General features: G+C 38.1%; 44 protein-coding genes and 1 pseudogene. 12 read left to right on the top strand and 33 right to left on the bottom strand.

Annotated features, from left to right (window positions below; translation table 11 throughout):
- The 8 genes from BLR11_RS09835 to BLR11_RS09800 all read right to left on the bottom strand — a co-directional run.
- Nucleotides 1-196 (bottom strand): transposase (locus BLR11_RS09835; RefSeq protein WP_176762951.1); only part of this gene is annotated, 196 nt, incomplete at its 3' end.
- Nucleotides 197-607: 411 nt separating this feature from the next.
- Nucleotides 608-1,126, bottom strand: a complete 519-nt coding sequence (locus BLR11_RS09830) for a methylated-DNA--[protein]-cysteine S-methyltransferase (protein ID WP_091651384.1) — start codon at nucleotides 1,124-1,126, stop codon at nucleotides 608-610.
- A gap of 2 nt (nucleotides 1,127-1,128) precedes the next feature.
- Nucleotides 1,129-2,607 carry a DNA-3-methyladenine glycosylase 2 family protein gene (locus BLR11_RS09825; protein ID WP_091651382.1) on the bottom strand — a complete coding sequence of 493 codons (1,479 nt, stop codon included), beginning with the start codon at nucleotides 2,605-2,607 and terminating at the stop codon, nucleotides 1,129-1,131.
- A 144-nt stretch (nucleotides 2,608-2,751) separates the two neighbouring features.
- Entirely contained in the window at nucleotides 2,752-2,961 is a 210-nt protein-coding gene (locus tag BLR11_RS09820) for a YwbE family protein (protein WP_091651379.1), read from the bottom strand.
- Between the two features lie 157 nt (nucleotides 2,962-3,118).
- The gene (locus BLR11_RS09815; protein ID WP_091651376.1) at nucleotides 3,119-3,529 is read right to left on the bottom strand and encodes a PaaI family thioesterase; all 411 of its coding nucleotides are present in this window, start codon (nucleotides 3,527-3,529) and stop codon (nucleotides 3,119-3,121) included.
- Between the two features lie 93 nt (nucleotides 3,530-3,622).
- Nucleotides 3,623-6,301: a calcium-translocating P-type ATPase, PMCA-type gene (locus tag BLR11_RS09810; RefSeq protein WP_091651374.1), complete on the bottom strand. Its 2,679-nt coding sequence runs from the start codon at nucleotides 6,299-6,301 to the stop codon at nucleotides 3,623-3,625.
- 262 nt (nucleotides 6,302-6,563) lie between these two features.
- Complete coding sequence (locus tag BLR11_RS09805; protein WP_091651371.1) at nucleotides 6,564-8,567, bottom strand: oxidoreductase; 2,004 nt, start codon at nucleotides 8,565-8,567, stop codon at nucleotides 6,564-6,566.
- Between the two features lie 453 nt (nucleotides 8,568-9,020).
- Nucleotides 9,021-9,827 (bottom strand): TrmH family RNA methyltransferase, encoded by an 807-nt coding sequence (locus BLR11_RS09800; protein ID WP_091651369.1) that lies wholly within the window; start codon nucleotides 9,825-9,827, stop codon nucleotides 9,021-9,023.
- Between the two features lie 846 nt (nucleotides 9,828-10,673).
- Here BLR11_RS09800 and BLR11_RS09795 point away from each other — a divergent pair.
- Both BLR11_RS09795 and BLR11_RS09790 read left to right on the top strand, forming a co-directional pair.
- Nucleotides 10,674-11,300: a DUF47 domain-containing protein gene (locus BLR11_RS09795; protein WP_176762950.1), complete on the top strand. Its 627-nt coding sequence runs from the start codon at nucleotides 10,674-10,676 to the stop codon at nucleotides 11,298-11,300.
- On the top strand, nucleotides 11,293-12,321 hold the full coding sequence (locus BLR11_RS09790) for an inorganic phosphate transporter (RefSeq protein WP_091651363.1): 1,029 nt from the start codon (nucleotides 11,293-11,295) through the stop codon (nucleotides 12,319-12,321). The genes BLR11_RS09795 and BLR11_RS09790 overlap by 8 nt, the downstream gene beginning before the upstream one ends.
- Before the next feature lie 157 nt (nucleotides 12,322-12,478).
- Here BLR11_RS09790 and BLR11_RS09785 read toward each other — a convergent pair whose 3' ends face one another.
- Together BLR11_RS09785 and BLR11_RS09780 are read right to left on the bottom strand one after the other, a co-directional pair.
- The gene (locus BLR11_RS09785; RefSeq protein ID WP_091651360.1) at nucleotides 12,479-12,796 is read right to left on the bottom strand and encodes a branched-chain amino acid transporter permease; all 318 of its coding nucleotides are present in this window, start codon (nucleotides 12,794-12,796) and stop codon (nucleotides 12,479-12,481) included.
- Nucleotides 12,793-13,488 (bottom strand): AzlC family ABC transporter permease, encoded by a 696-nt coding sequence (locus tag BLR11_RS09780; protein WP_091651358.1) that lies wholly within the window; start codon nucleotides 13,486-13,488, stop codon nucleotides 12,793-12,795. The genes BLR11_RS09785 and BLR11_RS09780 overlap by 4 nt, the downstream gene beginning before the upstream one ends.
- A 140-nt stretch (nucleotides 13,489-13,628) precedes the next feature.
- Here BLR11_RS09780 and BLR11_RS09775 point away from each other — a divergent pair, with 140 nt between their 5' ends.
- Nucleotides 13,629-14,180 carry a helix-turn-helix domain-containing protein gene (locus tag BLR11_RS09775; protein WP_091651355.1) on the top strand — a complete coding sequence of 184 codons (552 nt, stop codon included), beginning with the start codon at nucleotides 13,629-13,631 and terminating at the stop codon, nucleotides 14,178-14,180.
- A 126-nt stretch (nucleotides 14,181-14,306) separates the two neighbouring features.
- Nucleotides 14,307-15,596 carry a phosphopyruvate hydratase gene (gene eno, locus BLR11_RS09770; protein WP_091651352.1) on the top strand — a complete coding sequence of 430 codons (1,290 nt, stop codon included), beginning with the start codon at nucleotides 14,307-14,309 and terminating at the stop codon, nucleotides 15,594-15,596.
- Nucleotides 15,597-15,694: 98 nt separating this feature from the next.
- Here eno and BLR11_RS09765 read toward each other — a convergent pair whose 3' ends face one another.
- From BLR11_RS09765 to BLR11_RS09740, 7 genes are all read right to left on the bottom strand, one after another.
- Nucleotides 15,695-16,414 (bottom strand): SAM-dependent methyltransferase, encoded by a 720-nt coding sequence (locus BLR11_RS09765; RefSeq protein ID WP_091651349.1) that lies wholly within the window; start codon nucleotides 16,412-16,414, stop codon nucleotides 15,695-15,697.
- 142 nt (nucleotides 16,415-16,556) lie between these two features.
- Nucleotides 16,557-16,832 carry a CD3324 family protein gene (locus BLR11_RS09760; RefSeq protein ID WP_091651346.1) on the bottom strand — a complete coding sequence of 92 codons (276 nt, stop codon included), beginning with the start codon at nucleotides 16,830-16,832 and terminating at the stop codon, nucleotides 16,557-16,559.
- Nucleotides 16,833-16,967: 135 nt separating this feature from the next.
- Nucleotides 16,968-18,044, bottom strand: coding sequence for a ribosome small subunit-dependent GTPase A (gene rsgA / locus BLR11_RS09755; RefSeq protein ID WP_091651344.1), 1,077 nt, complete (start codon nucleotides 18,042-18,044; stop codon nucleotides 16,968-16,970).
- A 24-nt stretch (nucleotides 18,045-18,068) separates the two neighbouring features.
- Entirely contained in the window at nucleotides 18,069-18,227 is a 159-nt protein-coding gene (locus tag BLR11_RS14145; protein ID WP_176762949.1) for a hypothetical protein, read from the bottom strand.
- A 150-nt stretch (nucleotides 18,228-18,377) separates the two neighbouring features.
- Nucleotides 18,378-19,037, bottom strand: a complete 660-nt coding sequence (locus BLR11_RS09750) for a CatA-like O-acetyltransferase (protein WP_091651341.1) — start codon at nucleotides 19,035-19,037, stop codon at nucleotides 18,378-18,380.
- A gap of 319 nt (nucleotides 19,038-19,356) precedes the next feature.
- Nucleotides 19,357-20,343 (bottom strand): potassium channel family protein, encoded by a 987-nt coding sequence (locus tag BLR11_RS09745; protein ID WP_091651339.1) that lies wholly within the window; start codon nucleotides 20,341-20,343, stop codon nucleotides 19,357-19,359.
- Between the two features lie 259 nt (nucleotides 20,344-20,602).
- A complete protein-coding gene (locus tag BLR11_RS09740; protein ID WP_091651336.1) occupies nucleotides 20,603-21,118 on the bottom strand; it encodes a GNAT family N-acetyltransferase in 516 nt (171 codons plus the stop codon).
- A 211-nt stretch (nucleotides 21,119-21,329) separates the two neighbouring features.
- Between BLR11_RS09740 and BLR11_RS09735 the strand changes: the two genes are divergently transcribed.
- From BLR11_RS09735 to BLR11_RS09725, 3 genes are read left to right on the top strand one after another with little or no spacing between them, the layout of a single operon-like run.
- Nucleotides 21,330-21,767, top strand: a complete 438-nt coding sequence (locus tag BLR11_RS09735; protein ID WP_091651333.1) for a MarR family winged helix-turn-helix transcriptional regulator — start codon at nucleotides 21,330-21,332, stop codon at nucleotides 21,765-21,767.
- Between the two features lie 17 nt (nucleotides 21,768-21,784).
- Nucleotides 21,785-22,441, top strand: a complete 657-nt coding sequence (locus BLR11_RS09730; protein ID WP_091651330.1) for an ABC transporter ATP-binding protein — start codon at nucleotides 21,785-21,787, stop codon at nucleotides 22,439-22,441.
- Nucleotides 22,438-23,208: an ABC transporter permease gene (locus tag BLR11_RS09725; RefSeq protein ID WP_091651328.1), complete on the top strand. Its 771-nt coding sequence runs from the start codon at nucleotides 22,438-22,440 to the stop codon at nucleotides 23,206-23,208. Before BLR11_RS09730 ends, BLR11_RS09725 begins: the two co-directional genes overlap by 4 nt.
- A 120-nt stretch (nucleotides 23,209-23,328) precedes the next feature.
- Here BLR11_RS09725 and BLR11_RS09720 read toward each other — a convergent pair whose 3' ends face one another.
- From BLR11_RS09720 to BLR11_RS14355, 6 genes and pseudogenes are all read right to left on the bottom strand, one after another.
- Nucleotides 23,329-23,979, bottom strand: coding sequence for a CatA-like O-acetyltransferase, family 3 (locus BLR11_RS09720; RefSeq protein WP_091651325.1), 651 nt, complete (start codon nucleotides 23,977-23,979; stop codon nucleotides 23,329-23,331).
- A 160-nt stretch (nucleotides 23,980-24,139) separates the two neighbouring features.
- The gene (locus tag BLR11_RS09715) at nucleotides 24,140-24,679 is read right to left on the bottom strand and encodes a GNAT family N-acetyltransferase (RefSeq protein WP_218118775.1); all 540 of its coding nucleotides are present in this window, start codon (nucleotides 24,677-24,679) and stop codon (nucleotides 24,140-24,142) included.
- The gene (locus tag BLR11_RS14365) at nucleotides 24,598-24,891 is read right to left on the bottom strand and encodes a hypothetical protein (RefSeq protein WP_218118774.1); all 294 of its coding nucleotides are present in this window, start codon (nucleotides 24,889-24,891) and stop codon (nucleotides 24,598-24,600) included. The genes BLR11_RS09715 and BLR11_RS14365 overlap by 82 nt, the downstream gene beginning before the upstream one ends.
- Before the next feature lie 15 nt (nucleotides 24,892-24,906).
- Nucleotides 24,907-25,548, bottom strand: a pseudogene (locus BLR11_RS09710) (CatB-related O-acetyltransferase).
- 99 nt (nucleotides 25,549-25,647) lie between these two features.
- Nucleotides 25,648-25,914, bottom strand: coding sequence for a hypothetical protein (locus tag BLR11_RS14360; protein WP_218118772.1), 267 nt, complete (start codon nucleotides 25,912-25,914; stop codon nucleotides 25,648-25,650).
- 63 nt (nucleotides 25,915-25,977) lie between these two features.
- Nucleotides 25,978-26,184 carry a flavodoxin domain-containing protein gene (locus BLR11_RS14355; RefSeq protein WP_218118771.1) on the bottom strand — a complete coding sequence of 69 codons (207 nt, stop codon included), beginning with the start codon at nucleotides 26,182-26,184 and terminating at the stop codon, nucleotides 25,978-25,980.
- Nucleotides 26,185-26,615: 431 nt separating this feature from the next.
- On the opposite strand from BLR11_RS14355, the gene BLR11_RS09700 reads away from it, so the two are divergent.
- Nucleotides 26,616-27,782, top strand: a complete 1,167-nt coding sequence (locus BLR11_RS09700; RefSeq protein WP_176762948.1) for an MFS transporter — start codon at nucleotides 26,616-26,618, stop codon at nucleotides 27,780-27,782.
- A 104-nt stretch (nucleotides 27,783-27,886) separates the two neighbouring features.
- On the opposite strand, the gene BLR11_RS09695 is transcribed toward BLR11_RS09700, so the two are convergent.
- Entirely contained in the window at nucleotides 27,887-28,459 is a 573-nt protein-coding gene (locus tag BLR11_RS09695; protein ID WP_091651320.1) for a DUF6933 domain-containing protein, read from the bottom strand.
- Between the two features lie 278 nt (nucleotides 28,460-28,737).
- Nucleotides 28,738-29,322, bottom strand: coding sequence for a TetR/AcrR family transcriptional regulator (locus tag BLR11_RS09690; RefSeq protein WP_091651317.1), 585 nt, complete (start codon nucleotides 29,320-29,322; stop codon nucleotides 28,738-28,740).
- A gap of 195 nt (nucleotides 29,323-29,517) precedes the next feature.
- Between BLR11_RS09690 and BLR11_RS09685 the strand changes: the two genes are divergently transcribed.
- Nucleotides 29,518-30,696, top strand: a complete 1,179-nt coding sequence (locus tag BLR11_RS09685) for an MFS transporter (protein WP_091651314.1) — start codon at nucleotides 29,518-29,520, stop codon at nucleotides 30,694-30,696.
- Here BLR11_RS09685 and BLR11_RS09680 read toward each other — a convergent pair.
- The 6 genes from BLR11_RS09680 to xerA all read right to left on the bottom strand — a co-directional run bounded on the left by BLR11_RS09680 (nucleotide 30,686) and on the right by xerA (nucleotide 38,013).
- A complete protein-coding gene (locus BLR11_RS09680) occupies nucleotides 30,686-31,045 on the bottom strand; it encodes a recombinase family protein (protein ID WP_091651312.1) in 360 nt (119 codons plus the stop codon). The two genes, BLR11_RS09685 and BLR11_RS09680, sit on opposite strands and share 11 nt — an antisense overlap.
- 143 nt (nucleotides 31,046-31,188) lie before the next feature.
- Nucleotides 31,189-31,527, bottom strand: coding sequence for a cupin domain-containing protein (locus BLR11_RS09675; protein ID WP_091651309.1), 339 nt, complete (start codon nucleotides 31,525-31,527; stop codon nucleotides 31,189-31,191).
- Between the two features lie 65 nt (nucleotides 31,528-31,592).
- Entirely contained in the window at nucleotides 31,593-32,141 is a 549-nt protein-coding gene (locus tag BLR11_RS09670) for a GrpB family protein (protein WP_218118770.1), read from the bottom strand.
- A 394-nt stretch (nucleotides 32,142-32,535) separates the two neighbouring features.
- Nucleotides 32,536-35,733, bottom strand: a complete 3,198-nt coding sequence (locus BLR11_RS09665; RefSeq protein ID WP_091651304.1) for a type I restriction endonuclease subunit R — start codon at nucleotides 35,731-35,733, stop codon at nucleotides 32,536-32,538.
- A gap of 94 nt (nucleotides 35,734-35,827) precedes the next feature.
- Entirely contained in the window at nucleotides 35,828-37,009 is a 1,182-nt protein-coding gene (locus BLR11_RS09660; protein WP_091651301.1) for a restriction endonuclease subunit S, read from the bottom strand.
- Between the two features lie 14 nt (nucleotides 37,010-37,023).
- Complete coding sequence (xerA, locus tag BLR11_RS09655) at nucleotides 37,024-38,013, bottom strand: site-specific tyrosine recombinase/integron integrase (RefSeq protein WP_091651298.1); 990 nt, start codon at nucleotides 38,011-38,013, stop codon at nucleotides 37,024-37,026.
- Nucleotides 38,014-38,102: 89 nt separating this feature from the next.
- Between xerA and BLR11_RS09650 the strand changes: the two genes are divergently transcribed.
- A complete protein-coding gene (locus BLR11_RS09650) occupies nucleotides 38,103-38,750 on the top strand; it encodes a restriction endonuclease subunit S (RefSeq protein ID WP_218118769.1) in 648 nt (215 codons plus the stop codon).
- On the opposite strand, the gene BLR11_RS09645 is transcribed toward BLR11_RS09650, so the two are convergent.
- Together BLR11_RS09645 and BLR11_RS09640 are read right to left on the bottom strand one after the other, a co-directional pair.
- The gene (locus BLR11_RS09645) at nucleotides 38,747-39,307 is read right to left on the bottom strand and encodes a restriction endonuclease subunit S (protein WP_091651293.1); all 561 of its coding nucleotides are present in this window, start codon (nucleotides 39,305-39,307) and stop codon (nucleotides 38,747-38,749) included. The two genes, BLR11_RS09650 and BLR11_RS09645, sit on opposite strands and share 4 nt — an antisense overlap.
- A gap of 206 nt (nucleotides 39,308-39,513) precedes the next feature.
- Entirely contained in the window at nucleotides 39,514-40,854 is a 1,341-nt protein-coding gene (locus BLR11_RS09640) for a type I restriction-modification system subunit M (protein WP_245675132.1), read from the bottom strand.
- A gap of 325 nt (nucleotides 40,855-41,179) precedes the next feature.
- Between BLR11_RS09640 and BLR11_RS09635 the strand changes: the two genes are divergently transcribed.
- Nucleotides 41,180-43,069 carry an ImmA/IrrE family metallo-endopeptidase gene (locus BLR11_RS09635; protein WP_218118768.1) on the top strand — a complete coding sequence of 630 codons (1,890 nt, stop codon included), beginning with the start codon at nucleotides 41,180-41,182 and terminating at the stop codon, nucleotides 43,067-43,069.
- 452 nt (nucleotides 43,070-43,521) lie between these two features.
- Nucleotides 43,522-43,661 (top strand): transposase (locus tag BLR11_RS09630; RefSeq protein WP_176762947.1); only part of this gene is annotated, 140 nt, incomplete at its 3' end.

Raw genomic sequence — 43,661 nt, 5'->3', positions numbered from 1 at the left:
GTTCGCGAGAATAAAAACCGTTGCGGCTATTACCAGAAGACCAGCCGTTGGAACTATGTTTCTCATATCCTAGAAAACTAGAAAGTTCAACCTTAAGCAACTGGTTGATGGCATCTTCAAGTTCTTGACGAAAGACATCTTCAACAGATTGTTTTTCTACTAGCGCTTGCATGAGTTTTGTGTTAAGATTTGACATTAGGGAACCTCATTTCTTTAGTGTCTTTGTTAGCACTTAACACTATACAGGAATGAGGTTCCTTTTCCTATGGGCCTCTTAGAGTTTACACATAAAATTTTATACTATCTTTTGAAAATATTTTTATTATAAATACCAGCAGGTATCTTTAAAATAAATACTATTTCGCCAATACCATATATGCAGTGATTTCCAGAAGTCCCAAACCAATCAACGCCCAAACTTTTATCTATTGGAACATTATGTGATGACTATTAATTTTTAACAGCAGTAGGATTGCTACTATCTGGAATTTTAGAAAACTTTCCACTTTTGTCCAAAAAATGTATATGTATCACATACAAACCAATTGTTAAAAGTTCCAAGGTAATTCAGCCATATCCAACAACTCCCATTTAAACCAAGTGCAACTTAAATAGATAATTTACTCATATCAACTCCTTCTGCTGCAAGTAATCGTTGTTTTTTTTCTATGCCGCCGGCATATCCGGTAAGACTTCCATTAGACCCGACCACTCTATGGCACGGAATAATAATAGAAATTGGATTATGCCCCACAGCCCCGCCGATCGCCTGTGCCGACATGGTTTTTATTCCATTATATACCGCCACTTCCGCAGCAATATCACCATAAGTACGAACGTGTCCATACGGAATATCACACAAAATTTTCCAGACGATTTGCCTAAATGTACTTCCCGCAGGAGCAAGAAGCAATTCATGTATTTTCGGATTCTCCCCCGAAAAATATCGCTGCAGCCAAGATACAGTTTGAGTAAATACAGGGATATGCTGATCATATATTATATCGTTATCCATACCAGCCCCGTAATATTTTTGCCCTGCAAACCATACACCGGTAAGATAACTTCCATCACTAGCCAGCAAGACTTCCCCCAAAGGTGTTTGCGCTTTTGCTGCATACTTCATAATCAATGCCCCTTTTCTGATAAAAAATCCCACAAATTCATCACAGCGTAACTTCGCCATGGCCGCCATTTTTCCGCTTGCTGCAGCATTTCTTTTGTGGTCATAGGTTCCATTGCCTTTTTTATTCCATAATCAGTCTCTAAAAAAATATCTGTACATCCCATTGCCCGCATCGCTATATATCCAGCCGTCCACACACCGATCCCGGGAATTGCCAGCAATTTTTTTATTTCTTTTTCTGGATCTGCATATACTTGACAGTAATTATCCTCCTGATAAAATAACTGCGCCAAGGCCTTAATTGTCCTTGCCCGTGTCGAAATAATTCCCAATGATGCTATTTTACTTTCCCCAGTTGTCCCAAGACCAACAATCTTTTCGGCAGTTGGAAACACATAGGATAATCCTTGTATCGTTGTTTCTATCGGTGTCCCAAAAGTTTCTGCAAATCTTCCTGCCAGTGTTTTTGCAGCCTTTATCGTAATTTGCTGCCCAAGTACGGCACGTACAGCCAGTTCAAACGAATTTATACAACCGGGTACACGTGTCCCTTTTACACATAATCCTGATTTTATCGTATTCATGGACAGCAATGCTGTATATATGATTTCAGGATCACAATATACATCAAATAAACACTTAATTCGACCCAAAATCTGTGGAATAACAGTAATCAAGTTATCACTTAGCATCACTAACAGCACACTTTTTACTGGATTATTTTTTACTTTTATCCATCCTGATCGATAAATTCCCTGCCTGTCAACCTGACTCATTGTACGCATGTAGCAGTCATTTTGTACAACTTCTACACCTGGTATGGCCCGCAAAGAAAGAAAGTCAAGCATTTTTTTCCATTCATAAGGGGGATGGTAGCCTATACCAACGGTAAGTACCTCATTTTTTTCCCTTTTCTTTTTTAATTCTTTGCGAAGAGCCGTTGGTGCCAAATGATACTGTTTTTTAAATAATTCATTAAAGCGTCTTAGGCTTCCAAATCCCGCCGCCATAGCCACTTCGAGCATAGATAAATCAGTATCTGTAAGCAGGCTTTTTGCCAAAAGAAGGCGACAGGTCTGCAAATACGCAACAGGAGTTACATGATACGCTGCCGCAAAGACACGCCTCAGGTGGCGATCTGTACATGCCAGCTGCTTAGCCAAGACCGTTATGCTGACACCACTTCCGCAATGTTCTTCTAATAATCTGGCAGTTTGAATTGCTATTTCTTCTCCTGTTTCTGTAAATGATTTTTCAGGTGCAAGCTCCGGCCGACACAACAGACACGGACGAAATCCGGCTTGTTCTGCTTCTGCCGCTGTCTTAAAATAACGACAGTTTTCTTCTTTCGGAAGTCTTGCTCTGCATATAGGACGACAGTAGATGCCAGTAGAAGAAATGCCAACAAAGAACTGTCCATCAAACCGTCTATCTTTAGATCTAAACGCCGCATAATATATTCTTCGTTTTTTTTCTTCCATAAGCAACTCCTCTCTTAATGGTATTATTATATCATGTCCTCCATAAAACACTGGCTGTTTTCGGACATATATACGACAAAAAAGGAAGCATCTATTAATTTACATGCTTCCAATTCTATCTTCAAAATTCAAAATGAAAAATTTTTATATTTTATCAGATATATCTAAAATCTCCTGCACTCTCCCAATAATACCCGTATCAAGGCGTACTTTTATACCTCTGTGGTGTACTGCACTATGAGTCAAGATATCCTTTACAATACCTTCTGTTAATTGTCCTGTTTTTTGATGTTGCTTTTGTACTATTTTTACACTAATGCCCGGCCTGATATTCTTTCGTTCTGTACCATTCATTTTTATGTCTCCCCACATATTCGTTATATACAACTACGTTAACTAACTTCAAGTAAATAGGTTCTTTTATGCAAAATGCCTGTTCTTCAATATAACCTTGTCTGGCACTCCCCAATGGCATCTCCTGTAAAAGATATAATGTCAGCTATGCTTATTTCTACGTTTCAAGCATCATACTCGCAGTTGCTTCGGCTGCTATAGTACCATCCTTTTTCCAAATTTTCCCTTCCATCGTCCGTAATCTGCCATGCTGGCTTACCGCTTTTCCTTCTGCTTTTATAGTTTCACCAATCAGCACAGGTTGTCGAAAGCGAATTTCTATTTTTGCAGTATATGCTTTACGATGTTCTACTTGATATACATAATTTCCCATAACTTCATCCAGCAATGTGCTGATAAGTCCACCATGCATATTTCCATCATAACTTTGATGTTCTTTTTGCGGTGTAAAATAAGCAGTACAGCATTCCCCCTGTATGCTCATTTTCAGCTTAAGGCCTATTGGATTTTCTTCGCCGCAAGCAAAACACCATGAATTATCGTTTTTCACCCGTTGATCCCGTTCCATTTCACACCGCCATCCTTTCCCATACTATGCTGTTAATTACCATATCATACATTAGCAAAAATCACAATGATACACCATTACAGGTAGTTTTAACTAATTCATTTGCACCTTATCAACTACCGCTAAGCGATATATCAGCTTTACCACTTCAGATAAGAAAATAACGCTGGCTGAAACCGCCATAATCTTCAGCCACATCATACCATCCAGGGGAACAGTACCAAAAAAAGCACCGGCAAACTGAATAATTAAAATCTGCAGCACAAACGTAAGAAAAACGACACCTAACATAAGTTTATTTTTAAGAAAATGTTTAAAAATACTTACAGCATGAAGTTCCCGGCAATTAAAAGCGTTAAACAGCTGAAATAACGTAAACATAGTAAAGAGGACCGTTATCATCTGTTCCTGTCCGGCATGTAAAAAATCAAACGCATATTGGCACAAAAATACAATGGAAATATATATGCCTGTTGAAACAATTCTCAATACCATTGGCATAGAAACAATGCTCTCGTTTCTCTTGGTCGGCGGATGTGCCATCAAATCACTATAAATCGGTTCCAATCCCAATGTCAATGCCGGGGGACCATCCATAATAAGATTGATCCATAATAGTTGAAGTGCCGTAAAAGGTGCTTTAAAACCAAGAATAATAGAAACCAGAACTACCGTAACAGAAGCAACATTAACGGTCAATTGAAATTGGATAAAATGCTTGAAATTTTCATAAATTCCACGTCCCCATGCAATCGCCTTTACAATTGTTGAAAAAGAATCATCCAGCAAAACAATGTCACTTGCTTCTTTTGAAACATCCGTTCCCGAAATTCCCATAGCAATACCAACATCAGCGTTTTTCAAAGCCGGAGCATCATTAATGCCATCTCCTGTAACAGCCACCACATTCCCCTGACTTTTCAGCAATTTTACGATTCTCATTTTAATCGTAGGTGTACTGCGGGCAATCACACTGATACAAGGAAGAAGCTGCAGTAATTCTTCATCGTCCTTATCAAAAATATCCTTAGCTTCCACTGCAATTTGGCCATTTTCCAAAATATGAAGTTCTTTGGCAATTGCCGTTGCCGTAATAATATTATCGCCCGTCAGGATTTTTAAATCTATACCTGCCCGACGACAGTTTTTCACCGCCTCGTACACATCCTCCCTTAATGGATCGGAAATGGCAACAAAGCCGTCAAAAATCATATTTGTTTCCATCTTAGCATGCAGTTGTTCATTTTTATAATCCTGCATGGAGTCCAATTCCTTATGAGCAAAAGCAATGACACGCATGGCTTTTTCCTGAACCGTCATAATGTGCCGTTCAATTTCCCGGCGCTGCAAATCGGAAAGAGGTGCACACATTGAAAATATAGCTTCCGGACTTCCTTTTACATAAGAAATAATTTTGCCATCGACATTGCTGACCGTTGTCATATGTTTTAAATCCGATGAAAAAGGAAACGCCATCAGCACATCATGTGCAACACGTTCCTCTCTATATGATTTCCCGCTTTTTTTTCGGGCTTCGGATCCTTCATAAAAATTTAACATAGCACATTCTGTCGGATTGCCGATAAAATTTCCTTCCGGAGATACATCTGCAGTAGAATTAAGACATACATTGTGAGCAATCCATTCTGATGACAACGTTTCTGGATGCGAATGAAAGACACTGTCAAAGAAAGCGGAAACTGTCATCTTATTTTCTGTAAGTGTCCCTGTCTTATCCGAACAGATTACGTTAATACACCCTACTGTCTCTGATGCGATCATTTTCTTGACCAGTGCATTCTGGCCTGCCAGCTTGATAATATTAATAGAAAGCGACACCGCTACGATTGTCGGCAGCCCTTCCGGCACAGCTGCAACAATAAGAACAATACTGGTAACAAAGGCTTCCATAATACTTCCAAGACTTACTTCGTCTGCTTGCACAAAAGAAAAAACTTCTACAGCAAATACAACGATTGCCGCCATAACACCCAACATGGTGATAATTTTTCCAAGACGCGCAAGTTTTTCCTGCAGCGGCGTAGAGGTACGTCCCATATCCGTCAATTCTTGCGCAATTTTACCAAACTCCGTATGATCTCCCACTGCAGTAACTGCCATTTTCCCATATCCATTGGTAATGTAGTTTCCCGAATAAAGCATATTACTGCGTTCTGCAAGAGGCGTTTTTTCATCGGTAAAAAAAGTTTCCGAATCTTTTCTTACAGGAACACTTTCTCCGGTAAGAGCCGATTCATCGGATTCTAAATCAACACCTTCCAAAAGTCTCCCATCCGCCGGGATTTTATCTCCTGTCGCAAGCATAACGATATCTCCGGCAACGAGTTCATTTTGAACTATCATTTCCGTTTTCCCATTCCGGAGAACTTTTACATAACTATCTTCATTAATTTTGGAAAGAGTCTCAAATGCCTTTGCACTTCTTCCTTCCATCACAACCGTAATAACAACGGAAAGAAAAATTGCTACAAAAATTCCTGCACATTCTAAAAAATCAGCTTCACTTCCGGTAGCTGTACGAATTACATTGACAGCCACATCAATCAGGCCCGCCATAATCAGCATCAGAATCATCGGTTCTATAGACGCTTCAAAAATTCTGCGAGCTAATGATTTAGGCTTTTTTCGGGATAGAGAATTACTCCCATATTGATTTCGATTTTGTATAATTTGATCAGATAATAGCCCCTCCGATAAACTGGTATGAAACTGTATAAGCACTTCATCCTGATTCATCATAAATTCTTTCATCGACATTGCCCTCCTTGCTTAAACTTTTCATATATAGCTCACGCGTATTTGCTTATAAAAAATGAGACCCGCGCATGGCAATAAAACCATACGTGAGTCTCGTTTTTTAAGACAAGCCAGACCAAATTGGTCAGTGTGTTGACTTGGCACACAATACCTGCGCAAACTACTCCCTCACAGAGCATTAAATTATTTTTACACCTTATCATGTCCACGCCGATTTGTCAAGAATTCAGTATTTTGATTATCAACAGGTTTCATCCTAAATTTGCAATGCTACCTCATTAGCCGACCAAATAGCATCCATAATATTTGCCGGATTTTCAGCATCACCGACTACATAGACATCCCTGACTTTCATATGAACTTTTTCATATAATACATTATTGGAGCAAAAACCAACGCAAATGACAACAGAATCCGCCTTTACTTCCTGTTTTTCAAACTTATTATTAATCAAAACAGCACCATCATCCGTTATATTAAGCAAACACGTACCGGTAATCGTTTGAACATGATGATACTTCATAAGATCAATAAGCATAATTTTATTCATATGCGGAATAGGCTTTCCTGCACTTAAAATATTTTCAAGAGCTTCCACTACCATTACTTTCTTGCCCTTCTGTGCAAGCCATAATGCAGTTTCACATCCCACCAAACCGCCGCCGATCATTAAAACAGTGTTTCCCGTTTGTTTTGTCCCATTCAAAACCTCCACCGCAGTACAAACCTTGTCGGTATCAATGCCCGGAACCTGCGGTATTTTCTCAGTCGCACCCGTCGCGAGTATGAGGACATCCGGCTTTTTCTGCTCTATGAGATCTTCCGTTACCTTTGTATTAAAAACAACAGGAATCCCAAGTTCTTTTATCTCGTTTCTATACCAATCAAGCAGCCGTCTATCATCGTACTTGAATTCGGGGACAGACCCGGGAATGACACTTCCGCCAAGTTGTCCGCACGCTTCATATAAACTCACATCATGTCCTTTCATTTTTGTAATCCTTGCCGCTTCCATTCCCGCAATGCCGCCGCCTGCAATCATCACTGTTTTAGGAGTATTCGTTTTCTTTATTTCATAATAGCGTTCTCTGCCACAAGCCGGATTGACAGCACAAGACAAATGCTTACCTTCAAATCCTCGGCCCATACACCCCACATGACAGCCAATACACGGACGAATAGACTGTTCACAATCGGTCTTTACCTTTTGGGGCCAATACGGATCAGCCAACAACGCTCTTCCCAATACGATCATATCTGCTTTTTTATCTTTTAACGCATTCTCCGCCATTTCCGGTATATCCATTTTCCCTGCTACAATAACCGGCTTATGTATCACTTTTTTCAATTTATCCGTACAATCAAGATATAATCCATGTTTTTGGTAAATAGGCGGATGAGCCCAATACCAGCCATCATATGTACCTTCATCAGCATCAAAAGCATCATAGCCTGCTGCCGATAAAATTTTAGCAGCCTCCAGCCCTTCTTCCAGATCGCGCCCTTTTTCCTCATATGCTTCATCAGGAAGACCGCCTTGTCGCCAATCTTTCATACAGCTCTTTATACTGAATCTTAATATAACTGGGAAATCTTCTCCTACCGTTTTTTTAATCTCCTGAACTATTTCAGTCGGCAGTGTCAATCTTCCTTTAAGATCGCCCCCATATTTGTCTGTCCTGCGATTAAAGACTGACAACGTAAACTGATCAAGCAAATATCCTTCATGTACTGCATGAATTTCAACACCGTCATATCCTGCATGTTTTGCGATAGCGGCTGCTTCACCAAATTTTTTCACTATCCATTCTACTTCATCCGTCGTCAATTCTCTGCAGGTTACTGTGGGATCCCAGTAATTAGGAACAGCTGAAGCCGAAACAGGCTGCTTTGTGAGAAGAATCCCAGGAGCTCCGCTACGCCCAAATCCCATAGACAACTGCAAAAATACTTTTGAACCGTATGCATGAATTCGCTCCGTCATTTCCGACGACGTAAGTGCAAACCTCATTGGTTTTATTGAAGTGCAGGGAAGTAATCCGGGGACAATTTGATCTAGTTCATTTTCAACTTTGCAGACACTAGTAATAATAAGCCCCGTTCCGCCTTTAGCTCTTTCCACGTAGTAATCAATTGCACGCTGGGTAAAACAACAGCTTTCATCAACAAGTCCGAAAGCCCCCATAGGAGCCATGGCAATTTTGTTTTTAATCTGTACATGACCGATTTTAATTGGATCAAATAGTATACTTCTCGACATACAAAACGCCTCCTTCGACAAAGAAAATCAAACTAAAGAAATGACCCTATATTAAATTATGCAGAAACAGCACACGCGATATTACTTAATCTCAATATACAGGATTTTATTAAAATGTCAATAGTTGAAAATAACATTCACATTGCGAAAAAATAATATTATTATTAAATTTAAACATTTATATATTTTTTCTATACTTCCATAAATATTTAAATTTTTTATAACGTAAATAAGACTATGTATTTTTATACTTTTATTTATGAAAAAATCAATAATATAAATTCAATCCCTTAGTCGACTGTATCTACGTTATTCAATCAATTTAAATTTTTTTCATAATGCTTATTATTTCATTAAATACACGTCTTCTATACTGCTAACAGCAACTATATTTTTCTTATAAATAACATACGATACATGTATATGGAAATGTTGGTAAAGTAAAGCCGCCGTTCATCCCCTAATTCTCAACTGCCAAAAAGCTACTGCACTTGCCGCAGCTACGTTAAGTGAATCCACCTGGTGAGACATAGGTATTTTCACCGTATAATCACAGGCGTCAATAATAGATTGTGATAATCCATACCCCTCTGTACCGAATAGTAAGGCTAATTTTTTTTCTGCTGCCAGTTTCTTGTCTTCTATACTTACGGCATTCATGGATAGTGCCATAGCGGCAGTCTTAAAACCCATTGAATGCAATATGGAAATATCGGTTCCCATATGTGTCCATGGTACTTGAAAAACAGTTCCCATACTGACACGCACGGAACGCCGGCATAGTGGATCACAACAAGAAGGGGTAACAAGCACAGCCTCTATATTCAAAGCTGCTGCCGAGCGAAATATAGCCCCCACATTCGTAGAATCTGTCATGCCATCCAGAACTGCTATTCTGCGGGCTTGCATAATTAAATTCTCTACTGCCGGCAGTACCGGACGAGCCATAGCACACAAAATGCCGCGGGTAAGCCTATATCCCGTCAAGTCCGCCAGCACTTCCCTATCTCCCGTGTACACCGGTATATCACCGCACCGTTCAATAATACAATTAGCTTGCCCTTTAATTCGTTTTCGTTCCATTAAAAGTGCCAGTGGTTTACAGCCATTTTTTAAAGCCAGCTGTATCACCTTAGGACTTTCCGCAATAAAAATTCCTTTTTCCGGTTCCAACCGGCTGCGCAGCTGCACTTCCGTTAAATGAGCAAACAAAGCTAATTCCGGGGCTGCGATATCTTGTATTTCTATAATACGAGCCAAAAGTCTTCCTCTCCTTTATCACTTTAAATTAACATTTTTCTTATCAAAAACAAGTGATGCAACTATGTTTTATTGGCAAAGAGATAATCAATAACGCTATCTATATTATTCAAGTATTCTGTTCTTTTGGCAACCCTCCTATGAAAAAATAGGGATTTTTTCGTTCCACCGGCGATATAAAGAACACGATACAATTATCTTAGCATATTCACATATAGAAGCAATAAAAAAACGGAACATCCCATCCATAGGAATGCTCCGCCTAAAAGTTACATTATACTTTTTTGTTTGTATTACACAAGTGCAATACAACAATAGAAAGCAGCAATATGACGACTGCTGTAGTAGATACAAATTCGTTAAGATCCATCATGTCCATTTTCATCATCTCCTGATTGAAAACATACTCAATACATTGCATTCAAACAATGCCATGTCAACAATGAAACTTAAATTTTTTTTTATTTAATATAACAGAGCAACATGGAGATTCTGTAAACTTTATCTTAAAAATATGTAAAAAAATATATACTCTTTTCCCTTGCCTCCGTCCTTGCCTATTTTTATGATAAAATTGCATTATTTTCAAATATAAACTGACCATACAACCTATTCTCTTTCTCAAAATATATTTTTTAAAAACATTATACTATCTTTTACTCACCTTAAATACAAAATTTACTGCATCCATATATACAGCAGGTATAGTAAACGTAAGAATACTGCCATACACTTTATTCCTCTGTTAACGGCATATATTCGTTCTGCAGCCTTTGTAACCAGATTATATATTGTTTTCATAAAAATATTGATAAAGAAATTATGCTGCATAAAGGGGTGCTGTCAATGATCCATATTAACAACAATCATACAGAACTTTTTAATTATCTTATTGACCTTGCGGGAATTTTTAATCAAGGAACTATTCTTGCCAATGAAGCCATGCTCGATATTTTAAAAATCCCCCATCATAGGGAAAAAATGTTTCATCTTGAACACCGCGCGGACCAAATCAACCAAGAAATCATTACACAACTCTCTTGTATTTTTGTTACCCCTATTGACCGGGAAGATTTTTACAAACTTGCCTGTAATTTAGAAGATTGTGTAGATCGAATGCATGACTTTCTGATGCGTACCGAATTATACCACATGAAAGAATCCACGACCGCTGCCATTCAAATAACAACACTATTAATCGATATGTCGGCAGCTCTCGTAGAATTATTTCAGCTGTTAAAAAATATATCTAAAAATGAATCTGTATTAATGAAAAAAAGTACTCATTTAGGTACTATAGAAAGTGCCGTAGATACTATATATCGGAAAGAAATATCCCGCATATTTGAAGGGAATATTCCTCTTTTAGATATTATAAAATGGCAGGATCTGCTAAATATATTAGAAAACACCTCTGACCAAGTAGAGTATCTTAGTAATATATTAAAAGAGGTGATCATGAAATATGCTTGATACATACCTTATGATTACTGTTATTTTTTTAACACTATGCTTTGACTTTATTAATGGATTTCATGATACGGCTAATGCGATTGCAACGTGTGTCGCCACACGCGCCATTCGTCCTGAATTAGCGGTAGCAGGAACCTGCCTGCTTAACTTTATTGGTGCCCTCGTGTTTACAGGGGTAGCTCAAACAATCGGAAATAATATTGTAATTTCAGCGGCTGTAATAAATGAAGTAATTATTATAGCCGGATTATTAGGCGCTATTTTTTGGGACTTGGCAATGTGGTATCTGAATACGCCCTCCAGCTCATCGTATGCACTCATTGGAAGCCTGATCGGAGCCGTTTTTATCTCAGTCGGTTTACCCGTCCTAAATATTTCAGGCATTATCCTTATCATTGTATCATTGATAGTTTCCCCATTCATTGCCATGGTAATCAGTTATATCAGCATGAATTATATCATATATCTATGCAGAAACTATAAACCGTCAAAAGTAAACAAATTAGCTAACCGCCTGCAAATCATATCGGCAGCCTTCATGGCCTTTGCACATGGTTCCAATGACGCGCAGAAATCCATGGGAATTATTACACTGGCGTTAGTATCGAATAATATTATTAAGACATTAGAAGTACCTATAATTATAAAAATCGTTTGTGCCGCTGTATTAGCACTTGGCACTGGAATTGGCGGTTGGAAAATCATGCATATGGTAGGAAATAAAATATTTAAAATGCACCCTATTCACGGATTTTCTGCCGATTTAAATTCAGCTGTCGTAATATTGGGTGCAACACTGCTATCTCTGCCAGTTTCTACTACACATGTCGTTTCCGGGACAATTATAGGAATTGGAATGGCAGAACGAATCAAAGCAATTCACTGGAATGTAGCGAAAAACATACTGACAGATACCCTGATAACGCTGCCTTGCACCTGTATGTTAGGAGCTGTTTTCTATGTGGTGATCCGTTATATATTCACAACTATACTGCCTTTTTACCTATTAGTTAAAGGATAGAACCGACTTATGCTAAAACCGTAACACGGTGTAAAAGTTCTTCCCATCCCAAAATATGATTATCCCACCTTAGTTTCATCTATTTTTTATTGCACTTCCTCTTTCCGGCAATTGCCTGCATATTTTCCGTTGTATATCCTGCTCTTTTCGGCAAAAACTAATACTGAGCCCAAATCATATATAGTATCGTTCCAACAGTAAGACTCAAAAACATATTTTTTTTCCATTTGTGCAATGCGGCAACAAAAAATATCACTAGTACCTCCGGCAATCCATGCATGGATGTAAAAACTGCATCTTTTAAGCAATACACAATCAACAAACCGATTACAGCCGGAGGAAGTACCACGCCAAAATAGGTAATATAATCCGGCGTTTTTTTATTTTCCGGGAAAATAAAAAATGGAAAAAAACGAGTAATACTAGTCCCGGCAGTCACTGCTAATATAGTTATAATATGTTGCTCAATCGTCATAGTTTTATCATCTTCTCTTTCTTCTTACCGTTTACTACCATGAAACAAACAATAATGGCAGCCATGGCAGGTAAAATAAAAATTTGACTTCCAAACACAAAAAGGCAGCTTATAGAACAGAGTATGCCTGTAATCGCCGGAAAATGGATCTTACTTTTATCCCATTGTTCTATAAATAGTACAACAAAAAGTATCGTCATTACAAAATCTATTCCCTTGGTATTGAAATGAATTATATAACCTAAAAGAGCTCCCAGTGTTGCACCGGTAACCCAGTAACAATGATTCAATACGGTGACAAAAAACATAAACCATCCACGATCAACATCATCCGGCGGTGTTATCGCATAATTGAGAGTAAATGATTCATCACACATAGCATATATAAGGTACCACTTCTTCCATCCCATGTGATTATATGTATCTAACATAGAAATTCCATAAAATAAATGTCTGGCATTAACCATCAGCGCAAGACAAAAAGCATAGAATGGATTATACGAAGATACCAATAATTGTATCGTAACAAACTCCATGGACCCTGCACAAATAAATAGGCTCATGCACATGGGATAAAAAAAAGAAAATCCTTTGCTTGTCATAAGAAAACCATAAGAGATTCCAATAAAAAGAAATCCTATACAAATAGGCAATGTGTGTGGCAATGCTGCTTTAAAAGCTTTTATTCTCATAATTATACTCCTTACTCCTTGCTATTATTTCTCATTTTCTGATATAATATGCATATCATATAATTGTTCTTTATATCGAACTATTGTATAATATATTGTACATTTGTTCAATATAATTGTCAATAAAAAAGGAGAAATTGATGGAATTAGGTATAATCATTGCTATCAATTTAAAAGAACTGCGCACAGAACGCAACCTCACGCTTGGTCAACTATCAAAAATATCAGGCATCAGCAAAGGAATGCTATCCGATATCGAAAAAGGAAGCAGTAATCCTACCATAAACACCATATGGAAAATCGCAAATGGCTTAAATGTTCCCTATACCCGCTTAATGGAGGGAATTGAAAATGAAGCCACCCTTGTACGCAGAAACGAAGCAGTAATGCAATCCAATGAAACTAAACATTATCGTGTATATTGTTATTTTCCAAGTACACCGGTCCGAAATTTCGAATTATTCTATGTGGAATTAGACCCTCATACTTCAAATGCTTCTATTGGTCATTCAAAAAAAGCCCAGGAGTATATTTATATAATGAATGGAGAATTAGAACTTACAACATCTGCTGAAAACTATACATTAAAAGAAGGAGATTCTCTAGCTTTTGACTCTTCTATTAATCATACATACATGAACAGGCAAACTACATTATTAAAATTCATCGTCATTAATTTTTATCCTAATTGATGATTTAATGTTTATATAAAATATTACTATAGCGTAAAAACATGATACAATAAAAAAAACATAGAAAAGAACATTCGTACAAAGCCGGCCGTACTATAAACGGCTGCTGCAGAAAGGAGTTTTATTATGAAAAAGACAATAATCAATAACGTAATTGGCAGAGAAATTATCGATTCCCGAGGAAATCCTACCGTAGAAGCCGAAGTCTATCTAATGGATGGCACTATAGGACGGGGAGATGTTCCCAGCGGTGCCTCCACCGGAAAATTTGAGGCGTTAGAGCTTCGTGATAATAATGCCGCCCGCTTCATGGGTAAAGGCGTTTCTAAAGCAGTAACACATATCAACGAAATTATTTTTCCTGCATTGTCCGGATTAGATGCAGCCGATATATATAATATAGATAACGTAATGATAGCCCTCGATGGAACAGCGGATAAGTCTAAGTTAGGGGCAAATGCTATTCTTGCTGTTTCCATTGCCTGCGCACGAGCTGCTGCCGCGGCATTAGGTCTGCCGCTATATCGTTTTCTGGGTGGAGTCAATGCCAACCGTCTGCCCGTGCCTATGATGAATATATTGAACGGCGGTGCACACGCTGCAAATACGGTAGATGTACAGGAATTTATGATTATGCCGGTAGGAGCCTCCCATTTCCACGAAGGATTGCAATGGTGTACCGAAGTATTCCACACCTTAGCCGATCTCCTGAAAGCGAAAAAAATGACAACTTCTGTCGGTGACGAAGGTGGATTTGCTCCTGATCTGAAAAGTGACACAGAAGCCATTGAATATATTTTAGCTGCCATAATAAAAGCTGGTTATGAACCGAAAAAAGATTTTGTGTTAGCGATAGATGCTGCCGCCAGTGAATGGAAAAGTGCCACTAAGGGAAAATATATTTTACCAAAAAGCGGACAAACATTTACTTCTGTAGAATTAGTCAAACACTGGCAGGAATTATGCAGTAACTACCCTATTTATTCGCTTGAAGATGGTTTGGACGAGGAGGATTGGGAAGGCTGGCAATGGATGACACAGCAGCTAGGTAAAAAGATCCAATTGGTAGGTGATGATTTGTTTGTCACCAATACAGCCCGACTTGAAAAAGGAATCAAATTACACTGTGCTAATTCTATTTTAATCAAATTAAATCAAATCGGCTCTGTTTCAGAAACCCTAGAAGCGATAAAAAAAGCGCACAAGGCCGGCTATACCGCCATTGTTTCCCATCGTTCCGGAGAGACGGAAGACACAACGATTTCCGACCTGGCTGTCGCCTTGAATACATGCCAAATAAAGACAGGTGCTCCAAACCGCAGTGAACGCGTTGCCAAATATAATCAACTGCTGCGCATCGAAGAAGAGTTAGGCAAAAGCGCTGTATATCCAGGCATCCAAGCTTTTAATAGGTAACCATTTATTCTTCTGAAGGAAGAGTTATCGTGATCATGCAAAAGACAACGTCAAGACGTCTTGACGTTGTTTTTTTGTATGATCACGATGTTTTTTTATCACTTTTTTCGCAGAACAAAAGCAATAAAATTTAAATATTTTACACCGCCGGCATCTATAGCTTTTCGATCATGAACTGCAATTTCATTATCTTGCTTAATCCAGTCTCCCCAAAGTTCATCTCCCTTTCCTTGCATCTCATAAAGGGAAATCACCTCAGCATCCCGGCTATTATTTACAATATCTGTCCAATATGTAATATCATGCAGATATGCAAGCTGCTCTGGTGTCCATGAAAGGAGCAATTCTTCCGGCAGATTATGATGGCAATCTTTTTTCATGCCGGGAACACAAATATAAAGATATCCTCCGCGTTTAACAAAGGGAATCAGTTTTGCATCCAGATATTCCGGATCACGCCCCCAATAGTTATATGAATCCGTACTAATTACGGCATCGAAAAAATTCTTTTCGAACGGAAGATGTTCTGCATCTGCTTTAATCGGTATGATTTGTTCATAAGAAAAACCCATTTTATCAAAAAATTCTCGATTTTCCTGCGGATCACTCCATAAATCCGCAGCATATACAGTAAACCCATAGTCCTTTGCGAGCATAATACTGGTAAGCCCCTGTCCGCTCCCAAGATCACAAACAATGCTTTTCGCAGGAATTTTATGATGGAGCAACAGTTCCTCTTGTAATTTAAACGGATTCGGTCCCATAATTTTAGTTAGTAATTCAGGCGTATTATACTTTTGACTCTTATCATATTTCATCTTCAGCATTCCTTTCTAACTCTAAATAATGCTTATTTTGGTATAATTTAATTATATTTCGCTTTTTTATAAAAGATTCCTGCTAAACAAGTAAAACACAAAAAGGCGACATGATAATAAGCTCCATGCCGCCTTTAATACTTTATGTTCTTTTTTTCATCATAGACACTATTTTATAGACAGTTTTGCAGGACAAATAGTATGTCTCTGCCAATTCTGCCACAGATATTCCACAGGTATACGCTTCGAAAATGGCGATATTCCTTTCTGTATATATGTGTCTGCTATTTTTTATTTCTCCCCATGCTTTTTTATTTTCTATTTTTCTGGGAATGTACAAATATTCTCCGTCTATATATTGTTGCACGGCTGCAAGCAAATGCTCCGGCAATACACTCACTGCATTTTTATAGCCCATTGTGCGCCTCCCTTATAATGAAAATCTCAGGATTACGCAAGAACTATCGTCATCGTTGAATCATGCGGCAGTCCTTGCTGCACATACTACCGATGGAAGGTTATAGTGAATAATAAGACAACGCCCCTTTCTCACTTATCTGCTTTTCTTATTTTTAAACTGTTTCTTTACCCGTTTCATTTCTCCTTTACTACCAAACATTCTGTTGATTTTCTCATTTTCAAGCTGGCGGGAATTTAATCCAGCATACGCTATCTCTCGCTGCAATCGCTGATAGCTGACAAATCGTTTCTCAGATACACTTCCGTTTGCGATTGCCTCTCTAACAGCACATCCCGGCTCGGTTCCATGAGAACAATTGCTAAATCTGCACTGAGCGGCAATCGCTTCCATATCGGCAAAAGTTTTAGACAGATTTCCTGTGAAAATTTGCAGTTCCCGCATCCCCGGTGTATCTATGACAATTCCCCCCTTTGGCAAAAGCAGCAACTGACGACATGTAGTAGTATGTCTTCCTTTATCATCCGCTTCTCGTATCATGTTTGTTTTACATACATCTTGTTCCATCAGATAATTGATAAGTGTAGATTTTCCGACTCCCGAGGAGCCAACAAATGCGATTGTTTTTCCTTCCTCAACATACGCATAAATAGTGTCGTATCCCATTCTATTTTCAGAAGAACAGGAAATAACATCAACACCCATACTCACAGAATAAATTTGATTTAATTTTTCTGGCAAATCATTGCACAAATCCGCTTTTGTCAAGACAATAACAGGAGAAGCCATACTATCCCAGGCCATGGTTAAATACCGCTCAATACGCCGGATATTAAAATCCGCATTAAGGGACATACAAATAAAAATAGTATCAATATTGGCAGCAATGATCTGCCCTGAAGTCTCCGCACCCGCAACTTTCCGCATCAAAGCACTGCGGCGGTGCAGGACCTTATGAATAACAGTCCTGCCATAATTTCCATCAACCCGCTCTACCATTACCCAGTCACCAACAGCAGGAAAATCCGTATAATCCTCTGCCTGATACGCAAATTTACCGGAAACAACTGCCTCGATCTCTCCGTATTCACTTATTACGTTATATACTTCACGATGCTGTACAGTCACTCTGGCAACAAGCCAACTCTCGTAAGAATTTGCTTGTTGTTGAAAATATTCGTCTAAGCCGTAATGTTTTAAATTGATATGCAATAGATTCAAATCCTTTCATAACGTCTATACATATCCAACAGTCTTGCGGCAATAAAAAAGCGCAGTTATCCACTGCGCTGCAAAACAACCAACTGAAAGATGTGCTAGCCAACTCTTCGCCGTCATTCCGCAAGGCATTAGGATACACAAAGAAAGCAGGCCATAATCCCGCTTTTGTGACACAATAAGTACCTCTTTATACGACCTAGATGACTGACATCAACACACCTCTTTCTAATAATTCATAGCGTATCATGCTCCTTAAAAATTGTCAAATTTCTGCCTATGCATTTAAATCATCTAAATCAACAACGCAGTTTTCTATTTTCTTCGTTACAACCAATTTTCCGGATGATCCATCATCCACTGCAATTTCTCTAAAAACACCTTTATATGATATCCATCAATGACCGCATGATTGACGGTAATAGACAAAGGCATCCCAATAGTATTTCCAATTTGAGAAAATCCTCCTGCTTCGAAAAGAGGAGCATAATAATATGTCGCATTTTGTAACTGCATGGACAGACTATTAAAAGAAAACCATGGTGTACAAGCAATAATATAACTATTAGAAGGCGGTTTTCCTTTAGCAGACAAGATTCCGTGCTGCTTACCATATTGATCCATATCTGACATATACTGTTCATAAAACCTATTAAAATTGTCGTTATACACGGTCCAAAGAAAAGTTAGTGTTTTATCATCTTTATGCAATATCGGATAACAAGGTGTTCTATCATTCCAATACCCTAATGTATCATTTTGCACAGCCATAAGAAACTCTTTTTGTTCATTTAACACATGCGTAATCAGATACAAATACGCCGGAAAAAATTTTAATTTTTGTTTTTTTAATGCATTTTTTACTATCGTGACATCCAGTGTCACATTAATAGAATAAATAAGGGTAGATACAGTATTAGTAAAATATGTATAGGTTTGCGCTCTAGGCCATGTATTCATATCAACTGCATGAAAATATGTTTTCATTTACACATTCCTCCTAAGATCGATTATCAATTATAAATAAGCATAAAAAAAGACGCCGGCAGCGTCCTTAGTACATAGCCCAAGAAATTTATTTATATACAACAAAAAACACTGCCATCATCATTTCTATGCTTTTGTCTAAAAAAGGACAGACGTATCCCTTGTGCAGGTAAGCGAACTATAAAAACAGGTGATTTCAAAACTCGCATTGTGTTCGCACTCGATGGCATCATCACTCTTTTCCTCCCTCCATAGATTTATTTGTAAAATAGATGTACATAAAAATAATGGATATGTTTTTCATTCCCTTACGTATCTATTAAGTTTCTGCCAATGTAATCAATTTTCGGATAGACATCGGTTGTCCTATAACAATAAGAATATCACGGGCTGCTATCGTTTCCGTTTCAAGTGAAGTAGATAAAAATGTATTATTTCGTTTAATAGCCGCAATAGTTAAATTAAGAGCTTCTTTAGCCCAAAAATCCGCAAGTCTTTCTCCCACAAGTTTTGATTTTTCACAAACTCGTATTTCAGCCATATCCACATCAAATTTTTGATTGTAAAACATGTTTTGCAGAAAATCATAGGCAAGCGGATGTTCTATCGCCGCCAATATCTGTCTTCCCCCTGAAATAGAAGGCGATATAACCATTGTCGCACCCGCCTGCTTCAATTTAGATTCCGCTTCTTCTTCATCAGCTCGTGCTGCAATAATAATACTCTGATTTTGACTTTTAGCCGAGAGAGTAACATATACATTGTCAGCGTCATCGGACAATGCCGACACCAAAATTGCGGCTCTTTTAACCCCCGCTGTCTGGAGCACTTTATCCAATTTGGCATCGCCGCAAATAGTCAGAATATCATCTGATTGCAAGGAATTGGCTTTTTCCTGATCCGATTCAATTACCACAAAAGGTTTGGCACTATTTTTCAATCCTTCTATTACTTGTTCACCAACTCGCCCTGCTCCACAAACAATGACATGATGATTAAGTTTCGCTATTTTTTGTAACATGGTACGCCTCCCAAATTGATCTTTTATATGCCCCTCAACAATAATGCTCAAAATTAATACGAGCATATATCCTGCCGTACCCACGCCGGAAACAATAAAAAAAATGGTAAATATCTTTCCAGCAACAGTTACCGGAACAATATCTCCATAACCAACTGTACTGAGTGTAGTAACGGTTACATAAATAGCATCAAGCCAAGATAAATGTTCAATAAAAGCAAACCCAAGGATTCCAATAGTCACTATGCAGAGAACATATACGACAGCCATTTTTAATCGATTCATCGGGCCCGCCTCTTTTTCGCGTATTTTTATCCAACTGCTTTATTTTGTCAACCTACTATTCCATTACCTGTTTCAAAAAATATTCATTGACCGGATTTCTTTTAAATAAAGGTATCCGCATCCCTTATCGAACTTATATATATAAACTTACTGCAGATGCACGGCCTTTAATGGACTTATTTTACCAAACTATCCCCGCCTTGTAAATGTTAATTCGTTATCGTGCAATTTAAAAGTTCAATAAAAATACAGACATTTTTTATTCTCTTGATATTTTTATTTCAAATCCCAATTCGTGCAATATAAGATTGTCATCAATACGTTCCTCATAAATTCCATCTGCTATTTCAAATTTATTTTTTACGTAAAGATGTATTGCCGGTTTATTTATATCGGCAACAAACAGCCTTACATAATCCGCTCCTTTTTGTTTTGCTAGTTCGACTGCTTGATGGAGCAGCATACTGCCTATTCCATTTCCCAAATAATCGACATGTACACCTAGCCGCTCAATATATACCGCCGTGCTATCATTATTTTTCCACCTTACGTCCCCTGCTCCTGAATTGGAATCACATAAAGCAAACGCGGAACATATTTCATCATGTTCTTCCAAAACATAGAGTCTATTTTGTTCTATATCATTTTTGAAAAACTCACATGGATATACTTCGTCCCAAATTGAGATAGTGTTTTCGTTCATATTACGGATTATGTTTCTATACATGGCCTGAATCTTCGATAAATCATCACTAGCAGCCAATCTCAATTCCATGACGAGTATCCCCCATTCTACCAAAATATATACCCCATCTATTTTTCCTTAATTATTAATTATTTATTGTATGTTTTATATTTTACAATAATATTTAATAATATCCAAGTATCTATATCGGCATTGATAAAATACGCTTTAATGCTTATACTATATTTACGAGCATCGTATATTACGATACTCGTAAATATAGTATAAGGAGGACTAGGCATTGGATGAAAATACGATAATACATAAACTTCTCGACGTTTTCGAATATAAAAGTGAGTATCAGCGTAAAACTTCTGCTATCCAACCACAGGACATGTATATTTTGGAGAGGATATACTGCAGCAAAAAAACAACAATCAAGAAACTTACCCAACAATATGGGATTCCCCCATCTACACTTACAGGAATTATTGACAGACTGGAAAATAAAGAATTGATTGAGCGACTACGAACAAATATCGATCGAAGAGCGATAGAACTTATTGCTACACCGAAAGGAAAAACAATAGTAGAAAAACATATAAAAGAAGACATACTATTTTCAAATCATTTCTTTAATACATTGGAACCGGAAAAAAAAGAAAAACTAAAGGAACTGCTTGAAGAAGTATTGGATAATATACATATAGATTCTTTATTTACTCTGAATAAAAAATAGCCTGGGGGGTGTTTATTTTGTCATTACTAGAATTTCAAAACGTATCTTTTAATAATGAAGGTAAATCCATTCTTAACGATATATCTGTACAAATTGAAGAAAATGATTTTATTTCAATTGTTGGTCCGTCCGGCAGCGGCAAAAGCACCTTTCTTAAACTTTGCAGCTATTTGATCAGCCCTACTAAAGGCGGTATCCTTTTTAAAAACAAAAATTTCACCTCTTATGAGCCAACGGAGTTAAGAAAAAATATTTCCTACTGTTTTCAGACACCCTATCTTTTTGGTGATACTGTCATGGAAAATATCAATTTCCCTTTCTCTATACGAAACCGCAATCCAGATCAAAAAAGGATCACTGCTTTATTTTCTATGTTTCATATGACCACCGCCTATTTGAACAAAGACGTACGGAATCTTTCCGGTGGAGAAAAACAACGGATAGCTCTGATCCGCAGTTTACTATTCAAACCGGAGATTCTTCTTTTAGATGAAATTACCTCTGCCCTTGATGTAACAAATACAAACATTGTTGAAGCTGTCATTAATACATTAAATAAGGAAGGTATGACCATTTTATGGGTAACTCATAATCCTGAACAAAGCAGGAAATATGCGAATAAACTCTTATCTATAGCAGACGGCGAAATAAAATCCTGGGAGGTTATAAAATGAATAGTTCAACTGCAATCAGTATAACATCTTTACTTATTTCATCTTCATTGGTACTTGTAACGCTTTTTTTCTCCTATTGGCAAAAGCTAAAACTTGAAAAGGAAGTCATCATTGGGGTTATCCGAGCTGTAGTTCAACTTATTATAGTAGGATACGTACTGGAATATATTTTTGGCCTAAAAAGCCCTGTTTTTACAACTCTCCTGCTTATTTTTATGATATTCAATGCAGCCTATAATGCTGCAAAAAGAGGCAACGATGTCAAAAATGGTTTTTATATCTCTTTCTTATCTATATCAATTGGAACCATTGCCACGCTGACAATTCTTGTTGCATCAAAAACAATTGAATATGAGCCATACCAAATCATTCCTGTCAGCGGTATGATTATCGGCAACGCTATGGTCGCCCTTGGATTATGTTATAGACAAATCGCAGCTGATTTTAAAAACAAGCGAGACGAAGTGGAAACAAAACTTTCATTAGGTGCCGATATACTGCCTTCCTCTATTGATATTATACGCAACTGCATAAAAACGGGCATGCTGCCAACGATTGATTCTGCCAAAACACTGGGAATCGTATCACTTCCAGGTATGATGACCGGACTAATCCTAGCCGGATCCTCTCCGATGGAAGCAATAAAATATCAGATCATGGTTACCTTTATGCTTCTTTCTACCTCTTCCATCGCTTCATTTATTGCCTGTTATTTAGCGTACCGGAGTTTTTTCAATAGTAAAAAACAATTGCTCTTTATAAAATAGCCGATGCAGCAAAATAAATAGGAAGCCACTCATTGCAAAAAGACGTTCAATACGAATATTGAACGTCTTTTTGTACACACAGTATTATAAAATCAAATAAATTTTTTCGATATATTCAGTTTACAACGATGTGAGTACGGCTATTTCCTGTGCTAAAAGTAAATAAACCTTTGCCAAAAGATATCCATCCGCTGCGGCATGGTTTAATCTGACACTGACCGGCATCACAAGACGGCCATTTTCTTTCCGATACCTGCCCCAGTTCACAATAGGCATAAAATAAAGATAGCCATCCGGCAGTTCCACGTGCAGTGCATCATAAGACAGCCAGGAAACATAAGATGCATCAAACCAGTTAGGATGATGCTCCATATCGAGTCCATACTGCCGGGATTGCTTGGCTTTTTCGATATCCGCTGCGCAACCTTCATAAAAAATATTATATGCTGGATGATAGGTTGTATAAACAGGCGTACAGGTTTCTGTATCTTCATGGAAGATGTACTGCGTAGGATGAATCCGATCATACACAATAACTTCATCACTCTCCCATAGATATGCCATTCGATAATCTTCTCTGGCATTTAGCACTTTTGTTAAAATATACAGAAAATTAATATAAAACTTTGTTTCTGTTCGTCTGGAAAATGCATCCAGTGCAGTCACATCAATAGTGTGGGTCATCGAAATAGAACATTTACAATCTTTGGAAAAATGCCGGTATACACCACGACGGTAATATGTTTTTAAATCTACTTTTTTATAATTCATTTCATCAGCCTTCTTTGCTATATTAATTAAATTCATACTCATAGCAAAATCAGCCGTCAGCGACTATACTCGCTTCATACAACCGCCGCTGCAGCTAACTTTGTATGAAGCGGCAGCAATGCAAATAATCATGATATTCCCTCCTTTAAAACAAACGATTTTATTTCTTCAATATCCTTTTTAGATAAGCAATGTCCAATACATTTACAGTTTCAAAGATTCCTTTATAAAATACACCCCAATTATTGAAAACACAAGGTAATTCTTTTGCCTTTTGCAATGTATCTACTTCAATTAAAGATACCGGAACACGATTCAATCCGCAATACTGTTTTATCCGTTCAATCGCTTGATTCACATAAGGACATTGCCTATCATAATATATGGTCAGTTCATTATTTTCAATCCTGTTATCTTTCACCTGCGGTGCAAATTTAGGAATAGTTCCATCAAAAGAACGCGCCAACAATTCATATCCATTCTCCGTACTATCAACAACCTCAAAGCCATACTTTTTTGCAAACGATTGGTCAGCAGGCCATGCCTTTTGCTTATTTGATCCAAGCATGCAAACACCGGATTTATTTTTTTCTTTAGCATCCGCTAAACAATACTCCATTAAAGCCTTGCCGTATCCTTTCTTTCTATACGCACTGCCGATAACCCATAGACAATATATATAATAATATGAATTCCCCACAATAGGTACCCAAGCCGTTTCCAACGGTACATATTCAATAAAAACCGCAACCTTTGCAGATAATTTTCTAAAGACATGCCCTCATACAGCCGTGCCGAAAGCCACTGACGCTTTGCTTCAATACCAGGATGCAGCTTCGTACTGCGGATAATACAGCACAAATGTTCATGAACAAGATTTTCCGTGGTTATATTTACAAATTGATTCTCCATAGATATCCTCATATGCTATCGGCAAAGCAGTTTTTTTAACGCAGCTGGATTATCCGCAAACGCCAGGTCTTCAAGATGATCAAATAATGTTTCCTCATCCCAGTTCCACCATTGCAGTTTTAAAAGCAATTCAATGGTTTCATCGTCAAAGCGTTTTTTAATAATTTTAGCAGGATTACCACCTACAACGGAATACGGTTCAACATTTTTTACAACAGTCGAATTTGCTGCAATAATCGCACCATCTCCCACATTGACTCCAGGCATAATCGTTACATATTGACCTATCCATACATCATTACCAATTACTGTATCTCCACGAAATGGCAGCTGTTCCATAGTCGGCGTTACTGTTTCCCAGCCACTGCCGAAGATATGGAATGGATAGGTTGTAATACCTTTCATGCCGTGATTCGCACCATTCATGATAAAGAGAATGCCTTCGGCAATCGCACAAAACTTCCCAATGATTAATTTATCACCCAAAAATTCATACTGATGTTCGATGGCATCATAAAACTGTTCCGGTGACTTTTTATTATCACTATACTATGTATAATCCCCGATCTCAACATTTGCTCTTTTGGGAAGATTACTGATGTAACATACCGTCTTGATTGTTTCATTGGGGTATAGTTTATTCTTATCCGGTCCCATCATACGATAACAGTCTCCTTTCCGCTCCTGTTTATCTTGTATCACCCCTGTAAGAAACATTGATCCAAGCAGGAAATTGCTATTAGCCGAAGAATACAGTCAACAAACATCACCACGTACTATATTTAAAATGGTATCTATATTTTCCTTCATTGTAAAGTCTGCTGGTTTGTCATATATAGCAAGCATACCTATCTCATCGGCTGTTAAATTTATTTTGTTTTTTCTTTTAATTTTCCATTTCAATAGTGTCATCAGAAATTTATCCAGAAAATTCAGTTTGCTATAGTCAAAACCGCCCCGTAAATAAAAAAACTTGATTTTCTTCTGCTGCATTAAATCAAAATTTTTATTTTGAACATCCATAACGACACTTTTTCTTAGAGGGGAAACGCCAGTTGCAAAGACGATCAACCGTTTATTCGCAAGTCAATCCATATTTTCTGTTATTAGTTTTACGCCAATAATCTCTGATATATGGACGCTGCCTCCATAAATAATAGTATCATAGATATCAAGCATAGGAATATGGACTGTCGATATTTCAAAAATATCTGCTGACACAGCTTCTGCAATCCACTCAGCATACTTTTTAGTAAAACCAGTTTTGGATTTATATATAACTGCTATTTTCATGTCCATGCCTCATCTCGATTAATCACTGTTTTTCCAGAGTATATCCATATATTCTTTTCACTCAATGATAAATAATACGCAATAGAACTAATACCCACAGTAAGCATAAATAATAAAATTTTTCTATATATAGTTGATTGCATTGAAAATTCCCTTTCCCATGGTTTTCCTTACCCAAAAAATCATGAGCCGCGTACCTTTGATTTCTATTTTCCGCTTGATTTGGCATCATTTATATTCGATGTGGATCAACCAACAGAACAGTTTACCGTATATTACTATGTTACAATATGCTGCGCTGAAATTAAAGCCTATTCAAATTAATTTGATATATTGCACAAATATGTCCGTATAAGTATTCTGCTCACAGTACTACCGCTACGTATGTGCTATAATTGATTAGGAATACACTATTGATGGAGATGCATTATATGTCGGTTAAAGGTATTATTTCTAAAAATTACATGCTATGTTGTGCCAATAACTATTTTCAATTTATGGCGCATTTTATATTGATGGCGACTTTACCGATCATTTCTACTACTATTATGGGTGCCTCAAAGGAACAAGTCGGCCTGATCAACGGCATGTATTTATTCGGAGCGTTGCTAAGTCGTCCCATAATGGGCCGGCTCATCGATCAATACGATAAAAAAACGGTATTGCTGTATACCTTTGCGCTCTTTATTATTCCTTTTATTTTATATTTTATGATGACCTCCGTGTCATTATTAATTTTGCTGCGACTGCTGCATGGGCTGGTATTTGGTGCTCTTTCTACGGCCACCATGGCCAGTGTTGCCGATACACTTCCACGAGAACATATGGGGGAAGGAATCGGTTATTTTGCCGTCTTTATGACATTGGGCATGATTTTGGGTCCATTGCTGGGTTTATCATTGCTAGAATACAACTATTACTACGTATATATGTCCAGTTTAGTTTTTGCAGCGCTGGTTTTTTTTGCTATTGTATTTTTGCAAAAATCCAGTCATGCGGAAACTACCCGCAAAAAGAATACTGCCCTATCGAGATGGCAGCAATATATTGAACCGGCAGCTATTCCCATTGGCATAATAGCAGGTCTTACTTCTTTTTCTTTTAGCTCTATATCTACCTTTATTACATTATATGCTGCTGAATTAGGTCAATTATCTTATGCTCCCTATTTCTATATGTTTATGGCTGTTACCGTGTTACTATCCAGACCCAACGTCGGAAAAGCATTTGATGTGCATGGTCCGAATCTGATTATACAGACGGCGCTGGTTATATTTGCACTTGGTCTTTGGCTAGTCAGTATGACAACTACGGGTGTGGTTTTAGTGCTAACCGGAATCTTAGTCGGACTGGGAAACGGTAGTCTGTTCTCTTCCTTACAAGCCCTCGTTGTTACAGTAGTCCCCGCTTCCCGGACGGGTGTTGCAACATCTACCTATTTTTTATGTTTTGACGGATGCGCTGCGTTAGGAGCCATCGTACTAGGACCGCTGGCCGCCGTCTATGGATTCCCGGTCATGTACCGTATCGCTGCCGGAATTCTGCTGTTTGACTGCTTCCTGTATTATGTTTTATATCAAAAGCACCATATGTTGTAAAGTAAAGACAGGTATGATTCGTGGATCATTGGTTTGCAGAATAAATGAATCAAAATAGGGTATAGGAAAAAGTACTTTTATACCTATGCATACTTCTGAATTATTTAATATTTTGCTACGACCATCTCCCTAAATTTTTTCCCCGCATAATAATAATCAGTTTTTCCGTTTTGCTTCATGGTAAATAACCAGTTAAAATTTACGGTATAATTAATTTTTTTCGTATGCAAAATTCCATCACTAATAAAGTCATATAATCTATATCCATCCTCCGCAAAACTTCTCTGTGTCATATTTAATGTGGAAATTATACTTTTATTTGTAAGCTTAGAAAAGCATAGTGCAGGATGTTCCTTGAACATATGTTCAAGGGCTTTTTTCATTTCTCTATCCGTCGCATAGATATCAAGTAAATATTCTGCAATATACTCTCCTATATTAGGTAAATCATTTATTTTTACATCAACTAGAAATAATGTGAATTTACTTGCAAAATTTACGATTTGAATACATTTCCTATGATCAAAATAAAACAGTTTGCCTCCCCACTCACAAAGAGTATCTCCCCCTTCTTTTTCTATTACCGTCTGTGCCAGCTTGTCCATAGGAGGTGTTAAACATTCCGGCATTTTTAATTTATACCTGTCAAACGTTTGTTTTGTCACATATATAATCATTATTACACCACCTCACTCTTTATCTTTTCAATGAATGTCTATCCGTTCTATCTTTCATCCCGCACCTTACAGAAACGGTTTACAAACTTTTATTGTGTACGATACGCCTGTTCATCAATATCTATCCTTTAAAATACTTGCTCGTTATCAATTGCAATTTATATACCTGCATCCGTGTCGTATTTATTACTCTTTGTTATAAAAAATTACTTGTTTTAAACAGTCATCTGATGATATACCAAAGTTATCCTGAATAAAATATATCATTTCAGTATTTGCTATTCTCCCTTTGTCTGAATTCCCGCAAACGCATAATGAATTAAAGTCCTGATAAAATGTTCATCCAATGTTTCCCCAGTTATTAATAGACGATAAAAGAGCGGCCCATAAATCAAATCTATGCTTAGTTCTATATCAAGATCTTCTCTCAATTCACCCCGTTTTACTCCACGCTCCAAGATATGGTGTGAGTCCAGCCGCCGAGGATAAAAATATCTTACCCGATATTCTTCCGCCAGCTTTAGGTCAAACTGTCCCTCTGCAATCAACTCATTAATTACTTTTCCCTCCCGGCTCGTCAAAAATTTAGCCAGATTGCTGACCTGTATCACTATATCATCGACAACCGAACCTGTATCCGGTACAGGAAGCCTTGCTGAAGCAGCAGACAAAAAGCTGTCCATCACAACGGCAGCTTTATTTGGCCACCATTTATAGATTGTCGCTTTACTGACTTTTGCCCGCTCAGCAATCTTTTCAACTGTTACGGTCTCGAAATTGGTCTCCAACAACAAATCATAGGCAGACGTAAGAATAGCTTTTTGTGTTTCGAGATTACGGGGACGCCCCTTTTTCTTTTCCAAATGACAACACCTTCTTGTATGTTTTTCTTTAGTTAAAACTATACGTACATTATACAATATAATTTCTTGCAAGCAAAGAAATTATGTCTTTACAAATACTGTACGTTTAGTTTATAATAGTGTTAAATACGAAACTGAACGTACAGTATTTGTATTTAACACTATTATACATTAACCAAAGGAAGGGATTCTTCTATGATGAATATTCACCCCGAAACAAAAAAAACTCCTCTATGGATTACATTCCTATTAGCTGTTTCATGTGGAGTTATTGTGGCAAATCTCTATTATGCCCAACCCTTAGTTGGTCCTATCAGCACAGATACCCATATTCCCCTAGCCTCAGCAGGTTTTATCGTAACGCTGACCCAAATCGGCTATGTTTTAGGTTTGCTGTTTATTGTGCCCCTCAGCGATCTCGTGGAAAATAGACGATTGGTTTTGGCAGCATTAGCCGTCGTTATTTGCGCATTAGCTGCGGCATATCTGGCACATACGGCATTGTTCTTTCTTGTTTCAGCCATGTTGATCGGTATAGGTTCAGTAGCAACACAAATTCTAGTCCCCTACGCAGCTCATCTGGCAACCGAAAAGCAGCGCGGTCAAGTTGTGGGAAATGTGATGAGTGGTCTCTTATTGGGAATCATGCTTGCCCGACCTGTTGCAAGTATGATTACGGATCTTTGGGGATGGCGGGCCGTTTTTGCTTTATCGGCTGTTATTACCACTATCCCAGCTGTATTATTAGCTTGTATTCTTCCCAAACGTGTCCCCATACCTACTATGAATTATGGTACGCTGCTCTGTTCCTTATGGCAACTGTTTAAAACAAAATCGGTTTTACGCCGCCGTTCCTTATATCAAGCTTGCTTGTTTGGTGCCTTTAGTCTGTTTTGGACAGTCGTCCCTTTGTGGTTAGCCCATCACTTCCACTTATCACAGCAAGGTATTGCCTTATTCGCTTTTGCTGGTGTAGCTGGGGCCATAGCTGCTCCTGTTGCCGGAAGACTAGCCGACAGGGGCTGGACAAAACCATTGACAGGTATGGCTATCGGAATTGCAGTCTTGGCATTTGTGATTACGCATATATTTGAAGATAATCCAGTTCTATCATTGACTATGTTTGTCATCGCAGCCATTGCACTAGATATGGCCGTATCCGGCAACCTCGTCCTCGGTCAACGCGCAGTTTATGCACTGGGAAGTGACATCCGCGGACGGGTAAACGGTATATTCATGGCGGTGTTTTTTATCGGCGGAGCCATCGGTTCAGCAATAGGGGGCTGGGCCTATGCATATGGCAGTTGGTGGCTCGCATCTATTCTAGGCATGGCAATACCATTGGCAGCCTTATTATATTATTTCACCGAATGAACGGCGGCAGCTTGATGAATGTACCTGACACTCCTTCATCCAAATATATATTAACAAACTGCCAATCCTGATTTTTGGTTATCTGTTCCTTGAAATGCTGAATCTGTAATTCAAAGCTTCCCGCCTGCGCATCCCCATATGTACTGACTCGACAATATGCTGCAACACGAAGATACCGATGTGCAGCCGTGCCTCCCTTATATTTAGCAGGAATGATTTCACTTGTCTGATTTCCAGAAAAAACCTTACGGATACGTTCCTTTTCCTCCTCACGGTGTCGTTCTGTCCTCCTTCCTTTTTTCCATTTTTTCGTTTCCTGAATTTTTAAGCGTTTTTCAATAATTATCACCTCCTTCCGGTGCGATTACTCTACTGATAAATATGTACACATTGATGAAAACATTACATAATTAAAAAGGAACAAGATGCTCTACAACCGATATTGTAAAGTACCCTGTTCCTGTTTACTAATATTACAATTTTTTTGTTTAACTAAACAATACGTCTGCCACCAAATGCATGAATAGTCCTTGTCCCTGCCTTACACCTGCCACCTTGCAAAGTTTCTTTCGGAATAAACAATTCATCACCCGCATGCAAAATAGTTTCTTTTCCATTAATGGTAACAACATATTCACCAGACAAACAGACCATATATTCATCATAATCATGCTGGTGCTCTTTGGATATTCTATCAGCCATACATGTCCAGAAAGCCATTTGGCTTCCATCTGCCGCTGTATAATAGTAGCCTTGAATATCCGGCGTATTTTGCTGCTGCATCGGAACTTTATTCGTAGGTCTTGTCATAAATTCAGGAAATTTTTTCATAATCTTCTCCACAATAATAGAACTTTAAATTTCAAACCATTTTTTAATATTACCAACATCAATACTTAGCGATATCTATTCTTATATAACGCTTCGGCTTGTTTCGTATATTTTACAATGAAATCCGTTTTCGCATCTGTATATGCATCCCGATTATGTTCATATTTTTTCCACAATTCAAGTTTTAATTTTTCATATTTTTTTGCAATGTTTACATTCTCAATAAGATAATCCCTAAAATAAAGTTCTGCATTATCACCTTCATAGCTTATATGCAAATGATATACCTTTTCTGCAAACCCGTTTATCATGTATCCTTTGTTTAAAGAAATCCTGTTTTTACTTTTATTCATGCAGAGGTATCCCTTATGAACCAAGATATTTGCTATGTACTGCAAATCATATCCATTAATCACTTCGATAAGAATATCAACAGTAGGCTTTGCCCATATCGTATTGATTGAAGTACTTCCAATGTGACTAATCCTTTTTATCACATTAGAAGGCAATATAGCTTGAAGTATGGCGAGTTCCTCTTTATACCAAGTTTTCCAGCATTCATTATGTTGTTCCAAACATATAGGAAATAATTGCCATAATTCTTCTAAATCCATATCAGATAATTTTCTAGTCATGCAGTCACGCTTCCTAAATTGACGGTTAACATCCAACCTGCTCACTCACAAAACCATTTTTCCACAAAACATCCAACTTATACACTCATGAGCCCATTATCCAACCCACCGTCTAAACTATCAAAAAATGGATTGCGTTGATATGTTCCCATGGGGTGATGAAAATTCGATTTTAAGTTTCTCATTTTTAATCTCAAAATCGTGAGGATAGCTTATTTACTACACTTCCCAGCGTTTTTACTTCCCAGTCCTAGACATCAATACTACTGTCTCAACGTGGTTCCAAGGGCTCATCTGGATGTTTTGGATGTATTTTCAGTGTGTTTTTGACACCCATTCGTCCTTGGAAACAAGTAAACGGCATTTTGTGCTTTTACCCGTTTTTGGGAATATGTCCAATTTTATCCTTGAGATGATATGATGATTTTGATGTCACATCTTCAGCTACCATAGAAAGTGTCTCATTGCTGTGAAAGTTATATATGTTTGATTGATCCTTATCTACGTCCATAACACTGTCTGTCCACAATTCACACTGCATCATGACAGTTTGAACCGCATCTTCCATACCTTCCGGCGGATACTTATGCTTTCTCAAAAGACGTTTTATCATCATGCGCATTTTGGCTCTTGCTGAGTCACGCTTCTGCCAATCTATTGTGCGATTTTTCCGCAGTGTTTCCGTCAATTCTTTTGTGATAGCAACAAGTTCGTCATTCTGATAAAAGTCTTTTATTGCCTGCGGTTTTGTTAATGCATCATAAAATGCCAATTCATCAGGCGTAAGTCCAAGAGCATCGCCCTCCTTATTTGCCGTTGCAATCTGTTTTGCCATATTTAAAAGTTCTTCTATAACCTGCTCATTTGATAACATGCCATTAAGATAGGAGTTCATAACTTTCTGCATCCGTTCGCTGAACTTCTCGGATTTCACAACATTTGTCCTACGAAAGACCTTAACCTGTTCAGCAATTAATTTTTTCAAAAGCTCAACAGCAAGATTTTTTTCCTTCATCTTGGAGATTTCCTCAAGGAACTTCGGATCAAACAGCGAAAACTCTTCCTTCACATCCGAAAAGAGATTGATTACTCCGTCACTCTTTATACTTGATTTCAAGAGTTCATTTATACGGTCATTCATCTCCTTCAGGCTTACCTTGTGACCGTCGCCCTGATTCATAAGACGGTTAACAAGAACTCGCACAGATTCAAAGAATGCTGCTTCCACTCGCAGATCACGTTCTGTAAGAGAAGAGCAAAGCGACAGTGCCTGCTTCAGAAGCAATGATTCCTTTATGAAGTCAATCTTCTTATCTTCCTTATCAAGTGCCATAATAAAGTTCACAGCACCAGTAATAGCCTTTGATCTTTCCAGATCTGTTCCGATTGCAAACTTTGAATAATCGTAACCGTGGAAAATATCACGGCAAACATCTAACTTCTCGAGGAACTTCGGGTAAGCAACCTTAGCAATATCGGTATCACCGTAGTTCTTTTTATCACGAACTGTATAATCATTCATAGCCTGCTTCAAAGCGGATGCGATGCCAACGTAGTCGACAATCAAGCCGCCTTCCTTATCTCGGAAGACACGGTTAACACGCGCAATCGCCTGCATCAGATTATAGCCCTGCATCGGCTTATAAACATACATAGTCGCAAGAGAAGGAACATCAAATCCGGTTAGCCACATATCAACAACAATGGCGATTTTCATTTCGCTATCATTGTCTTTGAATTCCTTGGCGAGCTCATCTCTGCGACGCTTATTTCCAATAACAGCACGCCACTCTTTGGGATCTTTATTGCTCTCGGTCATTACGACCTTAACCTTTTCTTTCCAACTTGGACGCAGCTCAAGTATACGATTGTAGATCTTCATAGCAATGGCACGAGAATACGCTACTACCATTGCTTTTCCTGTCAGCAGGTTTTCACGATAGTTTTCATAATGATCAATGATATCTTTCACCAGCGAATCTACCGTTGCGTCATTTCCAAGAACAGCCTCCATCTGGCCAAGTTCTTTCTTGCTCTTTTCTACAACTTCAGGATCAGCATTATTTGCCATAATGTCATATTCATGATCTATTTTGTGCAGCGTAGCTTCATCAAATTCCAGCTTGATAACACGACTTTCATAATAGACAGGTCTTGTAGCACCATCCTCTACAGCTTGCGTCATATCATAAATATCTATGTAATCTCCAAAAACTTCATGGGTATTTCTATCTTTTGTTGCAATAGGTGTACCGGTAAATCCAATGTATGTAGCATTGGGTAGGCTATCTCTTATAACACGTGCCGTGCCAATTTTGATCTCACCGGTTTTGGTATCAACTTTTTCTTTAAGACCATATTGACTGCGATGGGCTTCATCAGCCATAACAACTATATTCCGACGTTCCGACAACGGCTCGGAGGATTCCTCGAACTTCTGCATAGTAGTAAAGATAATGCCGTTTGCCTGGCGTCCTTCCAACCAATCTTTCAAGCCGACTTCATCCTTAGAAGAATGTTCACTAAGCTTGCGACAAGTTGCATGAACCGGTTCCTGGCGCAGAAAATCTTTGCATTTTACAAACTGCCCATAAAGCTGGTCATCAAGATCATTTCGATCAGTAATAACAACTATAGTCGGACTGTTTAAGACTTCTTGCAATAAATGTGCATAAAAGACCATAGACAATGACTTACCACTGCCTTGTGTATGCCAAAAAACACCACCTTTCCCATCAGTAGCAGTAGCATGCTTTGTGGACTCAATTGCTTTATTAACAGCAAAATATTGATGATATCCTGCTAATATCTTGAATTGTTTCAAGCCTTCATTGGAAAAACAAATAAAATTTTTAATAATGTCGAGAAGTCGTTCCTGTGTAAACATGCCCTCGAAAAATGTATCAAACTGAGCATACTGCGTATTTTCGTAGCTGCCATCCTTCGTTTTCCATTCCATAAAGCGGTCTTCACCGGAAGTAATCGTTCCGGCTTTGCTCGTCAAATGATCACTAATTACGCAGATACAGTTATAGATAAACATCGACGGAATTTCCTGCATATAGTTCCTAATCTGCAAATATCCCTCTGATGCATCTGTTTCTTCACGTGAAGGAGATTTAAGTTCTATCAAAACAACAGGTAAGCCGTTTAAGAAAATGATAACATCCGGACGTTTATTACTGTTTTCAATAAAAGTCCATTGGTTTGCTACTACAAAGGAGTTTTTTCCCGGATTCTTGTAATCCGCAAGATAAACCAGACCAGAACGTTCTTCACCTTTCACAAAATAACGCACTTCGATTCCGTGCTGAAGATATTCCATGAATAAAGCATTCTTCTGTACAAGTTCCGCATTTTCAAAATTTTTCAGTTTGCATAAGGCGTCTGCTATTGCACCTTCCGGCATATCTGGATTCAGCCTATGCAGCGCGGACTTAAGTTCTTCTTCATATAAAGGGCTATAGAAGTCACGTTCTAAAGCAGGTGCATAAACATGACGATAGTCCAGGCTTTCAAAAAGCTCTATAATAGAATTTTCATAATCCGCTTCGGTATAGAATTCTGGCATGAGTCTCACTCCTTTACTTTGTTTTTTATATTATCCTCTTTTCAGAGGTGGTTTCCTTTTACAATTTTTCCGTTTCAAACAAGAATTTAGCGGCTTAGATATCAGTGTTGGAGACATCAAGTTCGCCAGACATAAGCTTTGGCAACAAGCTATCTCGAACAGATGCCAGCTGACGGTTTTCAATCTTGTTACTGATGATGAGGTCATAAATGGGTTGAAGAAGAACTCCGATCCTGTGATAATCTTCATCCGAAGGAATTAAAACTTTAGCTTTACCAAGATCTTCTCGTTTGATATGTCCCATTGTTGTTGCCTTATCAGCGGCAATTGCTGCAAAACGCGAGAGATAATGTGCTGTCCAAGCATAATAGAACCACTTGTCATATTTTGACGAAGTGACTTTAAAGAGATGTTGATTAAGTCCACATATGTCACCACACCAAAGATCAACAAGGAGGCTGCCTGACCATGAGAAGATTACATCGCCATCATGAATAATGTACTCAGATTTAATGCTTGGCGTACACAGTTCACTGCTCGAATCACAGAAACCCTGACGAAGCTCCTTGATTTTAAGGACTGGAATACCTTTTTCATCAGCTTCGGGACGATATTTTTGCATGGCAAGGCCATTAAGGTAGTCAGCAATTTCAAGCAAATTAGATTCTTTCCATCCATCTGGAATTTCCGAAAGGTTAAGAAAGCAATCAGCAAACAAGAGCTCTACCTGCTGCTCTAAATTCTTGTTTATCTCCGTATTCTGACGTATCTTATCTGATAATGCATTTAGAATAGATGCAATCCGTTTTTGCTCAACCAGAGGTGGTAATTCCACCTCGATGTTTTCTATATCAGATGCTTTGATTGAAGGGTAAGTTGAAACACTCTGTTCTGCTATTGAGTGCAACAGCTCAACCAAGTTATCTTGTGATAAAAAGAAATAAAGGAAGTCTGCATCCACCTTGAATTCATCCGCATCGATAACTGTAAATCCAGTAGATACCAGAAAGTTCTCCGGCTGTTCCTTAACAATTCCATAATGACGTTGGTTAGGTCTAACTGTCGAATAAAGAATACTATTATAATGAACTTTTCGCTTAGCTCGACTAGGAAGTTTTTCAGTATTCAAATCAATCCTTTGAATCTCAGCAACAACATTCTCCGTTATATTGCCCGTGTCGAGATAATTAACAAATTTCCACCCTTCCTTTGTCGAATAAGAGATTGTATTTGTTTCAATAACATCTCCAAGCCTTGTTTTTTCCCATTCGCTCATTTTTCTGTGCCTTCCTATCCTATATACTTTCGATGTGCAAGTTTTACGTTGCTCTGTTTTACCATTGCATACTGAAGCGTCGTATCTATCCGTTTATGTCCAAGAAGCTGCTGTAGTTGCTCTATTGGCATTCCTTTATCTATTGCCATTGTAGCAAGTGTCCGGCGAAACTTATGCGGATGCACCTTTGGTATATCCAATCTATGGCCAAATTCTCTTAATCTGCACTCGACACCTCCGATTTTCAATCGGTCATGCGGCGCCCGCAATGATACAAACAGCGCCGGATTATCATCCATTCGTTCCTGCAGATAACTCTGCAGATGTATTTTGGTTCGAGCATCAAAGTAAACCATCCGCTCCTTGCTGCCTTTACCAAATACCACACATTCTCGCTCTTCAAAATTTATATCATCACGATTCAGGAGAACCAGCTCTCCCACACGCATTCCTGTAGAAGTTAGCATATCAATCAATGCCAAATCCCTTGGCTTTTCACAGTTATCGCGCATCTTTTCCAATGCTTCATCCGAATATGTTCCTTTAATCGTCAATGACGCCTTAACCTTATGTATCCGGCGCACCGGGCTTTTCAAAATATAGTCTTCATCTTCCAACCACGAGAAGAAGCTGGAAAGTATGCGACGAATGTTATCTACTGTAACTCTACTGGAATTCTTCTCCTGTTGGTATTCTGTCAAATAAGCACGAAGATTGTCTGTGGTTATCTCCCGTATGTTTTTTTCGACTTTATCTAACATTGTTTCAATCGTTGTTCTGTAGTATGTCAGTGATTTTTCCGAGCACCCTTCAATTCGTTTTGAGGATAAAAAGGACTTAAGCAGTTGCTTATTTGTTGTACCATTTTCCGAACCCTGCTCAATTTCTGTTATTTCTTTATAGAACAGCGCATGTTCCAATACCTCCTGCAGCCGTTCCAGCTGCGCATTGTTGAGACTGCCAAGCATTTCTTGCATAACCTCGGTAATCACTTTTTGTTTCATAGTCATCTCTCCTTTTTCTATTATAGAGAATGACTACGGAGTGGCAGTCCCTCAATTTAGCTCTTGCCACTCGCAAGAGTTATGGTTGTATGTTAAACAAGAATTTAGAGCAGCAAGCACGGACTCTTTATAAAGATCGCTTTATAGATATAAGTCAATTTGATGGCGTATTGCCGGACGATTGGCGTCTTGGTACAGTTTTCGAAATAATAGAACTGCACGATTCTAAGCGCATTCCGCTTTCAAATCGTGAACGTGCTGACCTTGCAAAAATATATCCATATTATGGTGCTACCTCCGTCATGGACTATGTGGATAGATATCTGTTTGACGGAATCTATCTGCTTATTGGTGAAGACGGTACCGTTGTCAACAGTAAAGGTTTTCCTATTCTGCAATACGTAGAAGGAAAGTTTTGGGTAAACAATCATGCTCACATTATTACAGGTAAGAACGGTTTTTCTGTAGAACTCCTGTATCTGCTTTTCAGCTTAACAAGCGTTCAGTCGATTGTCACAGGAGCCGTTCAACCTAAGATTAATCAAGCCAACCTTAACAAGATCCCTGTAATCATACCGTCAGAAAGTGAGCTAAAAGAATTTGATGCTTCTATACAGCCATTTTTCGCACAGATTCGTAACCTTCGTGCCGAAAACGACAGGCTTATTATTACCCGAGATACGCTTTTACCGAAACTGATGTCCGGCGAGCTGGACATATCTAACCTTGCCCTTTAAGCCGCTAAATTCTTGTTTATCTCTTCATTAGTTACAATTTTATCATCTATTGTTTTTAAAATATCCACTATCTTCTTTTGTTCATCTAAATTAGGTAATGACAATGGTATCTGTTCAATTACCTCTCGTCTTGAAATATTAACCTGAACTGATCCACTTGATCTTGATACAATAGCGTTGTAGCCTTTTTGTGAACTAAAAAAATACTTTAAATATTCTGGTAGTACCTTTGAAGCATCTACTCTCAATAATAGAAGTGCCTGACTAATAATACCTTTAGGGTCATTCTCTCTGATAATTGTTACTTTTCCTACTGTTCCAGAACAGCTAATGACCAAATCGTTAGTTTTTACTTGAAATCTCTTTAGCCCTTCAAATTTCTGATCATCTATATAAAATCTAAAGTCTCGCAAATTATATATTGCATGTTGCTGCTCATATACAGGAACCCCTTCGGATTTCATTTCTGATCTTTTTAGGGCTGAACCAAATGGTCCTCGTATATAGCCTTTTTTCTGCAATAAATCTGCAAGAACAACATCTGTATGTTCTCCCATATTTATTCTCTCCTTTCTTGATCCGATAAATCACGATATATCTTATTTGCTATAGCCAATAGCTGCAAGCTTTTTGCAAATCTCATTTTCAAGTTCATGGGATTTTTTAAACATTTCCGAAAGCTCTGAAGTCAACCGCATCATCTTCTCATCAAACGGCTCGCCGTCGTCTTCCTGTTCCTCAATTCCAACATAACGTCCGGGCGTTAAGATATAATCCTGTTTTGCAATGTCTTGCAGTGTAGCAACAGAACAAAACCTTTTTCATCCTTGAGAATTCCATTCTGGAAAGCCTCGAAAGTATCTGCTATCTTCTGAATATCTTCATCGGTAAAATCTCGATGCTTACGATCCACCATATGTCCCATTTTGCGAGCATCAATAAATACTGTTTTACCTTCCTGCTTCTTACCTTTAGTAATAAACCAAAGTGTGACAGGGATTGTTACGCTATAGAAAAGCTGTGTAGGCATAGCGATAATCCCTTCAACCAGATCATCCTCTATAATTTTCTTTCTTATCTCACCTTCACCGCTGCTCTGTGTGGAAAGTGCTCCATTTGCGAGTACAAGTCCGATTTTTCCGTTTGGTGCAAGGTGATGAATCATATGTTGAATCCATGCAAAGTTGGCATTGCTCGCCGGAGGAAGTCCATACTTCCAGCGAACATCGTCCTTTAATTTCTCCTGCCCCCAAGGATTATAATTGAAAGGTGGATTTGCGAGAATAAAATCCGCTTTCAACGTCGGATGCAGATCATTTGTAAATGTGTCTGCATGATATGGCCCTAGATTGGCATCAAGGCCACGAATAGTTAGGTTCATAACAGCCATCTTCCAAGTATCCGGATTTGCTTCCTGACCATATATGGAGATAGCCCCTATGTTACTGGAATGTACCTGAATAAATTCTGCAGACTGAACAAACATACCGCCGCTACCACAGCAAGGATCATATACACGGCAATTTGAATATGGCTTTAGAACAGAAACCAGCGTATTTAAAATACTTGATGGCGTATAGAATTCTCCACCGCCTTTACCCTCTTTAGCAGCAAATTGAGCGATACAGTATTCATAAGTTCTACCGAGAACATCACGATTTCCCTCCGTCTCACCCATGTCCATATTTGTGAAGAGATCAACAACGTCACCTAATATCCTCTTATCCAGATCCGGACTTGCGTAGTTTTTCGGAAGAACATTTTTCAGTTTTTTATTGTCTGCTTCAATTTCACGCATGGCATCATCGATAACCGTACCGATTTCCGGCTTATGAGCAGTAGCCGCGATCTTATCCCAACGAGCCTCAGCTGGTACAAAGAACACGTTATCTTCCAGATATGCATCCGGGTCATTTTCAAAGCCGTCACCTTCGGCTACGAGCTGCTTGTATTTTTTATCAAATGCTGTGGAAATATATTTCAAGAATATAAGTCCAATAATTACATTTCTATATTCAGCAGCCGGGATATGCCCCCAAAGTACGCAAGCCGCATCCCAGATCTGTTTTTCAAAACCAATGTTAGCATTGTTTTTATCAGTCATTTTCTGATTCCTCCTATTTTTTCTCTATTGGTGTATCTTCATTATCCACTTTTTGCTATCCCATTGTCTGGACTTCATCTTTTTCTGGTATATCAACCATTTCCATAATATCAGATATATCACAGTTCAATGCTATACCATAATATTGGTTAGCAGTTTGTCTATTAAACAATTGCTTATGAAAATCATGTATAAAAATCAAGTTATTGCTGATTATTGCTGTAATAGCTTGATTTTTATGATACTACAATATTATACTAAAAACTAGTACTTTTACATATCGCAGACAAATCATGGTATTGAAAAGATTGGACGTGACAGCATCATGCAGGATCATTCTTTTAAAGATTATGTAGCAAATCATCTATATAACGAGTTGTTTACGGCGCTTTCCAACTTTTTAGAAGAAAACCACGGCAACTTGCATGTTGTCTCACAACACGTGACGGCTATTGACGAGGCTAAGCTTTCAGACATCGAGATCAAAGGCGTTTATATTGATAACCAACCCGGTATGAAAATAGCTTTCGATGTCCTTGTCGAAGCCCAGCTTGAAATATCCGAATATGATCGCCATACGGATAGAAATGATGATGCCTATCCATGGTTTAAGATTTCCTGCACGGGTGATCTATCCCACAACCTTGACGATTTTTCCACTAATGCCATTGAAGAATACAACTGCAAAGACAAACAACAGCATCCCATGTCAGATTCACTCGTCCTTATTATTCGTAAGGACCAGTTAGAAAAAGTTGCCACTGATTTTCTACAAAGACATTATCCAGAAGCACTTGCTACTCCTATGTCGCTCAGTCCCGTTGATCTTGCAGATCGTATGGGACTTTCTGTTGATTTAAAAACCATTACTTCAGATTTTTCAGTTTTCGGTCAAATCTGCTTTGCTGATTGTGATACCGAGTATTATGACGAGGACACCGATTCCATCAAAACCATTCATGTTAACAAAGGCACCATACTTGTCAATCCGAACGCCTTTTTTCTGCGAAGCCTTGGTGCTGTGAATAATACTGTCATCCATGAATGTGTTCACTGGGATTTGCATCGAAAAGCCTTCGAATTAGAACGGCTCTATAATAAAGAGCTGACACATATCCGCTGCCAAGTAGTAGGTGGCATAAAAAAAGATAACATCCGGACAGCAACTGATTGGATGGAATGGCAGGCAAATTCATTGGCACCCCGTATTCAAATGCCATTTACCCCTTTTAAGCAAAAAGCAGATGCACTTATCAAGGAGTATCAAAAAGAACTGCACACCAAAGAACTCATTGATGTTATGGAGCCAGTTATTGATGCACTGGCTACTTTCTTTTGTGTTTCACGTTGTGCCGCCAAAATCCGCATGGTTGACGTTGGCTATGAAGAAGCTATGGGCGTATTTATCTATATCGATGATCAATATGTAAAACCACATGCTTTTAAAAAAGGCTCACTTACCAAAAATCAAACTTTTTCCATTAGCATGCGAGATGCCTTATTTGAAAGTTCCGTCAATCCAACACTTCGTGCAACATTAGAACAAGGAACCTATCTATTTGTTGATTCACATTTTTGCATTAACTCCCCACAATACATCGAAAATGATGAAAACGGACAACCTACGTTAACAAAATATGCACAGCATCATATTGATGAATGCTGCCTTATATTCGATTTATCTGTTCATCCTTCTACAAACGCTTATGGCAAACAATTTTATACAGAATGTGTCCTATTCCGTGACGCATCATCCGATATCATTTTTGAAGCAGCCTATGTGCTTTCAAAGAATAACTTAACCATAGAAGAACATGCTAAACTCGTTCAAGCCTGTAATGATGAAATACATAGGGTGTTAAGCAGCCTTCCTCATGATTTTTCAGACGCTTTTGTTGCATTGACAAATTGGAGAGATATTTCTGTTGAAAAACTGGCCGAAGAATCAAGGCTAGATGCTAGAACAATCAGGCGTCTTAGGAATGAGCCAGACTATACAGCAACAAAAGAAACAATTGTTGCTGTATGTATAGGACTCCATTTACCACCACCCTTAAATTTTAAACTTCTTGCAAAAGCAGGCTACTGTTTGAGTAATACTCCACTTGACCTGATGTACCATTTTTTATTGACATATAAATGGCCTTATTCCTTAGATATATGTAATAAATACCTAACTTCACAAAAGATGAAACTACTTGGTAAAAAAAAATAAAAAGTTTTAAATTCGACCGGACATTTAATGTCCGGTTATTTTTTTGCCTATTTTTAGGCATATGTTTTCAAATACGTCACCATTATCGGTGTTTTTTTATGATATAACCCATATTTCGGACATTCCATGACCGTGTGCTAACACTATCCTTCTTCTACAATGGAACTAAGGCAAGGGAACATATCTACTGTCCTTTGCCAGTTATATAAAATGATGAGCCGAATGGCTCCCGTTTAAAAAAAACGGCGAGTTTTTTCGGCCTTTGTAGTGACCCTATAAAGTTAGACCTAACCGTAGTAGCATTTATTGCTGCTACGGTTTTTATTGTCGTATTGAAAACCATACGCTGTGCGTATGGTTCTAAAAGCTTATAGCTATAGGTAGAAAAAGCAAAACCTCCTTTGCTATACTAAGCACAGGTTCGCCAACCGTACTTAGAGCAAAGGAGGAAAATGCTATCCATGGACACTTTAAGTTTAGCACATACAAAATGGAGATGTAAATATCATCTTGTGTTTGCACCCAAGTACCGTAGACAATTGATTTACGGGAAATTAAAAAAAGATATTGGAAAAATTTTACGGGAATTATG

This window comes from Megasphaera paucivorans (genome assembly GCF_900103535.1).
Classification (GTDB): domain Bacteria; phylum Bacillota; class Negativicutes; order Veillonellales; family Megasphaeraceae; genus Megasphaera_A; species Megasphaera_A paucivorans.
The sequence above is the reverse complement of the archived record's forward strand: the minus strand, read 5'-3'. Positions and strand labels throughout refer to the sequence as shown.

What these genes read in the sequence shown, in the direction of transcription:
- BLR11_RS09820 (WP_091651379.1), bottom strand. Translation starts at nt 2,961, where the DNA reads ATGAATGGTACAGAACGAAAGAATATCAGGCCGGGCATTAGTGTAAAA.
- xerA (WP_091651298.1), bottom strand. Translation starts at nt 38,013, where the DNA reads ATGAAACAAAAAGTGATTACCGAGGTTATGCAAGAAATGCTTGGCAGT.
- BLR11_RS09645 (WP_091651293.1), bottom strand. Translation starts at nt 39,307, where the DNA reads ATGGGAGAACATACAGATGTTGTTCTTGCAGATTTATTGCAGAAAAAA.
- BLR11_RS09740 (WP_091651336.1), bottom strand. Translation starts at nt 21,118, where the DNA reads ATGGAATTGAGATTGGCTGCTAGTGATGATTTATCGAAGATTCAGGCC.
- BLR11_RS09670 (WP_218118770.1), bottom strand. Translation starts at nt 32,141, where the DNA reads ATGGATTTAGAAGAATTATGGCAATTATTTCCTATATGTTTGGAACAA.
- BLR11_RS09665 (WP_091651304.1), bottom strand. Translation starts at nt 35,733, where the DNA reads ATGCCAGAATTCTATACCGAAGCGGATTATGAAAATTCTATTATAGAG.
- BLR11_RS09760 (WP_091651346.1), bottom strand. Translation starts at nt 16,832, where the DNA reads ATGGGCTATAAAAATGCAGTGAGTGTATTGCCGGAGCATTTGCTTGCA.
- BLR11_RS09810 (WP_091651374.1), bottom strand. Translation starts at nt 6,301, where the DNA reads ATGAAAGAATTTATGATGAATCAGGATGAAGTGCTTATACAGTTTCAT.
- BLR11_RS09685 (WP_091651314.1), top strand. Translation starts at nt 29,518, where the DNA reads ATGATGAATATTCACCCCGAAACAAAAAAAACTCCTCTATGGATTACA.
- BLR11_RS09785 (WP_091651360.1), bottom strand. Translation starts at nt 12,796, where the DNA reads ATGACGATTGAGCAACATATTATAACTATATTAGCAGTGACTGCCGGG.
- BLR11_RS09640 (WP_245675132.1), bottom strand. Translation starts at nt 40,854, where the DNA reads ATGACTGATAAAAACAATGCTAACATTGGTTTTGAAAAACAGATCTGG.
- BLR11_RS09780 (WP_091651358.1), bottom strand. Translation starts at nt 13,488, where the DNA reads ATGAGAATAAAAGCTTTTAAAGCAGCATTGCCACACACATTGCCTATT.
- BLR11_RS09700 (WP_176762948.1), top strand. Translation starts at nt 26,616, where the DNA reads ATGTCGGTTAAAGGTATTATTTCTAAAAATTACATGCTATGTTGTGCC.
- BLR11_RS09660 (WP_091651301.1), bottom strand. Translation starts at nt 37,009, where the DNA reads ATGAGCGAATGGGAAAAAACAAGGCTTGGAGATGTTATTGAAACAAAT.
- BLR11_RS09805 (WP_091651371.1), bottom strand. Translation starts at nt 8,567, where the DNA reads ATGTCGAGAAGTATACTATTTGATCCAATTAAAATCGGTCATGTACAG.
- BLR11_RS09635 (WP_218118768.1), top strand. Translation starts at nt 41,180, where the DNA reads ATGCAGGATCATTCTTTTAAAGATTATGTAGCAAATCATCTATATAAC.
- BLR11_RS14365 (WP_218118774.1), bottom strand. Translation starts at nt 24,891, where the DNA reads ATGGAGAATCAATTTGTAAATATAACCACGGAAAATCTTGTTCATGAA.
- BLR11_RS09695 (WP_091651320.1), bottom strand. Translation starts at nt 28,459, where the DNA reads ATGATTATATATGTGACAAAACAAACGTTTGACAGGTATAAATTAAAA.
- BLR11_RS09720 (WP_091651325.1), bottom strand. Translation starts at nt 23,979, where the DNA reads ATGAATTATAAAAAAGTAGATTTAAAAACATATTACCGTCGTGGTGTA.
- BLR11_RS09795 (WP_176762950.1), top strand. Translation starts at nt 10,674, where the DNA reads ATGATCCATATTAACAACAATCATACAGAACTTTTTAATTATCTTATT.
- BLR11_RS09745 (WP_091651339.1), bottom strand. Translation starts at nt 20,343, where the DNA reads ATGAATCGATTAAAAATGGCTGTCGTATATGTTCTCTGCATAGTGACT.
- eno (WP_091651352.1), top strand. Translation starts at nt 14,307, where the DNA reads ATGAAAAAGACAATAATCAATAACGTAATTGGCAGAGAAATTATCGAT.
- BLR11_RS09750 (WP_091651341.1), bottom strand. Translation starts at nt 19,037, where the DNA reads ATGAAAACATATTTTCATGCAGTTGATATGAATACATGGCCTAGAGCG.
- BLR11_RS09830 (WP_091651384.1), bottom strand. Translation starts at nt 1,126, where the DNA reads ATGAAGTATGCAGCAAAAGCGCAAACACCTTTGGGGGAAGTCTTGCTG.
- BLR11_RS09725 (WP_091651328.1), top strand. Translation starts at nt 22,438, where the DNA reads ATGAATAGTTCAACTGCAATCAGTATAACATCTTTACTTATTTCATCT.
- BLR11_RS09650 (WP_218118769.1), top strand. Translation starts at nt 38,103, where the DNA reads ATGTTAAACAAGAATTTAGAGCAGCAAGCACGGACTCTTTATAAAGAT.
- BLR11_RS09815 (WP_091651376.1), bottom strand. Translation starts at nt 3,529, where the DNA reads ATGGAACGGGATCAACGGGTGAAAAACGATAATTCATGGTGTTTTGCT.
- BLR11_RS09825 (WP_091651382.1), bottom strand. Translation starts at nt 2,607, where the DNA reads ATGGAAGAAAAAAAACGAAGAATATATTATGCGGCGTTTAGATCTAAA.
- BLR11_RS14360 (WP_218118772.1), bottom strand. Translation starts at nt 25,914, where the DNA reads ATGGATGTTCAAAATAAAAATTTTGATTTAATGCAGCAGAAGAAAATC.
- BLR11_RS09765 (WP_091651349.1), bottom strand. Translation starts at nt 16,414, where the DNA reads ATGAAATATGATAAGAGTCAAAAGTATAATACGCCTGAATTACTAACT.
- BLR11_RS09790 (WP_091651363.1), top strand. Translation starts at nt 11,293, where the DNA reads ATGCTTGATACATACCTTATGATTACTGTTATTTTTTTAACACTATGC.
- BLR11_RS09775 (WP_091651355.1), top strand. Translation starts at nt 13,629, where the DNA reads ATGGAATTAGGTATAATCATTGCTATCAATTTAAAAGAACTGCGCACA.
- BLR11_RS14355 (WP_218118771.1), bottom strand. Translation starts at nt 26,184, where the DNA reads ATGAAAATAGCAGTTATATATAAATCCAAAACTGGTTTTACTAAAAAG.
- BLR11_RS09675 (WP_091651309.1), bottom strand. Translation starts at nt 31,527, where the DNA reads ATGAAAAAATTTCCTGAATTTATGACAAGACCTACGAATAAAGTTCCG.